At 41.7% G+C, this 57671-nt stretch carries 39 protein-coding genes (2 of these 39 cut by a window edge); 14 read left to right on the top strand and 25 right to left on the bottom strand.

Translation table 11 applies throughout. The features are described 5' to 3' along the window. Positions 1 to 77, bottom strand: partial view of a hypothetical protein gene (locus AVL57_RS20280; RefSeq protein ID WP_156454881.1) — the 5' portion only. Its footprint begins 298 nt before the window's first position; the window shows 77 of its 375 coding nt (coding positions 1-77); the start codon lies at positions 75 to 77; its stop codon lies off the left edge, out of view. Between the two features lie 266 nt (positions 78 to 343). On the opposite strand from AVL57_RS20280, the gene AVL57_RS20275 reads away from it, so the two are divergent. Both AVL57_RS20275 and AVL57_RS20270 read left to right on the top strand, forming a co-directional pair. Next, positions 344 to 1024, top strand: a complete 681-nt coding sequence (locus AVL57_RS20275) for a heavy metal response regulator transcription factor (RefSeq protein WP_061093707.1) — start codon at positions 344 to 346, stop codon at positions 1022 to 1024. Continuing rightward, on the top strand, positions 1017 to 2426 hold the full coding sequence (locus tag AVL57_RS20270) for a heavy metal sensor histidine kinase (RefSeq protein WP_061093706.1): 1410 nt from the start codon (positions 1017 to 1019) through the stop codon (positions 2424 to 2426). The genes AVL57_RS20275 and AVL57_RS20270 overlap by 8 nt, the downstream gene beginning before the upstream one ends. A 117-nt stretch (positions 2427 to 2543) precedes the next feature. Here AVL57_RS20270 and AVL57_RS20265 read toward each other — a convergent pair whose 3' ends face one another. Further along, positions 2544 to 3026, bottom strand: coding sequence for a hypothetical protein (locus AVL57_RS20265; RefSeq protein ID WP_061093705.1), 483 nt, complete (start codon positions 3024 to 3026; stop codon positions 2544 to 2546). A 263-nt stretch (positions 3027 to 3289) separates the two neighbouring features. Here AVL57_RS20265 and AVL57_RS20260 point away from each other — a divergent pair, with 263 nt between their 5' ends. The 3 genes from AVL57_RS20260 (at position 3290) to AVL57_RS20250 (ending at position 5835) form a co-directional block, all read left to right on the top strand. Next, complete coding sequence (locus AVL57_RS20260; protein ID WP_061093704.1) at positions 3290 to 4450, top strand: IS30 family transposase; 1161 nt, start codon at positions 3290 to 3292, stop codon at positions 4448 to 4450. A 74-nt stretch (positions 4451 to 4524) separates the two neighbouring features. Continuing rightward, complete coding sequence (locus AVL57_RS20255) at positions 4525 to 5340, top strand: IS3 family transposase (protein WP_312038643.1); 816 nt, start codon at positions 4525 to 4527, stop codon at positions 5338 to 5340. A gap of 60 nt (positions 5341 to 5400) precedes the next feature. Next, entirely contained in the window at positions 5401 to 5835 is a 435-nt protein-coding gene (locus tag AVL57_RS20250) for a hypothetical protein (RefSeq protein ID WP_156454879.1), read from the top strand. A 733-nt stretch (positions 5836 to 6568) separates the two neighbouring features. Here the strand turns inward: AVL57_RS20250 and AVL57_RS20240 are convergent. The 10 genes from AVL57_RS20240 to AVL57_RS20195 all read right to left on the bottom strand — a co-directional run bounded on the left by AVL57_RS20240 (position 6569) and on the right by AVL57_RS20195 (position 20828). After that, a complete protein-coding gene (locus tag AVL57_RS20240; protein WP_061093700.1) occupies positions 6569 to 9610 on the bottom strand; it encodes a putative type IV secretion/conjugal transfer ATPase in 3042 nt (1013 codons plus the stop codon). A gap of 11 nt (positions 9611 to 9621) precedes the next feature. Continuing rightward, entirely contained in the window at positions 9622 to 10194 is a 573-nt protein-coding gene (locus AVL57_RS20235; RefSeq protein WP_061093699.1) for a hypothetical protein, read from the bottom strand. A gap of 5 nt (positions 10195 to 10199) precedes the next feature. Beyond that, positions 10200 to 10565, bottom strand: a complete 366-nt coding sequence (locus AVL57_RS20230) for a hypothetical protein (RefSeq protein WP_061093698.1) — start codon at positions 10563 to 10565, stop codon at positions 10200 to 10202. A gap of 14 nt (positions 10566 to 10579) precedes the next feature. Next, positions 10580 to 11122, bottom strand: a complete 543-nt coding sequence (locus AVL57_RS20225; protein ID WP_061093697.1) for a hypothetical protein — start codon at positions 11120 to 11122, stop codon at positions 10580 to 10582. A gap of 3 nt (positions 11123 to 11125) precedes the next feature. Then, a complete protein-coding gene (locus tag AVL57_RS20220; RefSeq protein WP_061093696.1) occupies positions 11126 to 12067 on the bottom strand; it encodes a hypothetical protein in 942 nt (313 codons plus the stop codon). A gap of 123 nt (positions 12068 to 12190) precedes the next feature. Beyond that, the gene (locus tag AVL57_RS20215; RefSeq protein WP_061093695.1) at positions 12191 to 18034 is read right to left on the bottom strand and encodes a TraB/TrbI/VirB10 family type IV secretion system protein; all 5844 of its coding nucleotides are present in this window, start codon (positions 18032 to 18034) and stop codon (positions 12191 to 12193) included. Beyond that, positions 18012 to 19061, bottom strand: a complete 1050-nt coding sequence (locus AVL57_RS20210; protein ID WP_061093694.1) for a DotH/IcmK family type IV secretion protein — start codon at positions 19059 to 19061, stop codon at positions 18012 to 18014. The genes AVL57_RS20215 and AVL57_RS20210 overlap by 23 nt, the downstream gene beginning before the upstream one ends. Next, positions 19058 to 19780, bottom strand: a complete 723-nt coding sequence (locus AVL57_RS20205; protein ID WP_061093693.1) for a DotI/IcmL/TraM family protein — start codon at positions 19778 to 19780, stop codon at positions 19058 to 19060. Before AVL57_RS20205 ends, AVL57_RS20210 begins: the two co-directional genes overlap by 4 nt. Beyond that, positions 19777 to 20445, bottom strand: coding sequence for a hypothetical protein (locus AVL57_RS20200; protein WP_061093692.1), 669 nt, complete (start codon positions 20443 to 20445; stop codon positions 19777 to 19779). Before AVL57_RS20200 ends, AVL57_RS20205 begins: the two co-directional genes overlap by 4 nt. Then, positions 20442 to 20828 carry a hypothetical protein gene (locus AVL57_RS20195; RefSeq protein ID WP_061093691.1) on the bottom strand — a complete coding sequence of 129 codons (387 nt, stop codon included), beginning with the start codon at positions 20826 to 20828 and terminating at the stop codon, positions 20442 to 20444. The genes AVL57_RS20200 and AVL57_RS20195 overlap by 4 nt, the downstream gene beginning before the upstream one ends. A gap of 148 nt (positions 20829 to 20976) precedes the next feature. On the opposite strand from AVL57_RS20195, the gene AVL57_RS20190 reads away from it, so the two are divergent. From AVL57_RS20190 to AVL57_RS20150, 9 genes are all read left to right on the top strand, one after another. Next, on the top strand, positions 20977 to 22053 hold the full coding sequence (locus AVL57_RS20190; protein WP_061093690.1) for a DsbA family protein: 1077 nt from the start codon (positions 20977 to 20979) through the stop codon (positions 22051 to 22053). 66 nt (positions 22054 to 22119) lie between these two features. Beyond that, positions 22120 to 23583: a hypothetical protein gene (locus AVL57_RS20185; protein WP_061093689.1), complete on the top strand. Its 1464-nt coding sequence runs from the start codon at positions 22120 to 22122 to the stop codon at positions 23581 to 23583. Beyond that, a complete protein-coding gene (locus AVL57_RS20180) occupies positions 23583 to 37877 on the top strand; it encodes a helicase-like domain-containing protein (protein WP_061093688.1) in 14295 nt (4764 codons plus the stop codon). The genes AVL57_RS20185 and AVL57_RS20180 overlap by 1 nt, the downstream gene beginning before the upstream one ends. A gap of 85 nt (positions 37878 to 37962) precedes the next feature. Then, the gene (locus tag AVL57_RS20175) at positions 37963 to 38583 is read left to right on the top strand and encodes a hypothetical protein (RefSeq protein WP_061093687.1); all 621 of its coding nucleotides are present in this window, start codon (positions 37963 to 37965) and stop codon (positions 38581 to 38583) included. Next, on the top strand, positions 38580 to 39245 hold the full coding sequence (locus AVL57_RS20170; protein WP_061093686.1) for a hypothetical protein: 666 nt from the start codon (positions 38580 to 38582) through the stop codon (positions 39243 to 39245). Before AVL57_RS20175 ends, AVL57_RS20170 begins: the two co-directional genes overlap by 4 nt. Next, a complete protein-coding gene (locus AVL57_RS20165; RefSeq protein ID WP_061093685.1) occupies positions 39242 to 39865 on the top strand; it encodes a hypothetical protein in 624 nt (207 codons plus the stop codon). Before AVL57_RS20170 ends, AVL57_RS20165 begins: the two co-directional genes overlap by 4 nt. A 151-nt stretch (positions 39866 to 40016) precedes the next feature. After that, positions 40017 to 41189 (top strand): secretion/conjugation apparatus DotM-related subunit, encoded by a 1173-nt coding sequence (locus AVL57_RS20160; protein ID WP_156454878.1) that lies wholly within the window; start codon positions 40017 to 40019, stop codon positions 41187 to 41189. Next, a complete protein-coding gene (locus AVL57_RS20155) occupies positions 41186 to 43612 on the top strand; it encodes a TraM recognition domain-containing protein (RefSeq protein ID WP_061093683.1) in 2427 nt (808 codons plus the stop codon). The genes AVL57_RS20160 and AVL57_RS20155 overlap by 4 nt, the downstream gene beginning before the upstream one ends. 188 nt (positions 43613 to 43800) lie before the next feature. After that, complete coding sequence (locus AVL57_RS20150) at positions 43801 to 44211, top strand: helix-turn-helix transcriptional regulator (protein ID WP_061093682.1); 411 nt, start codon at positions 43801 to 43803, stop codon at positions 44209 to 44211. Between the two features lie 81 nt (positions 44212 to 44292). Here the strand turns inward: AVL57_RS20150 and AVL57_RS20145 are convergent, their stop codons facing one another. The 13 genes from AVL57_RS20145 to AVL57_RS20090 form a co-directional block, all read right to left on the bottom strand. Further along, positions 44293 to 45423: an ABC transporter permease gene (locus AVL57_RS20145; RefSeq protein WP_061093681.1), complete on the bottom strand. Its 1131-nt coding sequence runs from the start codon at positions 45421 to 45423 to the stop codon at positions 44293 to 44295. Positions 45424 to 45435: 12 nt separating this feature from the next. Further along, positions 45436 to 46317 carry an ABC transporter ATP-binding protein gene (locus tag AVL57_RS20140; RefSeq protein ID WP_061093680.1) on the bottom strand — a complete coding sequence of 294 codons (882 nt, stop codon included), beginning with the start codon at positions 46315 to 46317 and terminating at the stop codon, positions 45436 to 45438. Further along, the gene (locus AVL57_RS20135; protein ID WP_061093679.1) at positions 46298 to 47221 is read right to left on the bottom strand and encodes a HEAT repeat domain-containing protein; all 924 of its coding nucleotides are present in this window, start codon (positions 47219 to 47221) and stop codon (positions 46298 to 46300) included. The genes AVL57_RS20140 and AVL57_RS20135 overlap by 20 nt, the downstream gene beginning before the upstream one ends. Continuing rightward, complete coding sequence (locus AVL57_RS20130; RefSeq protein ID WP_061093678.1) at positions 47209 to 48204, bottom strand: HEAT repeat domain-containing protein; 996 nt, start codon at positions 48202 to 48204, stop codon at positions 47209 to 47211. The genes AVL57_RS20135 and AVL57_RS20130 overlap by 13 nt, the downstream gene beginning before the upstream one ends. A 56-nt stretch (positions 48205 to 48260) precedes the next feature. Then, positions 48261 to 48386, bottom strand: coding sequence for a hypothetical protein (locus tag AVL57_RS21470; protein WP_312038641.1), 126 nt, complete (start codon positions 48384 to 48386; stop codon positions 48261 to 48263). A 284-nt stretch (positions 48387 to 48670) separates the two neighbouring features. After that, positions 48671 to 49906, bottom strand: a complete 1236-nt coding sequence (locus tag AVL57_RS20125) for an ABC transporter permease (RefSeq protein WP_061093677.1) — start codon at positions 49904 to 49906, stop codon at positions 48671 to 48673. Further along, positions 49903 to 50589 carry an ABC transporter ATP-binding protein gene (locus tag AVL57_RS20120; RefSeq protein ID WP_208858307.1) on the bottom strand — a complete coding sequence of 229 codons (687 nt, stop codon included), beginning with the start codon at positions 50587 to 50589 and terminating at the stop codon, positions 49903 to 49905. Before AVL57_RS20120 ends, AVL57_RS20125 begins: the two co-directional genes overlap by 4 nt. 2 nt (positions 50590 to 50591) lie before the next feature. Beyond that, positions 50592 to 51737 carry an efflux RND transporter periplasmic adaptor subunit gene (locus AVL57_RS20115; RefSeq protein ID WP_061093676.1) on the bottom strand — a complete coding sequence of 382 codons (1146 nt, stop codon included), beginning with the start codon at positions 51735 to 51737 and terminating at the stop codon, positions 50592 to 50594. 25 nt (positions 51738 to 51762) lie between these two features. Next, positions 51763 to 52461, bottom strand: a complete 699-nt coding sequence (locus tag AVL57_RS20110; RefSeq protein WP_061093675.1) for a YIP1 family protein — start codon at positions 52459 to 52461, stop codon at positions 51763 to 51765. Positions 52462 to 52903: 442 nt separating this feature from the next. Then, positions 52904 to 54607, bottom strand: coding sequence for a hypothetical protein (locus AVL57_RS20105; protein WP_061093674.1), 1704 nt, complete (start codon positions 54605 to 54607; stop codon positions 52904 to 52906). A gap of 95 nt (positions 54608 to 54702) precedes the next feature. Continuing rightward, positions 54703 to 55767, bottom strand: a complete 1065-nt coding sequence (locus AVL57_RS20100; RefSeq protein ID WP_061093673.1) for a hypothetical protein — start codon at positions 55765 to 55767, stop codon at positions 54703 to 54705. Beyond that, on the bottom strand, positions 55757 to 56764 hold the full coding sequence (locus tag AVL57_RS20095; RefSeq protein WP_061093672.1) for a hypothetical protein: 1008 nt from the start codon (positions 56762 to 56764) through the stop codon (positions 55757 to 55759). The genes AVL57_RS20100 and AVL57_RS20095 overlap by 11 nt, the downstream gene beginning before the upstream one ends. Next, positions 56761 to 57671: the 3' portion of a hypothetical protein gene (locus AVL57_RS20090; RefSeq protein WP_061093671.1), read on the bottom strand. It continues 163 nt past the right edge of the window; only the last 911 of its 1074 coding nucleotides appear in the window; its start codon lies beyond the right edge, outside the window; the stop codon is at positions 56761 to 56763. The genes AVL57_RS20095 and AVL57_RS20090 overlap by 4 nt, the downstream gene beginning before the upstream one ends.

Genomic DNA, 57671 nt, shown 5'->3' with positions numbered 1-57671 from the left:
GCAGCAGAAAATGCCTGTGCACTTTGCGATACAATCATCGTGATGATGAAAATGATGTGTATAAAACGTTTTGACAATTTAAGCTTATCCAAAGTTTCGAGGATTTAAAATACTCTATTAAATACAAAATTTGCATTCATGATCCTGACCGCAAATTTATATTACAGATTCAACCTGACACGATGATTACGTGCAGATTACAATTCTGTCATCAAGCCAATATTTAGTGCGTTTTTAACTTATACTGCGGGTTCGCGATTTGCTCATCTATGAAATTAAGTAGAAAACGCGAGCGCACACAAAAATTAGATGCTGTAGTCTAGTCTCATGAACTGGAGCTTAAATGAAAATACTGGTAGTTGAAGATGAACCCAAAACGGGCGATTACATCAAACAAGGTCTGTCAGAAGCGGGCTTCGTTATTGAATTGGTTAGAAACGGTTTAGACGGTCACCATAAAGCCATGGCAGGTAATTTTGAACTGGTCATTCTGGATGTGATGTTGCCTGACATAGACGGTTGGAAAATAATGAGCTCCTTACGAGAATCAAACAACCCCACTCCTGTATTATTTTTAACAGCCAGAGACAGTGTTAAAGACAGAGTTAAAGGGCTTGAGTTAGGCGCTGACGATTACCTAGTAAAGCCTTTTGCCTTTGCAGAATTACTTGCTCGAGTGCGCTCATTGCTACGGCGAAGCATTGCAGTACCAACCAATACCCTCGCAATTGCCGATTTACAGCTAGATATACCCTCTCGCATTGCCACTCGCGCAGGTAAAACCATTAATCTCACGACCAAAGAATTTACCTTACTTGAGCTCATGGTTAGGCGGCAAGGAGAAGTGCTGCCGCGATCACTAATTGCCTCACAAGTCTGGGACATTAATTTTGACAGCGACACCAACGTGATTGACGTGGCTATTAGACGTCTCAGAGCAAAAATTGACGATGAATTTTCTCCAAAGTTAATCCAAACTATTCGTGGTATGGGCTACAAATTATCAGCGGTCGACAATGAATAAGTGGTTTACTGTGCCTAACTCTCTTGCTTTTCGCACAACCAGCTTAGTTGGAATAACGGTCCTATTATGCTTTTCGGTGATGCATGCAATTGTCATCCATTCAATAGAGCAGCATTTTACCGAGCAAGATGCGTCTGAACTCAACGAAGTTTACCTGGCTGTTGATGCCAAGCTTAAAGAAGCAGCACTGAACAATACACCTCCTTCGGAAACCTTGTTTGAAGCGGTTTCTGGCCACCATGGTGTTTACTATCATGTTGAAAACGCACGAGGCGAAACACTCTTCTCAAGTAAGGACGCCGATTTTAGTTTTTTTCCTAAGAATTCGCCCACTTTAGAAACCGTAGCGCCTGATAATTTAATATTGTTTGAAGACACTCAGCATATGTTGCGTGCAACTAAGCTGGCAACGAGTGTCAGTTTAAATGGCCTAGAAGAAACGTACAGCATTATTGTTGCTTCAAATATGGAATTCCATATGACGTATATGGAAAGTTTTAAGAAGACGCTATGGCTAATTACTATCTTCGCAGCCATTGTGACGATATTGGCCGCTAGAGTCGCGATTTACAGAGGTCATTCGCCACTTCGAAACTTAAGTAGAAAAATTGAAACAATATCTGCTGACCATTTAGATGCGAGATTAAGCACAAATGGCGTCCCAACTGAATTAACGGTTTTAGTCGATTCATTCAATACTATGATCCAAAAGTTGGAAGATGGTTTTTTAAGACTGTCCTTTTTTTCCGCCGATATCGCACATGAATTAAGAACCCCAATCACTAATTTGACGACACAAACGCAAGTAATTTTAAACCGAGAAAGAGGCAACGACGAGTATACGGACATACTTTATTCGCATCTTGAAGAATATGAAAGAATGAGCAAAATGGTCAGCGACATGTTGTTGCTAGCGCAAACCGAGCATGGATTGATTACACCCAGTAAGGACAAAATAGCCGTTAACCAAGAGATAAAGGACTTAACTGAGTATTTTGAAGTGCTTTCTGATGAGAAAGATATAACGCTTACCGTGCGCGGCCCGCAAATTGAGTTAGTGTGTGATAAAACAATGTTTCGCCAGGCACTTAGTAATTTGATATCTAACGCAATTCGTTACTCACCTAACGATGATGAAATTGTTATTCAAACAAAAGACTCAACTGATGCCATCTCCATTTCGATAATTAACCATGGAGATATCATCCCTGAAGAACATTTGAGTCGTTTGTTTGATCGCTTCTACCGAACAGATTTCTCGCGCAAGCGAGATGGGCAAGGTGCGGGACTTGGCTTAACGATTGCCAAGTCGTTTATAAAAGTTAACGGGGGCGATATCTATGCAGAATCTTCAACCCAAAACACCTGCTTCACTATAAAATTCATGAAAAATAAAAAATAAAAAATATAATGTGCTGATAAAAAACGACTTACGTTTGACGTCAAGTAGATCAGCTGTCTATTATCGAATTCTTAACACTGGGGTGACAACTATTGGCACAAAATCTTGTTGAACTTGTCATGAATCCATCATAAAAGGCAATTCACAGTCACCGCAGATGATATTTAATGACGCCTTCCCATAAACTTTCGTATTGCAACCCGGGCAGATATGCTTTGTTCGCGTTTGGCGCTTGGCAACTTCACGGATGAAAAAAGAATCTGGCATAGCCGTGAAGTCCTCGCGCTCAGACGAAAATGAAACGTTCTGTAATCCATCGCTCAGCGATATGACATTTGCGTTTAGCATGTCGCTTGTATGCGCGCACTGTTCGACTAACGCATTTGGTTGTAATACTGGGCTATCAACAATGACCGGCTCATAAAGTTTCGGTAACGCCAAGCGGTCAACCCAGTTTAAATTGAATGTATCGTCTTGCAGAAGTACGTTTGCCGCTTGCATAAACGGGCCTTGCTTCATAATGAAGTCACTCATATTGCGTCCGACAATTGCTCCGCCCGGCTCTCCTGTATCTGAGGGCATCAAGCCTACATCCATCATCTTTTGCGCCCACTCTTTATTGTGGTAATGACCTTCGCTGGGCAGACCAAAATGAAATTACCATGCGTGTACCATCTCATGAACCAATGTCTGAAAAACCTCTATTATTCTTGATGAAGCAAAATAGGAAGGATTGATACTCAACTCACTGTAGAGCTCACCTTGCGCGTTCCCCCACCGCTTTGCCGCGAAGAATCCCATTGTAGATTCAAGTGGTCAATGCAACAGTTATACTAAAATACTGATTTGCATGAGGACTTTGGATGAAGCGAACAAAACGTACGTTTACTCAAGATGAGAGAACACTTGTTTTTGATTTATGGAAGCAAGGTGCTGGGTTCAGTGATATTGGTCGTATCATTGAGGCAAAGCCTGGCTCGGTCTTCACAATTTTACGTGAAGATGGTGGCATTAAACCTAGACCAAGGCGTCGTAATATTTCTCACCTAACACTTTCAGAACGAGAAGAAATCCGTGTTTCATTGTCTGCAAAGATGAGCATTAGAGCGATAGCTAAACAACTAGGCCGCTCTCCCTCGACCATATCGCGTGAAATCGCCAGAAATAGAGGGCGTAGATATTACAAAGCAGTTGATGCTGATAACCGTGCGAAACGCATGGCCAAGCGGCCAAAGCCAGGTGTTTTAGAAAAATACCCAGAGCTGAAAAAATTGGTTATAGAGAAGCTGGAGTTGAAGTGGTCGCCAGAGCAAATATCTGGTTGGTTACGTGTCGAGTATTCTCGGCGTAAGAAAATGCAGGTATCACACGAAACCATTTGTAAGTCATTGTACGTTAGAGCAAGGAATATCATTCATCACTCGTTGACTGAACATTTACGAAGAAATCGGCCTATGCGGCACAGCCGCTTTCATAGCCGTAAAGGAGACAGAGGCTCCATCAACATAGTTAACGGCATTTCAATTCACGAACGCTCTAAACATATCGAAAATCGACGTTCCCTCGGCCACTGGGAAGGCGACTTAGTAACCGGCTCTAAAAACACTCATATTGCCACATTGGTAGACCGGAAATCGCGTTTCACAATCATCTTGAAGTTAGCAGGAAAAGACGCAGATTCGGTGAATACGGCATTATTGGCGGTGTTTAAAAAAATGCCTTCTAAATACCGCAGGTCGCTTACTTGGGATAGGGGAATGGAACTGGCTAAACATAGCGTTTTAACAGCTGAATTTGGCATGCCAGTTTACTTCTGCGATCCACAATGTCCATGGCAACGAGGTACGAACGAAAACACTAATAGCCTTATTCGACAATACTTTCCTAAGAAAACGGATCTATCACTGCACTCGCAAGAACGACTCAGTGAAGTCGCAACTCAACTAAATGAACGACCAAGAAAAACATTGAAATTTAAAACACCGTCACACATGATTGAAAGGAGTGTTGCGATGTTCACTTGAACCTACAGCCGCGTACTTTGCGAGCGACCAAGAGTAAAGTACGCACTCATTAAAGTGTATGTGGGCAATTCAGAATAACCGTGATGTGTCGGGCACTTAAAGTCTCTCGTTCTGGCTATTACAAGTACCTCACCCGCGATATATCCGCACACCAGCAACGACGCAAACAGCTTCGTGAGCAAACCATGGTGCTCTTTGAGAAATTTCAAAAGCGCTATGGCGCGCCCAGATTAACGCGTGCATTAAAAGCTGAAAACGTGCCCTGCTGCGTTAATACGATAGCGAAAATCATGCAGCAGTTACAGTTACGCGCTCGCAACGGTAGAGCGTTTCGATATTCGCAATATAGCCACAGTAATGTACGCGTAAGTCAAAACGTATTGCGCCGGCAATTTGTGGCGACAAAGCCCAACACGAAGTGGGTCACAGACATTACTTACATTCGATTCAAAGGCCAATGGCATTACTTGGCTACCGTAATGGACTTGTACTCAAGAGCTATTGTTGGCTGGGCATTTGATAGTCATATGACCGAAGAACTTATTATACGAGCCCTCAATATGGCGATTAGTCGACGAGATATTGAGCCTGGGTTAATCATTCACTCCGACAGAGGTGTTCAATATCGCTCTGTGCGATACCAAGACCTGATAATGAGCATCGGTGCTGTATCCAGCATGAGTAGAAGAAGCAACTGCTGGGACAATGCCGTAATAGAATCATTCTTCAGTCGTATGAAAGTCGAACTCATATACGGGGAGAAATTCAACTCGCTTCAGGAAATCAAATCTTGTATCTTCGAATACATTGAGATTTTTTATAATCGCGTACGCCAGCATTCAACACTGGGTTACGTAAGCCCATATGAATACGAAGCGATGTACGCTTAACATGGATGTCCACTTTTAGTGGGTAAGACCAATTTCTTTCAAACAGCAAGGATGTAAATTTTGGTTCGGAATAGAAAAAATAAAGTGACAGTTGCTTACAGTTTTTTATTTCAATCAGACGCATCAGCTGAAAGTGGGTTTAAGGTTATTCAAGAGCGAACAGTCCCCTCAGAATGTTCTATCCGTTATACCAAGGAAGGCAAAGTTATTCTTCGTATCACTAGGCTTCTGGAAAATTCAGAACAAGCTCTATCTGACGTAAAAGAGGAATTGGAATCAGACCTTCAAAGGTATGGAGGTGAGTTTCAGAACTGGAAATATCACGTAATCAGCTCAAACGGATTATTGAAGCCTAAGGTCATAACTCACGCCTCTACTTTACTTGCCTGGTTAACCCCTCCTGGAGATGCAAGGAACTATCGCACCTACAAAATGCCTTTTTACTCATTAGTGTTTGTATTAGCACTAGGTTTAATTGTAGTTTTGTGGGTATGAAATATAACAATACGCTATTGTCACTCACGCTTCGTTCGCTGGGAGCTGGTATCGCCAAACAGGTTAAGTCCCACTTCCCAAACGCTTTTCAAGCAGACCTAGAAACCCAGAAAGATTCAGAAGAAAAGCTAGGCTCGTTTTCATCAGCGGCGGTTCTTATTGACAATCATAAGTTAACAATCGTGAATGCTTATACCCATTTCCATTGGCGCGGTCGTCGAAACAAAGCAGACTACGAAGCTATAAGGAACGTTTTTGCTTTAATTAAGGAAAACTTTAGCAGGGCAAAAAATCGGATACCCACTTATCGGGGCTGGTCTAGCTGGAGGCGACTGGACTGTTATTTCTAAAATAATTAGTGAAGAATTAGCTAACGAAGACCATACATTGGTGCAGTTTGTCTCCTAACAACTCAATTAACTCTTTCACTTCGTTCGCTGGATCGCATACACGCAGGACGGCTTCGCCATTATGCCCTACGTGCCTGCGCCCGCTATCGAAAAGTTAATGCCCGCTTTAGAGTAAATAATTCAATCGAAACTAAATGTCGGTTACGTCTGGTTATCGCTTATTGTCGTCTTTTGAATCTCTATGCTCCAACGACCACTTTAAGCTAAGATGACAGGCACTAGGACTAACTGAGGCAATTATATTTCGTATAGGTATTCCCAAGAATTTTTGTTTTTATATTCAATCAAATTCAAATAATCTTGGGTCCCCCAGAAAAAATCACCTATTTTAAATTCGATTCAGCAACATACTGTGTTTTAAAGTAACGCAGGCAATCCGCTACTATTTCATCTAGCAATGACTCTTCAGAATCCTTTTTGTCAGAAGATTGATTTTTTCTTAACCGCTCTAATTCACTTTCTATTGTGCCCGATGGATAACGCTTAACGAGAATTGCATGAGCAACATCTTCACCAATGGCCTTCCCTAGCTCGCGACGCACATAGTCATCTTCCTGTATCGAGTTTATACGCCATAAGAAAGAAGGGCTAACTGTCGACATAAGCGGATGCTGTACTACCCCACGTTTCGTTTTAAATATATTCAATGACATAGCACCTGCTGCACTTGGGGAGCGCATTTCATTCGCCAATATATATTCAAGAGATGGTTCTAAAGCAAATTTCTTCACAATCTCTTTTACGTTTGAGCTATTCCCTGCACCTAGGATTGTAAGTGTGTTGGCTAATTCAACGATATCGTCGGGGATTGCCTTAACTAGCTGCGTTGCTAATACAATGTCGATACCGCCTTTACGGCCTTCCAGCGTCATTGTATTGAGCATTGATTCAAAGGTAGGTATGTTCCCTCCCCTGTGCAATTCATCAGCACAAAAGCGCTTTGCTAAACGCCGTAAACGTTTGACCTCTTCGGCATATATGGCTTTAGCATCAATATCGAAAGTACCGACTGTCGATGGGATTTCCTTTAACTGGTCTGGATATAGGGTGATATCTTGCATCAATAAATTGGAAGCGAGAGTATAAAATACCGCATTCTGCTTTAGAGCTGCAGGCCCCTTCCCTCGGGTCACATCATCCAAATCAAGACTAATGATTTTTGCGCCTGACAAGTTCCACCTTGTTCGGCCTGACAGGATTGGATATTGCTCCATAGCTGCCTGAATTTTTCGACCGATATAGGCCAATAACGACTTGCCTTGAGGCGTTAAGTCTTCCCCGAATTCATGAATTAAGCTCTCATCATTGGTGAGCATAGCGAGATAAGGTAAATCGGGTACTGCTTGCTGCTGAGCCAACATTGAGGCTTTGCTTTTTTCTAAATATAAGAAGTCTGCTACGTCCCACCATAATACAAGTTTGCGTGGGGTATCAAAGAAGCCTAAGCGCTCTAATTCACTATCCACTTCCTTTATAACGTTTCTGCGATAATTTAGTGCAGTACGACGGTCTGCGGTTTTTTTGTATGCTGTTGTGATCAATGTATTGATGATGGCCATCGTTCCGTCATGAGGTAAATCTTTATCATCCGGAAGTGTTAGCGTAGTAAGCATGTCCTTAATGAAACCAATTTGAGTAGAGGTAGGACGACGCAACACTGGCAAAGTATCTAGAATATTCACCATGTATTCCACCGTATTTTGTATACGGTGGAATTGAGCAAGGTGAGCTTGGTTTCTGGGTAGTAAGCTTTTTACGTATGCAATAAACCCTGCTGAGGTATACCCGATGTCGATTTGTCTTAGGTAGGCAAGCTCTTTAAAATCCGGATGCAATATTAATGAGAAGTTATCGGCTGCTAACTCCCCTGATTTACCAAATCCCATTGGGCCCAAAATGACCTTTAACCAGTAGTTCATTTGTTTAGAAAAAGGCTGCGTAGGGAAAAGCTTACCATTAGGTGTTCTTAATAAGCGTGAACCTGAATCCCAAATTGAAGCAGGTTGGCTAAGGGGCATTATCTGTAAGGTTTCATTCAATTCATAGGGATTCGCTGCGGCTACTTTTCCACGAGATAAACCAGGAATGCCTGATATGTATGTTTCAACGGGATCACCTTCTACGTTCTCACATTCAACCTGCCCCCAATTTGAAAGGCGCTTGATAATAACCTCGCGTTGACGCTGTGCTTCACGCTCACTTTCACGTGACCATGTTGCCAAATGAATTTTAAGTGAAACAAACTCGGCATTGGCTTTGTCTTGTAAATTATAAAGGGCCTCTGCAGCACCACTCATTTGACTATTATGACGTTGAAAAGATAACAGGTTAGCAAGGGTTGAGCGCCAAGCTAATAGACCGGAACTTGAGGCGCTTAAGTCAAAGGTGATCCGGTATGCGATACCTTCTGACTTCAACTCGTTAAATAACTGTGCAAAAGGCACGGCGCGTTTCGGTAATAGCTTTACAGTAAATGGTGTGATGAAGACATTTCCAACTTGCATAGAAGTATAGGTCAGTCGTTCACACATCCTGGGTACTAACTGGTCTTTAATTAGGGGAGTGCCGAGAGAAGAATAATCATCACTCCCACTTTTAGGAAGTCGATGAGTGTATCCATCACCCTGTAAGCGAGCGGCCCAATTTAAGTCAGTAAACTCACTGTCGTAGGCATTTCGCATTGTGTATGCAAACTCGTGAACAGTTTGCAGATCTATCCAAATACCTGCATGGTCAAACGTAGCAGACAAAGCTTTTAACGTTGCTTCATGTCGGTGCGCGTAAAAACTAGCTTCATGCAAGAGGCTCTGCGCGTTACGCATAGATAGCGCATCTTTTGTCTTTAAGTTTATTAACTCTTTAAGCTGAATGCGTTCTTCTTTGGTGAGTGAATGAAGTGTGGTTCTAACGACCAAAACATTGGTTTCTGTAGAGCAATACTTTTCAAGTGCATCCACCTGCTCATCGACAAACTGGGTATCAATGAAGCCTATATTTTTCGCGGTTTCACGTGCCTGTTTACCAAAAGCTGCTTCGATGCTTTCTCGCGTTTTATCGTGGTCATGTGTGAAAGACCATGTGAGCTGAGTATCCCCACGAGAAAAATAGCTCTTAAGGCCGAGCTCTAACTCTTTCACTGCATGGCCATATTCTTCCGTTTTCATTGCTTTCGTTGCGCCACGTACCGTGAAGGCACTTACTAATGAGCCATCATCCATAATAAACGTATGTCGGTCATGCTTTGCATCGATAGAAACAAAATCAGTAGGGGATTGCGCTAATACGTGGCTGGAAATAAGTTGAAAAAAATTATCGGCATTTGCCAGCAAACGATCCGAAAACGTTTTTCTATATTGATGGAACATATTAAGTCCTATTACGAGGTATGGGATTTCCAGAAAGAGTAGATGCGTCTGAAAACCGAAAAGTTAGGCACGTAGGTGATTTTTCCAAAAAGCTTTTGTTTTTGGGTATCACTGATTGGGGGCAAGTATTCTAAACAGTTCGCAAAACCTTCAACGGTTGAAGGCTCTTGCTTTGATAAAAATTGGAATTGTGAATATTCTAATTCAGACTTTAATAATCGCTCATAGGTCTGGGAAGCTACTTGTTGGCGTGGGTCATCATCCGAAACCATGATAAAGCCGATTTCACGGCACAAGTTAGAAACATCAGATTGAGACATATCGTTTGTGGCTATGAGAAATCCGTGGTCTTGACGGTTCATAATAGCCTGTTGAAGTTGTTGAGAGGCGGCGCAAATAGCGCAATACACCTCTCCATTGATGACCTGCATATAACCGCTAAGAACCGCCTTGCTCGGCATTGCTTGGAAGCCACAGCACTTGCATGTGTGGTTACTAGCTTTAAGAGTTTCCCACACCGCATTGTTCACGGTGTAATTCATATCACTAGGCAACGCTATAGTTGGGCGATTATTAGCTATCATAGGGACTATTCTCTGATGTAACCTGAAGAAGTTGCCGCCTCAGAACCACCCAGTAACGAGGTATTTAAGGCTAAGATAATAGCTAAAGGACTAAACATAATAATGCCGATGATAATCTTACCCACGGCCATTAACTTAGAGTCTTGAGGATTTTTAGATAGTATTGTGCTCAAGGCAGAAATAAAAATAATTAGCCCCCATAGCGCTATGCCACCGGTTATAACAATTGTTACTATTTTTAATAGGGTGTTCCAATTTGTTTTAATTTCATCTGCAGAACTTACATCTGCGGCTTGAGCCATACCAATGTCTGTTGCAGCAATAACGACTGTTGCAGCCGCTTTTTTGTACCATTTTTGTATTGTCGACATCTCTATTCTCCAAGTTAGTCGAGTGTGAAATAATTTGTGCCAATGGTTGAATAACCGAATAATCCACCAAACACGTTTGCTAAAGTTGCTATTCCAAGAAGTCCGATACTGAGTATGTACATTCCGATTGATTTACTTACCCAACCTTCTTTGTGATAAATCAGGCCATTTTTAACGGTATTGAGAGTGCTGAATGATAGGAAATACGAGAACAAGCGGAGGTAATACGTTACGACATAAAATGCTACATCTGCGGCATCTTCACTCGATTGCTCTGAGTATGAAGACAAAATTGAATAGTCTACTGAGCTTTCCAACAGTGAGGCTACGCCCACCCGAGATAAAACCCCAGTTGAAAACATCATAGAGCCGACCACCGCAATCATCACGCATGTGCCTTTCGATACATGCTGGCCCCCAAGCTTTCCAGATTGATAAGCAGACAGGGCAACAGCAAATGTCACCAGCCCAGACAATGCGAAGAAACCACGCGTTATGTGGTAAATCGCTGGTACTAGGCTTCCAAAATTGTTGATGACTTCAACTGCGGTTAACATGTCTTACCCTTTCGCAATCGAACACTGTTCAGTAACGATAGTTTTGCTCTCTTCAATCATATCGAGCACTCTTCCACACTGAGGCACATCAGTACCGACAACCACAGTGACTTTTTTATGGGTAACGGGGCTTACCAGTACGGCAATTTTCTTATCGTAGTTAGCCGCCTTGTTCACCCATGGGACTTTGATAGTCACGGCAGGCGTCTTCGATTTGGCTTCTGCAATACGCTGCTCATCCATAGCTTTTTGTTCTAATTCGGCCTTCATCAGCATGTGTCTATCATCAAGACTGCTAATGTCCTTACCGTTCTCTTTAACCGCATTGGTAACTTTAGAAAGGCTAAAAATAATGTCTGACATTCGGCCTTTTATGTCACTGATATCAGCACCGTAGTCTTTGCCAACATTCATGACTGGCGCTTGTTTTTTCACATCACTTAAGCGAGCCAAGTCCATTGAAATCTGTGTTAGCTTAGAATTGATAATCATTAACGCTTGTTGGTTTTGGCTCGCCATGTTTAATGCAGTCGCTGCTTGTTCACTCACACTGCCAACGCTTTTTAACGCACCTTGCATGTTGTTGAGCTGTCCATTTATGGTAGAAATCTGCTCATCTTTTTGGCGGCTCAGTTCTTCTAGCTTGGTGTTAAAAAGCGTGTTTTTAACTTCCCCATTTTGAAGGGTTGGGAATTTACCGACGAAGTTTTCAATATCTGCACTATCGAAGAGGAAATAACTACCCGCTGCTGTAATGACGACCGCCGCAACCAGTGCTCTTTTCAAAGTAAAAATTTTCTTCTTTGGTTTATAAGGGCCACTAACCTTTATCGGTTCAGGCTCTGATTCTGGCTCAGGCGGCTCTACTTCAGAAACTGTAGGTGTCGCACTTTCTTCGCTGTTGGGCAAAGCATCCTCTAACTCTTCATAATTAATGGCAGACATAGCACTCTCCGGATTTGTAATACTGATGACTTTACGAACCTAATTAGGCGATGGCAAAATCTAAACATTGCCATATCAGGAAAGTAGGGAAATGACGCCCCAGTAGGGAAATAGGGCGTTTTTTTAGTGGTATAGAGGCTGAGTTAGTTTAATAACCAACTCGGTTTGAGCGGGAATAGTCACTGTTACAGGACGATTAACTCGTGAGGTCAAAAGCGGTAGAAGCGTATTGCCTGTCTCAGCTACGCCTTTAACTGCAATTTCACCATAATTAAGTCCTTTAATAACGCGGACCGTTGAGGTTGATGTGCCATCTGTAGTGGTTTCTGTTTCCGAATCTAATGAATCGGTAATTCCATCACTAACTCCAGCACCGAAGCTCGCTAAAAACAAGCTGCCATATCGGTACATGAAATGAGTATCAACTTCTGCAGCGCCTATCGCCGCACTTCCGGTGGCAGGATCTAATCCTATCCCCGATAGCGCGAAGCAATCTTGTTTAACAGGGCATATTCTATTAAAAGCCAGTACGGCATTGTCGTAGCGTAATTCCACTTTTGCGTATGCAGTTGCTAGGTACACAAGAGAGCCACGCTTTCCAGAGAGTATGGACACTTCCAACTCGTCATTAAGGTCAGAATTCATCTGTTGGGTTGTTACTGCATAGAGGTTATCCCCTGCGCCGAATAGCAACTCACGATTATCTTCGCCCCCAGCTTTCCCCTTGGCATTAGGCTGTTCATTAGAGTCTCTATCCGTATCACCCGCATTTGCGGTTTTTGGTGTACTCGATGTGCTTGAACCTAAGTCAGCGATTTCAGACACCGATGTATAAGTGGATTTTGCCGCACTCTCAATAGAGGTAATCTCGGTATCTAAAGCGGTTGAAAGTTTATTATATCGCGCAATTAGTCTTGCCCGCGCAGCGTTGCTGGCTTTGGTCAAATCAACGTCACGCTTAGGTGTTACTGAGGCCTCAGTAGTACTGTTAACATCGACTTGAGCTCGCGCTACTTTGTCGCTGGATTCAGCCCCATTGCTCTGAGTGATTTGAGTCACATTGCCCTTTGGTTCCGCGACACCGACCAATATAGGGGGTGTTGTCGACGCCTTCGGTTTTTCAAGTACAGTAGAAAGGTTCTCGACCTTGATAGGCTTATCATCAATGAGTATTCGTTCATTCTTGCTATCAACAATGTAGCCTTGTGCATCGGTACCCAATGCTTGCCCACGATAACGGAGTGAACGACCACGGCCATCGACTAACTTTCCTTGTTTGTTAATGCGAATAATATCTTCACCATAATTTACTAATCGACCTTTACCATCCACCACGACTCCATCTTTAGTGCGATAATAGCTAGTGCCAGGTATTGGGATTAGTTCATCACTTTTCGATGCAAGAACACCTTCAGTAGTAAGTAGCTCGCCATCGGACGATGTAAGTAACGTACCTTTTGATAATTTGCTATCGCGAGAAATGAGTTTGCCTGAAGATGATATAAGAACACTATTACCTTCTGCATCTCGAATAGGCTTACCATCTGGGCCAACTAATTCGGATGTTTGCGGGTCAACCAACACCGGTTGTCCGTCAATTAGATAAGGTTTTCCTTTTTCATCAACGATATGCCCATCACGCGATAGGTACATGTCGCTATCACCAATTCGCTTCATTAATGATGTTACCGGCTTTCCATTTCCGTAAAGTAAGACGCCTTCACCATTAGTAAATAGCGCTTCTTCAATGACATTACCTTTCGCATCGACAAACTCCCCCTTATCATTGAGTTTGATTGGCATCCCGTCCTTATTTTCTATTCGCTTACCGTCTTCGGTATATAGATATCCATCAGCTTTGCGAACAACACGTTGGCCATTATGTAATAGCGGCTTACCATCTTTTCCAATGATATAACCATCTTGCTCTGTGAAATCACCTAGCTGTCCGTTGCCGCGTGTTTTGAAGTTACCATTCATCACTGGGCGCCCAGCACTATCACCTAAGCTAACGGGGTTGCCGGCACTGTCTACTACTTGGTTATTTTCATTTAAACGAAGCGGTAGACCGTCATCGCCTACTAACTCACGGTCAAATTCATCGACGAGTATACCATCAGGTCGAACGTGAACTTTACGCCCATTGAAGTAAACTGCTTTACCATTTTCCGTAAGTAATTTCGTTGGACTGGCAGAGTCTATGTCTTGATTAGGTACCAACTCCCCTAACTTATTCTTCAACAAAGGCTCATCGATTTTCTGACCATCAAAAGTCGTTAGTTCACCATCAGCGCTAAGCTTTACCGCTTTGCCGTCTTTAGTTGTGACCACATTATCGTTTTCATCTACTAACGTGCCATCAGCTCTTCTAAACACTTTTTTATTGTTGTAGTACAAAGGCTCGCCATTACGCGTAACGGCTTGTAACCCTCGTTGCTTGTCTATGTTCGCAAAGCCAGTTTTAATATTATCGTTACTCACAAAGTTGCCCTTGGCATCTGTGAAGGTAGGCAGTGGCACAATGTTATTGCTTGAGTCTAACAGTCGCCCTTTGGCATCAAGGTGTAAGGCTTTACCATCAGCGGTTAAGATAGGGTTATTATTTTCATCAACAATAGTGCCATCGGGGCGTTGATAAACTTTCTTACCATTGTAAAAAAGTGATTGACCATCTTTAGAAAGTCCGGTCAGTCTTTTAGCTGCTACACTTGTGTCAATATCACTTGCATTGAGGGAGTTACCGTCTTTTGTACTGAGTTTCATATCATCGATGGCAGTACCGTCTTTCGTCACTAATCCTTTGTCAGCATCAAAGTAAATTACTTCTCCATCTTTGTTGGTTATTTTACGGCCATTCTCATCAACTAATGAACCATCTGAGCGCATAAACGAACGCTTCCCATTTAGGTATACTTGTTTACCTTTAGTTGATAAGGGTATCGACGTTGTTACATCTTTTGAGTTTATGCGTTTACCTGATGAATCTGTCATCGCCATATCAGTGACAACTGCTCCATCTTTTGTAACTAAACCTTTCTCAGCATCAAAGAAGACTATTTCGCCATCTTTATTGGTGATTGGGTTGCCGCTTTCATCTACTAATGACCCATCAGGCTGCAAAAAAGCTCGCTTTCCATCTACAAAAACTGGCTTTTCATTCGCTGATAACGGGATTGATGAAGAAACATCTTCTGGGGACACTTGCTCACCAGCACTGTTCGTCATTGCAATATCAGAAACAGGTTCCCCATGTTGTGTGACTAATCCCTTCTCTGGGTCAAAGAACACAACTTCACCGTCTTCATTGATAATGGGTTGACCGCTTTCATCTGCTAAAGAACCATCTGGGCGCATGAAAGCGCGTTTACCATCAACAAATACTGGCAGACCGTTAACGGATAGCGGCATTGCAGTGTTGACAGATTTAGGTGCAATGCGTTGGCCAGCTGCATTTGTCATTACAAGAGCACTAACCTGGCCGCCTTGTGTCACTAGCCCTTCCTCGGGATCAAAAAAAACAACTTCACCGTCTTTATTGGTAATAGGTTGACCGCTTTCATCTACTAATGAACCATCTGGCCGCATGAAAGCGCGTTTACCATCAACAAATACTGGCTTGCCGTTGCTCATCAGTGGAGCAGATGAGCGGTCGAGTTCGGCCACAGATACTTGGCCACCAGATTGATTGGTCAGTTTGATGCCTGAAACCTTTTCACCACTAGCTGTTACTAAGCCTTTGCTTTGATCGTAATAGACAAGCTTTCCATCTTCGGTGGTAATGACTTGGCCATCTTCATCCACCAGCGAGCCATCCGCTTGTCGGAATACTTTCTTGCCATCAATATAAACCGGCTCGCCATTCGCAGTTAGCGCGGTAACATCGCCATATACTCCACGCCCTAAGCGAGAGCTTAATGCTTTATGTTCTTCGCCATGTTCATTGATAACCTTGCCAGTAGCGCTATCTATCTTCAAAGCAGAGCCAAAGGCATCTGTTACGGCCGTACCATCAGCATAAATAAGCTTATTGCCACGTTTGTAGACTGGCTTACCATTAACTAAGATAGGATTACCCTGACTATCTAGAAGGGGTTCAACAGTTTCAAATTGGTTGCCCACCCGCGTACCATCATTGACTGAAAACCCTTCCAGTACATCAGGCTTTCCAATTTCATCAGTGATGACACCACTGTCTTGAAGATACAAAGCGGCCCCACTGTCATTTGTCACGGGGGTGTTATCAGCATAAACTAGTCGACCATCTTCACGTCGGTAAACCGCTCTGCCATTATGTAGAAGTGGTTTACCTTCTGCTGTAAGTACGACACGCTTATTATCGAGGCTAGGAACGCTGCCGCTCTGCTTCACCACCGCACCTGCCGTGGTGGTAATTGCCACGCCTAATTTAACTGGGCGGCTATCTTTGGTGACAAACTCACCTGCTTCATTAATATAAACACGCTCACTATTTTGGTCGAGTACGACTTCATCATCATAGGTACGTAGGCCAATTGAGCCATTTGGTAGGAAGGTATTAAAGTCAAAAAATATGTCTTTATTGGCATAATATTTAAGAGGTTTGCCATCTACTGCGCTAAGTAAGCCATCCGATGTGTGGTAGACATCGCTAGCGCCACGTTGTGTAAGTTTACCCGTACGTGTAATCAGATGACCAAAACGGTCATACGCTGCGCCTTGAGAGTTTTTAAGTAAGCCAGATTGAACACCACCCAACCCAATATCTACGCTAAGTGCTCCTTGCGAGTCAATATTTACAAGGGCATCTTTATGGTTGACAAGGTTTTTGCCTTTAACCAGCAGTGCATCCCCTACACTGACTGTTACCAATTCACCGTATGAAGCAACACCCCCACCGAATCTATCGAGTAGATTCATTTTTTCATCAAGGTATAAGTCGCTATTTTTGATTCGATTAATGGTGAGTAATGGCTGTGTTAATTTCCCATGATTGTCGATTAGGATGCCATCGTAGCTAAACAGAACGCCGAGCGTTTTAAATACATCGCCTTTAGAATTAGTAATGTACCCGTTACGGTTTTGCGCTACGGTGTCGTTTTCCCAGCGAATGGGTATACGATTCAAATCAACTAATTCACGCTCTCTGTTGCGGAAAACAAATAATCCGCCATGCATGATAGGTTTGGCATCTACGGTGGCGAGTTGACCTTCTACAGTGAGGTAGATATCCGTTAATGCTTCTTGTTGCATATTATCTGGGCGACTAGCGATTTGACCGTTACCTAAAATGATATGGCCTTCTAGGGTCAATAGTGCCCCTTGCAATGGGATGTTATGGTTTTCAGAATCAATAAATGAACCATCAGTAGATAAGAAAACAGCGCCAACATGCGGCAGGGTAAAAAGTGAACCATCAGCTTTTTGCAGTGCGCCGTCATCACCCAACTTCACATCTTCACGTAAGAACCTGTAGTTTCCACTACCATCTTCATTCACAAGGAAACGGTTAGCATTGATATACACATCGCTTTGGCCAACCCTACGCACTAAGGTGTTACCTTTAAAATCCACACCTGCCCGGGCGAGCATTTCTTTAAACTGTGCATCAGACATTGGCTCACAACCACAAAGGCCACCATCAATCTTTTGATCACTTCCTGCATTAGGTAAATCATCAATGATGAAAGGGATTTGCATGCCGCCTTTTACTTTGGAAGCTCTTTCATAATCCGATTGGTTTTGTTCGTTGATAGAATTGCGATATGCATTATCGTATTCAGCGCCCGATTTTGCTTCGCCAATACTTTCACTAAAAGCAACCTTACCTTGTAATGCATCTTCTTCATCAGAGAAAAAAGAGAGCACAAACAAGGCAATTACCACCAATAGAAAGGCCGTTGCTATACCCAGTAAAATGACTGCCCATAGTGGACGCTTATGCACAGAGGCAAGCCCCTGACGGAATTTAGTAACTGACTGTTTGAGCATTGTTTTCTACCAACTTATTTTTATAAATACGGACCATGATTTGGTTGTTGTGATCTCCTACCATGGTGATGGCCGGAAGGTATCTCATTTTGTAGGCTTTATAGCCCCCTGTGCCTGCTTGACCATCTTGGGCTTCAGGCACGCGAGCGTGATAAGGGGAACGCACGTAAAGGTCAACGCCATGCAACCAAGCACGCACTTTTGGATTATCAGTTTGAATTTCTCGGTAGGCCTCGGGTAAATCAAACCCTCCCATGGCAATAGCTCGCATTACTTTGTCGTTGGACATTAAACGTGAGCCACGTGGGGTATATTGTTGCTGGGTATTCGGGCCAATCTTTGGCATTTGTAGTAATGGTATGGGATAAAACTGCGTGGTACTGGCGAGAAGCTGCACGTTAATCACATCATCAGAACCTTGGAGCATTAAAGTAAGGTTTGTTCCACCTACTCGCTGATCGGTTGTTAATTTCAATTTAGATTGGAGTGCATCGCTTAATACCGGCGCCTCTTTTTTATCTTCATCGTTTCCTTTTGAATCGTTTTCTTCATCAGTTTGCCCACCAGAACCAATAAAAGTAGCCACAAATTCGGCATTACCTACCGATTTGTATTGAATCGGCCATGGTGCTCCATTGGCATCTACAATTGAAAGGTGTGAATCCCAACCAGGCGTAACGTAAATTTTAATCGGTGGCGAGGCTGGGTCTTGGGATACGGGCAGAATGTCGAGTAGCGCTTTAGGGGGTGGCAGGTCTTTAACTGCATCAAGGTTTTGTTGCTCAAGCTTTAACAGTAAACGCCTTTCTTCTGGGCTTAGAATTTTCTTCGATTTTATCTTTTGTTCTTTTGCCCACTCGAGTAATTCTCCATCTGTTAAATCATCAATGGTATCAGCATCAGTAGTGTGCTGAATTAACCCGTCTGGTATTTCCGCTTTTTCAGTTGAAGAAGTTCGACCAACAGCTAAGGCCGCAGGTACAACCAACACGCTCGCTAAAGCAAAGTAAATAATGGATAGTTTCATCGTGTTTTTACTCCCAAAGGCTCATCCGCATATTCAGCTACGGCTAACCTATTAGAGTTCTTAGCGCGACTTACTCTTTGTAACGTTATATGTGAGCGTAAACTTGTACCAGCTGATGTATAAGAGCCGCCACCGACATACCATTTAAAATCAACTTCAAGCTCCCATGAATTGCCATCTTCTGACTTATCGACAATAACGGGGGCACTGGCCAACTCTGCCCACGCCATTTGAATGCCATCTTCAATGCGCTCTATAACTTGCGAACGTTTTAAAACAAACATGAAGTCTTCAAAGGCTTTTTTATCTACGAAGTCTTTTTGGAATGAATCTACGTGGCGTTCCCAATCCTTTGTCGAGTACAGGTGAAACTTACGAACTAATTCAGCGGTAACTTCCATAACTTGCGCGTCCGTGACATTAGGTACGGTAGTTTCCGCAAGCTCAACAATTCGATTGTCGCTGTCTATGCCATAGGCCAGTTCTACATTGTCACGATTTGCGAGAGTCACTACGCCATAAGTCAGAACCATGCCGACCATAAGCGATAACGAGATACCACCAAGAGTCGCTTTAGTAAGTATGCGTAACGACCTATTCCTATTGAGAATGATATCTCCTGGCATTCCAACATTTTTATCCCATAGGACATTCTTGTTGGGCTCTTTCAATAGCGTTAGCAATTCGCTATCTAAGTCACGCTCTTCTGTATTACTCATCGTGATTTCATTCCTAGACTATAAATTTGTAAACCGTTGATATTGACTGCACGGGGAACCTCAATCAGTGTGAGATAGGCTGTGCCGCGCCGAATGGGGTCAGTACCAGATGGTGTTTTAAGCGACTGTAGAAAAGCCACTTTGATTTTGTAATAGTTCACGCCATCCTCTTCATATACTGCGCTTATGATGGGTTGCTGAGAAGCTGCGGATGAAGCTGAAATAACTAGGTTATTAGCGGCTATCCATTGCAATGAGCCTTCTGTTTCATGACTGCCCATAAGCGGCTCAAGGTAATCTCGTTCATAGATTTCTTCTGAATAAAAAAGCCTTTTGCTGTTCTCTAAATCGAGCTTGATTTGAGAGAAGTCGATCGACATCACTTCTGCCGTATATTGCCTAGCAATATTTTTAACGATTGAAAGTGACATCGGTGGGCGATAGATAGGCGTGAGGGTAATTGTTTCGCCATTTGGTTTTACAAAGCTTGGTTCGTCATAGTTAATCTTGGTACCCAAGTCGACAATCTTTACCCCTAGCCCTATAAGAATCGCTATGACCGCAGCGAATATGAAGGCGTACTTTCGACAGAGATTGGTAAACATGACATCTGAATTGCGCTCAATATACTCAGCCAATGTCTTATCAACGATCACCGGCTTCATTCAGATACATCCGCATTATTTAATTCAGTGATTTGTGTTTCGACCATCACGCCGATGATACTTTGTAGGTATTTTTCAGCTGCTAATAAACAGGCTTTAATTTCTTGGCTTTCGCGGCGTTTTAACGTTCTAGACAGGTCAATGTCTAGGCCGATTTGGTTAGGCACAATAAGTACCTTTGCATGTATTTCCCCTTCAAATTCAGATGAAGTATTTCCCTCTCCCGCTATTGCTACCTGATGAAGATTTTCAGATACAGCGCGAAGTACATGAAGCTTTGTAATGAGGGGTTGCTTCAAGAATTCGTCGCTTAATTCTGAATGACAAGAGAGCTGTCCTTCTGGCCCTTTTGATATACAAACTGAAACATTGAATTGCTGCATTACCTACCCCTGTGAAGTGTTCGTGGGGTGTATGTTCCGTTTCTGAAAGTCCCTTGCCAATCTGTTTCCGGATATCACGACATTTAGTTTTCGTGGCAGAGGTATTGAGCCCGTTAGACTGAAAAAAAACTTATCGAGTGGGATATCCATGTTGTTTAGAAACGCAACTGCAGTCTTGTGTTTGTTAGTGCCATTATCGGGTTTTGCAGCTAACGAACCGTCGCAACAAACAGAATCGGTTTATCAGGCCCTACAAGATTCGGCTTACAAGAAAGCATTAGGGCTGACACAACTCTATTTTGGTGTGAACGCTACCTTAGATGAATTCACCCCCTCGGTTGCTGGCTCTTTTAGAATGATTATTAAGGTCAATGGCAAGGTAGAAGAGATGTACTTGCTGAGTGATCTTCAGAGCATCATTAATGGGCAGTTATATAGCCCCCTTATTGTGAATACTGATAGTGCGCACGGCATTAAAGCATTAACGACGTATGCAAAGCGTAATCAAACAATAGATGAGGCTCGTAACACTGTGCTTGCGTCAGCTAGAAACTTACAAACATCTTCACCAAAAGAAGTGCTCACACAAAGAACCGCCGCTATGGATATGAACACCGGCTTTGAAGATATGAGCAAACCATCAACCATAGGTAAGACGCCGCTCAGTAATACTGAATCCAGTGGGATAAGCCCTCAGATGTTTGCAGATATTCAGCACCTAAAAAGTGTTAGCTATGGCGAGGGAAGCAAACACATTTACTTGTTTGCCGATCTTAATTGTAGCGCGTGCATGGCTGCTGAGCCGACATTGCAAGAACTAGCTCGCGGGGGTGAAGTCACTCTGCATTATATTCCCGTAGGCATGCTTACCCGCCCCGAAGATGAAGGGAAAGATATAACTGACAGCCAAGCGAAGGCGATGTACACCCTAATCCCCAATAACAACAGTGGTAGGCAGTATTTATTCGACAAGTTATTAGATCGGCGCCCTGTTACAGACCTCATCAAAGAAGAAGCGGCACAAGAACTTAGAAATCGCGGTTACAGCGCGATGAAAGCGAATACTTTGATGTTTTTCAAGCTTCCTTTACCGGCTACTCCCTTAGCCGTTTTTACTGTTAACGGTATTCCTCGCTTCAAAGCTTTAGGCCAAGCATCTCTTAGAAAAGCTTCGTTAGATTCGCTTATTGAAAGCATTGACTCACAAAAGAATCAAGCACAGTGAAAGGCTATTGGGTAACCAATTAACTTTGCATTTAATGACATCTCATTGCTAAGAAAAGTTGAAATCATGCCAGTCATTACAAATCTAGATAATGCAGCTTTACTTTCTGCCGAAGCAGACTGGGAGCCGGTATTTAATCATCATCTCAATGATGTGCTTGCGCTACCGCAAGTCGCCAATGGCACTGTAAGCGAATCACAAGCTAATAAATGGCTTGAAGTATGCGCTAAACACATGAACGCCATTGAAGTACGTAAGGCCATCCACGCAGCTAAGGGACTGTCAGACAGAGATGTGAGAGCCTTATGGGCTTATGAGCATAATGAATACCAATCCAAGTTTCATGCTTCAGAAGTTTATGCTTTAAAACAACTCAAAGCGGTTGATGTTCCCGATCCCACGGACAGGGATACGCTATTAGCCGAGCAACTGTTAAGCAATTTAATTATTGAAAAATATGAATTGGAACGGGTCAGCTTGGCAAAGGGAGTAACGGAGACATCCAGAAAGCCAAACCTCTATCAATCTAGTCCGCTGGTGGCAGAGAACAAAGCCGGCAGGGCAATTCAATTAGATGTGAAAGTAAATTTTAATCAAGACGTTACTCAATCCGATCTAATTAAACATCATGTAAAAATACTTAGCCTTTTAGAAAGCCAAGTCAAAGTCGCATCCACATTTCAGTACAACATCCAAATAAACCCTGATGAATTACGTTTCATTACCAAATTAGCCTCATCAGGTAGTCAAGGATATGAAGTGGCCATGCAGGCACTTCGTAACCTCGATGAGCATGACTTAGATATGCAAATTCGAAATGAAAAAGTGCTCTGTACACGGGAAATGTTCAAAGACATAAATTCGCTTTCCGTAAAGCATTGGAATTCCATGATGCAAGGCGAATCACTGAATTATCAGCCTGAAGAAGTAAAGCGACTGAATGGCCAACAAGAAAGTGTTTTTCAGCCATTGGCGAAAAAGTATGCCGCTGCCCAAAGACTGTATAAATCAGCCGAAGCAAACTTTGAAGCGTCACGTTCTGAATTAATTGAAGCGGTAAGCCATTTCGGCCAGCCCCAAAAGTTAGATTCAGTATTCGACTTAGTAAAAATAGGCAAGCGTGAAGAATTAGATTCGGACCGCGTGTTGCGATTTCTTGATAGACAAAACATTCCACGCGAAAACTACTCTAGAACTAGCTACGACATCGATGGGTTAGTGAAAGCAGCAAGAGCGAGAGGCATTGATACAAGTGGCTATCAAACTGTCGGCGCGCCTATTAAAGAGAAAATGCTTACCACCCTAGAACTACTGGGGGGCGACTCAAAAGAATTTATGAACCAATCCAACCATATCCATTTCACTGGCCAATCTCGTGGAGAAGTGCACGAGCGCATTTCAAATCTGGAAGAAAGCACATCTCGCGCCATAGAAGAGGCCACCACCAGCATTGCGAAAGAATTAACCAATCAACCACAACTAGATATTGATGGGTCAATCGACCTAGATAATTCGATGGAGCAGAACTAATGAAGAAAACTAAAAACGCCATCATTCAAATTACTGGGTATAACAAAGACAAGGGTAGTATTTATGGTCTACTGAAAGGTAAGCCGGAAAAGCCTATTACTTTAGTGTTCAGTCGCCATTCTAAAGCTCGCAACTTTATCGATGCCTTTATTGATGAAAGCGCTAAATCCCACGCCCCTATTGGCTCATTCATTCATGCTCGTAATTTACGTAAACTAGTTGAGGATGGTGAATTTTATGCAGCCACCAGTGCAAATTTACTCTCGAAACCTTCACAACCCAACAAAGCAGTAGTTGCCCCTATTAAGGTGGACGCAGAATTCACGCAACTCACGAACAAAGGCACTCAAAAGACATACGATGTCTTATTTGCTAGCGTATTGGATGAAGAATATGAAAGCATCCGTAAACTCAGTGAATTAGAAAACGCCATGCTTCGTGCTCTCGATAAAGAAAGCCAATTTGGTGAAAGGGCGAAACGTGGGGCACTTATCAGAGTTGGCTATACCAAAGCTAATGGTCAAAAGCATACTATCCCAATTGAATTTGTAGCCCCTCGACAAAATGGTGTTGAAGCGGCAGTAAAAGAGTTCGTTAGAAATTCTAAAGAACTAAAGAATGCCTTAAATACTGCCAAAGATGCCCTTCAAAGCCCTCAAGGAATATTGGAAATAGCAGGTTATAGCCGAGTCATAATTAATGATTTTGGCAATAAACAACGTAGTGAGCGTCACCGCAACAACACAGCTTATGTTGAAGACTCAAAACGTAGTCGTCGAGCATACACTTTAGCAGCCCTTAGCTTTTCGCCTAAATATGGCAACATTAATGAAATACACGTTTTCGATACTAAGGAAAACTCTGTAGCTGGAACGGTAGGTGTGCATGGTCACGACACCTCAGCTTTTTACAACATTGAATATCGAACTGAAGCTCAACAACAAGAGATTAACCATCAATTTCGCTACCCTTTGCGCTTTAGTAATCATCTTAACAGCACCGGTAAAATCACCGGCGTTAAAGTTTCTGGAGATGAGTCTAAATTAAAACAATTTGAAGATAGAATTATGAAGGCTGTCGAAGGGATAACACCCATTAAGACCGCTAATAAGCCAGAATATGTCTTCCCTAAACAACATCGCCAACAAGTCTTAAGCTCACTTTCTGATTTACTCGGCACACCGGCTATTTATAGTGAAACAACGCCTATTGATAGTGTTCGTAACGATAAGTTTAGAGTATCAGGCCATACCGATGTCGCCCCGTTTAGTGGCAAGCTAAAAGCGTTAACTGAAAAGTATCAAGGAGAAGTATTAAGTGGAGACTTCTATTTTCCACTTGATAAGCGCTTAGATGTTGAAAGCGATTTGGCCGAGCTTCTAAACCAGCCATTGAAACAAGCTTACACAGGCCCGTCCAAAGCCCCACGTTTGTCGTATGCAGAATGGCTAGACGACAAATATAACGGTAACACACATCACATGATGCAAGATCTAGATCGTGAGATAAGTGATGTTGCCGACCAAATGGGGATTGATTGGAGCAAGACGCAACCAAATATTATTATGCCTCCCCCTGGCTCTAACATGGTGCAATTTAAAGGCTCAAAAAGCGTCTGGACGTCAAACACTAAACACGCAGGTTCAGCACAGATTATCGCGAGTAGTGGCTACCTTGCTAGTGAGAACAAAGCCAAAGGTAAAACAGAAGACCTGCTTACGATCACCCTTAAGTTCTACAACAAAAAGATAGATTCAGGGGCAGGTGAAATTTCGTTTAACAGTTTCCATGCATTGCTCGATAAATACAATCTGGACATGGGCCGTGGGTATAGTCAGAAAAACGCGGAACAAAAAGAAAAGCAGCGTTTGGAGCGTGAAAGCAATTTAAAACGCCAAAAAGAGCGTTTGGAAGCTAAACGTATAGCTGATGCCAAAAAAGTCAAAAGTGATGTTAAAGATGCGCAGCGAATGTGGGAAACAGCGCCTAAAGAAACTGGAAATAACCCGCAGCTTATAAAGAGAAAATTAAGTGAAGCGACAGGTTTGTGTGATGTTCGTCGCCTCGATGGCCGCAACCCCGCCTTTATGTATGCCATCTATGATATGAAAGATAACTTTGGTGGTTTGCAAAAAATATACGGAACGCCGTGGCAAGATGAAAAAGGGCGCTCTATGAATAAGGTTTTCAGTGCCAGCATTCCATTAAGCGATCCTATCACGGGGGAGAAAACAGGGGCTCACGGACGCATCGGGCATGATGATGGCAAATCCACTATATATGTTGGTGAAGGGTTCAATAACACATTAACCGCAGTCTATCTTGCTGGTGGTTATGGTGTGGTTGGTCTGAATAAGGATAATGTTAAGCATGTTATCTCCATGCTTCGTAATAAATATCCTGAACGCCCAATTGTACAAATTGCAGATAATGACTGGGAAAACGCACTCGGGAACGTCGGTTTACTATCTGCTATCGAAGCGTCATGGGATAGTAAAGTTGGTTATGTTCTACCTAGCTTTGGGGAAAACCCTGAAAAAGGGTTGAACGACCTCAGTGACCTGTATGTCACCCAAGGGGCATCAGAAGCAAAAAGACAATTAAGCGAAGTTATCGCGCCGCCTTCCACTCTTCTTGAATATCATACGCTCATCGTTAGGCACTCCGGTGACAAAGACTTACAAACAAAAATTGATACTGCTATTTCGGCATTAGAATCTGAATATGATGAAGACGATATCAAAGCTTTTGGTCCCAATGGGATTGAAGCTTACTTAGCAGAGCAAAGATTGAATGGCGCCGCACAAAAGGTGGTATTAGCGAAGCCTAAAACTCCCGAGGAGGCACCCGAAAAAAGCACAGTAACACCACCAGCGAAGGCACAACCTATTATCAAAGAAATGGTTACTGCTCAAGCTCAAAAACCACCGGCTAAACCTATTACTGAAGCTAAAACTTCACCAACTCAAAAGCCTGCTGAAACCGTGACCACTACTGTGACACAGAGCCCACCATTAACTGGCATTGATTTCATTGAAAAGGTAACAGCGAAAACCAATACAGCATACCTGCTATTAGTAGACCATGAAGGTAAACACCACGATAAAATTAAATCAGCCAGTGCAAGATTAGCCCAAGGTCGTGCACCTATTTTCAACCAAAAACTGAAAGGTTTTATCATTCCTTTCGCTCAGAAGAATCCATTAGCGGCTGCTCTACATGAACTAACGGGCGCACCACAACTATATTTTGGGATGCCATATGATAAAAGCGCTACAGGGTTTGTCATTCGAGGGGATCTAACTGATGCAGTTAGAAATACAGTACAAAAATCATTGGGCCAAATCCCATTTCGTTACGATGCAAACGAACACGGCATAGTGGTTGAAGACGAAACAGCCATTAATCTACTTAAGCCTGCATTAAAGCACCAGCTGCATAGCCAGAATTCACCAGTGTACTTTAACCCTACTGCTCCAAGAACTTCTGACGTATTACTCAACGAAATGCAGGGCGTGAGTCAGCAACTTAATGTGTCCGTATCTCATATCAAAAAGGCAAACGCATTAATTAAGTCTTTTGATATAAATATGCCTTCTGACCAGTATTGGTTAGCCGCCTTTTACGCTAAAAATGCACCGAAATTTCAGCACCTAAATGGCCTTGAAAAACACCAAGCAATACTGAAAGAAAGTATTGAAGATGCATTCATAAATAACGGTCACTTCTTTGAAGACGATAACGATTTAATCGCAAGGGCGACAGCTTTCACCCATGTAGCGAAGCAATTAGATATGTTGTCTGATCAGAACATAGAGCCGGAGGTGAAGGCTCAAGAAGTGCCAGTAAAAAAGGACAGTAGTGAATTACCTGCCACCTCAAAAGAGGAAGAGCAAGCTACAGAGGAAGTTATACAGGAAATAGTAGCACCAGAGGTTGTAGAAGCCCCAGCTAGTGTTACGTATATGACTCCACCGACTAAACCCACTGCCCCAGCTCCTGTCTTAGTAGATAGTGATGAACAAGTATCACTGCTGAACACTGAAGCTGATATTGCCCCTGCCAGTGCAGTCGCTCTATTGGAAAGCGAAACACCGTTAACTCCTGAAACTGAAATAGCCACACTTGAAGAACAAACAGTGGTTGCACTTGAAGAGCCTGAGCTTGAACAAAACGACGATATAGAAGCCATTGAAGCTGAGCCCGCTGTCATTGAATCAGTAACAGAACAAGACTCAGTTGACAGAAATGCTATTGAGCATGCAGATAGCGAGACACTGACGGCACTGAATGAAGAAACAGACCTTTTTAATATTGATGATGTGTTATCTGATTTTGCTGAATTTGAACCTAGCATAGGCATTGCTGATTTAGATTCTGATAAGGCAGGTGAAGAACAAGCACCTATTGAATTCGAGTTAGAATCAACTTCTGTGAGCGCGGACAGTGATGCAGAGGGAGAGATAGCAGACTTCTTTGATTTAGAACCAAGTCTAGAGCTGAGTGATATAGCGCCTAGTGAAAACGATGATACGGCAAAACAAGCTAGTGAAGGTAGCTTAGAATCAACCCCTGAGAGCATAACTGGTGAAGCAACAGAATCTAACACCTCTTCTGAATCGGCTCCTTTGAATGACGCCGATAACGAAGATTCTATCAATGCAGAGATGCCAGTCTCTGGACTTGCTGAGCCAGTAGAGCCACAAATTGCGGAGAATTTACCCAATGAAAGTGTTGATAGTGAAGTTTTGCCAAGTGCACAACTGACTGGTGATGCACTCGAACCAAACGACCTTGTGACACCCCCTACGAATACATTTTCAGAGCTACATATCAATGAAGTTAATCCTGATGCTGTGTCTACCGAAAGTGAAACAGACCAGAGCTTCGAGGGTGAAATTCATCCTACAGAACTCGATACGGTTATTCCTGAAGCCGAGGTTGAAGTAGTAGGAACGGAAGTCGAAGAAGGTATAACTGAAGATGCGTTGATAGACTTCATGTTTCAAGATTTATTTCCAGACACACAAGATGTTGAAGAAGTAGTTCAAGTAGCCGACACAATGGAGTCGACGCCACTACAACCTGAAGAAACTGAAACCACTGCGCCCGAGGTTGAAGGTGAGACTGTTGCGATAGATGATGCTGTACCAGCAATCGAAACAGATGCTGCACAGCGTTATATGAGCCTGATTGAGTATATGAATACGATGGCTGACAACGGGTTTACCCCTGACGAATTTGAGTCAGACTGTATTGAAATACCTGGTATGCCGTATTTTTCTATCGAGACGAAAGAAGTCGACACCCAACAATTTAACGCCGATGTAATGGCTATGCGTCATAGCTTAAACGCTAACGCTCCAAAAACGTTTATCGACACATATGTAGGTGAATACATTAAGGCGGCAAAAGGCCGTATGGATACGGCAGAAACTTACACAAAAGCATTCCTATTAATTAAGGGAGAAATGGAAGACAAGCGCTTTAGAGAATATTTTCGTGGGGCGAACAAACTTAAAGGCCATGAAAGCGGCCATGCTTACATCGAAGACGGTAAGTATAATAAGGCATTATTTGAAAGTGACCTTGACTACGTTCATGGTACCACTGTGCTTTCTCAATTTTACAGACAGATGGCCGCTCAAGTTTTTGGCAGTAAGAAAGATGAAGGCAAACAACTGCTAGAAAAGGTAATTAATGAAGCCAACGAACAAAGTGAAAACACGCAATATTTGCGCGTACTTTCAAATGAAATATTGGTGTTATCAGTCACGCAAGTGGGTGACTCACTCACTGTAAAAGGACAAGCTCTCACCGACAAGGAACTAGAAAAGTTATCTGATTTACCAACTCAATTACGTGAAGAAAGTGAAGTAGATACGCTTCGGAGTGAAGATAGCGCGCAATTATTAAAATGTAAGTTTGCTCGTTATGGAAATGTTTATTTAATCGGAAATAATGGCAGCTATACAGCGTCGGAAGATTACACATACGCTTCAGCTCGCTTTTCTTCAATGCTGCCCAAGGTAGAAGAAGTCGCCCCCGCTACAGACTCTCAAGTAGCACCTACTCCCTCTAGCACCTCTGAGGCAAGTAAGCTGGTTAACGCCATCGAAAAGCCGTTACAAGATAATCGATTTGCAGAGTTGAAAGAGTTGTTAACCTCTGCGGTAGAGTCAGAAATGACTTATGAAGAATTTCATCAGATGTATTTAAGTAAAGAAGCGCTAGATGTGTCCCCTTATCATGATCCTAGCGGCACGATGATTGATAGCGAAGCCATCAGAAATGACTTAAAGAAAAATAGCTATACGTCAGTCAGAGCCCTCTACAACACATTGAAAAAAGAGCTCAACTTAGATAGCCAAATCCGAAACGATGAAATCGTGAGTGTCGCTGGAATTAACCCTTCCCAAAAAGACAAATTGAGTACGGCAATCAGCAGTTTTGACTTACTACCACGCTTAGCCGTAGATTCAAGTTCAATCATGCCATTCGCTCAATTCATTAACACGCCAAGTGCATTGGGCCCGATTAACGAAATACAGGCAATTTCATACAGAGAATTAACCAGTAAGGAAGCTATTGATAAGTATTCATTAGCTCAATTCAAACTGTTTGCAGAAATAAACCAAGTCAAAGGGTCGGAAAGTGTAGAAGATAAGGCAGCACTTGCCACCATCATTCAAGAGAACCTTACACACAGAAGTACCATTGCTTTATTAGATGAAGGCTCGCTCTCTGCCCTACCCCCTGAAGAATTGGCGCAAATGGCCGCTGCACTTCGTATTGAAAGTACAAGTTCACCTGTCGTTACAGCTCGTAAATTACGTCAAGAAGCTAAGTCTTTGCATGATTCTTCAATCGTTAAAGTGGCACAACTGAACTTTGTGGCAACGATAGCGCATGCTCAGGACGCGGGATTGCCCATATCTGGTCGAATTTTAAGAGAAGTTGATGCTTTCACAGGGGGCGAGCTTGAAAGCGTTGCATCCCGTGTGGAAGAGATTAACGCTAGGCAAGACCGTGAGGCATTTATCAATACATTGGCAAGTGGACTTCAAAGTGTCTCGTTATTGGATTTCGATACACGGGTAGACATTCGAGCCGATGAATATGAAAACCCAATCGTAGTGGGTATAGAGAACCCGAAGTATGTTTCAAAAGGTCGCTTTCATTATGCAGTATTGGGTGACACCAAGAAGGCACATGAAGGGCTACTATTGCCATCTGATGTGTCCTATTTCACTGTACTTTCTGATCGAAGTATTGGTGTAGCTCGCGCTATTGAAAACGAGTATTTATCAACATATAGCCTCGCCCCATTAAATAAGAATGCTGTTGAGTTCTCTTTAGATGCGATTGATAGATACCTTTCTGATGCAGGTCTAATAGGTGCCAATAATGACGAAGGCGAATCGTTAATTATCGCTAAACAAAAGGACCAATTTACGTGCTACCAACCAGGCGCGGACGAACCGGTAGCAATCTACAATTCTCTGTCAGAACTAAGCGATGCAGTTTTAAGCCAAGGGCTAACCTATTTCAGTGTAGATTCGATAACGAATGATTTTGGCATTAAGCAAACACTATCTATCCATGAAACATTGGCCTTAGGCGAAAGCTTTAACGAGCAGAATATAGATGAAGTTGTAGAAATATTGGGTGAACAAAGTGCGACGAAAGGTTTGTTTGCCAATGAGAAGGTTAATTTCGTTAAGGAAAATTTGCTATCCACGTTATTAGGTGATTATAAACAGGCATTAATCAATAACGACATTGCAGAAAGACCAGCATGGTTCTCCCAAGTTGAGGCAACAATCACCGCTAAAGCAACGGCAACAACACTAGAAACTAGCACGCCATCGAAACCAGCAAGCCAACAAACAATAATGGTCGGTGATCGTATTGCGACACAGGATGGCAGTGTTAAAGGTAGAATAATCCTGCTTGCCGAAAATGAAGCTTCTGTTGTACCAGAATGGCTTTATCAAGCGCGTAATGAAGGCAGTAAGCTGCTTTCTTCACTTCCGTTATCTTTCTTTGAAAACGTCAATGCGAATGCCTTTTCTGAAACCGTGCAACTTAGTGATTTAAACGTCGATGTTTTTGAAAAATACTCCCCCGCTAACGTAGATGGATTAGAGAATTTAAAGAATGCCCCTGACGCAGATATTACAACACTTGCGATCTTATTTGGTTTAGAGAAATCCGAAAAACCTGACGCTTTAAAACAGCAAATAGAACGTGAATTTGACCTACGAATGATTGCTCTAGAGCATTTATCTGGTTTAGTCGATGAAGATACCACGCTGAATAAAATGGCTTCCGCTGGTGTTAATCTTAAAGATAGTGATGCGGTAACGAAGTGGTTTACGGATGCCAAAAAGCTGACCGCTAAACAGTTGTATGCTTTCCGTTATGTGAACCTACTTAAAGAGTGTGAACGTTTCGGTATGACACAAAAAGTCGGCCTTGTTCATCAATTAGATAGTAAGCAGTTAGATAATCTCCATATTGTGCGCCCCTATGACGCTGAGACCATTATTTCAGTAGAGTCTAAGGATTACGCGTACTGGCGTGACACTATTCAACTGGATGAGGATCACCCCCTCTCTATAGCGTTTGTTGACGGTGATGTCATCGTTACACCTGTTCAGCCAGCAATCGAGGTTGTCGAAGCTAAACGTATTGATGAAGGCACTCCCCTGCTTACCGATAATAAAGGGCAAGTAGAAGTAGTCACCGTACAAGGTTATAGCGATAACGGCACCCTTCAAGTCATGACCGATGAAGGCCAAATCCTCAACCTAACATCTGAATTTGTTGAATATGATGAAGCGGCATTTGAAAGCATTAAAAACAACTTAGGGCTAAATGAAGATGGCGCGTTCATCACCATATTGGAAAAGGCGGTACAGAAAGCCGATCAGTTAGCATTTCCCGAAAGCGGATATGCTCAACTTGCCATTGCAGAGCTTGAAAGCGTGATGGATTTGCGTTTAGGCGAAGGGCATTTATCCCAAAACGATTTAAATCTCGGCACATCAGAAAATACACCAGCTTATTTTGATAAAAACGGTAAGCTAATTGGTACTGGTGAAACGATTGAAAAAGCTATTTTAGCTACCCAACCTGATAAGGAACAAAATGATGAAATATCTGGAGTTTCAGCAAGAGATAACAATGCAACTGGGGGCAATGCACCCCGAACTGGCGATACAGTTAGAGCAGTCGAATCAAATGGAAGCAGAGATGAAAGTTCTCTCTCAAAGAATGGGGGAGTTGTACGAAACGAACCTACCAATCTACGAGCAGCAGATACCGAAGGACGTAGACCTGACGGACATTCTGACGCATTGGAATCACCTACAAGACGCGAGGGAACAAGCACTCCAAGTGTCATTGATGAGCTTGATGGCAGAATTCGAAGCACGCCATTCGACTTCACACAGCAAAGCGCTTTAAGTACCTTCTCTCTCAAAGAGAAATATCAGCATAATATCGATGCCATTAAAATTGTAAAAGAGCTCGAAAAATCTGAAAGAAGAGCCACGCAAGCGGAAGTTGACGCACTCGGTAAGTACTCTGGTTGGGGTGGTATCGCAAAGTACCTAAGTTATTGGGAGTACAATAAGCAGCAGCAAGAATTAGAGGAATTAGTCACCCCGCAGGAGCTTGCGGCTATCAAGTCTTCCACTAATACCGCATTTTTCACCCCCGTACCTGTCACACAAACGGTATGGAAGGGATTGCACAAGATGGGCTTTAAGGGTGGAAAAGTTTGCGACCCCTCAATGGGTACCGGCAATTTCTATGGCCTCATGCCTGCGTCTCTTGCCGATAAGTCCTCATTATCTGGTGTTGAATTAGATAGCATAACAGCAGCCATTGCTAAACACCTTCAACCCGACGTGAAGATCACAAACACCGGTTACGAAAAAGCTGTACTGCCAAATGATTACTTCGATGTCATCACTTCCAACATTCCATTTGGAAACTTCAAGTTGCATGAGCCCGATTACAATCACTTAAACTTGAGTATCCACGACCATTTCATTGCCAAATCGTTGGACAAGTTGAAACCTGGCGGAATGGTAGCTTTCATCACCTCTACCTATACAATGGATAGCCGTTCGACAAAAGCAAGAGAGCACTTTGCACAAAGTAGCGATTTAGTTAGCGCCATGCGTTTACCGAATAAAGTCTTTAAAGAGCATGCAGGCACAGAAGCCAATGCCGACATTCTGTTTTTTAGAAAGCGATTCGACCATGAAAACCAAGGCAATACGTCATGGGTAAATACCGATTACTTCGACAAGCTGAATTACGGCGAAATCTTTATCAATAACTATTTCCTTGAAAATCCAGACCGTGTAATTGGGGATTTAATCGTAACTAGTGGCCAGTTTGGTAAAGAGCTGGGTACGAGTTTTACTGGTGATATACAACGCGAATTAGATGCTCAAGTAGCAAAGTTACCTGCTAATCAATTCACACCTAATGAGCCAATAACCGCGGTTGAAGTTAAAGCAGATCCGAAACCAAGCCCAGATATTGAAGCGCTATTACAACCACACCATCGGGTGGGCAGTTTGATGGTTGTCGACAATGACATTTATTGTCTGCAACGCGAATGGGATAGTGAGCAGGAGGCGTATCGATTAGCGCCACAAGCTTTTGAATATAGGGAGAGCAACAAAGAGCGCTTGATGTCGCTTATCGAGCTTAGAGATGCCACTCGCATGCATATCGCTATTCAAGTCGCGAAATGTTCAGACGAGGAATTTGAAGCATCCGCTACCAAGCTAAACAACATCTACGATAGCTTTGTTAAACGCTTTAAAGATGTATCGGCCACCTATAACAAAAGTGTATTTAAGTCAGATCCAGATGCGATGTTAATTTGCGCACTTGAGTCAAAAGCACCGAACACAGGCAAAACAATAAAAGCCAATACGTTTACGCAGCGCACTATACAAGCCAATCCTCCACAACCGGTTATCAGAAGTGAAGATGACGCTTTCTTAGTTTCATTAAGCCGTTTTGGCTCATTAAATCCTGACTATATTGAACGTGCCACGGGTAAGAGCATGGAAACCCTATACAACGAACATGATAGCTTGTTCATCGAACCTCAATCACAATCTTATGTTCACGCGAGCCAGTACCTTTCTGGTGATATGGCAGATAAATTAAAACATGCGAAAGCTGCCTTAGAGCTAGGTGAGGATTACGCCACTAAAAATATCAATGCCATCGAAAAAGCGTGGCCAACGCCAATCAACTTTGGGGATATTAGATTTAAAATTGGCTCTCAATGGATGCCACATAGCTACCTCAAAGACTTTGTTTACTATCTAGGCACCGGTAATGAACCGCGTGATGACAACGATGTTAAAGATATTCACGTTGGCAAGGTCGCAAATCTGTGGGATATCAACGCCAGATATAGCTTTACCAGAAAAAATGAAGCGAAGTTGGAAAACGAATGGGGCACGTCTGAAATGTCGGCGTTAACCCTAATAAACAAACTTGCTAACGGTGACAAGATTGAAGTTGCTGTGACCATAGATGGTAAGCGAACTGTCTTAGCTGAAGAAACGGCAAAAGCAAAACATATGGCTGATACTATCCAGACAGAGTTTAAAGCCTGGGTGGGTAAAGATCCCGAACGCAGGATTGCAATTGCAGAGATTTACAACAGTACCGTGAATGTTATCAATATGCCGCAATTTAATGGCAGCTTGATCCAATACACCGGACTTAACCCTAAATTTAAAGGTAATGATTTTGAACCAAGGGAAAAACAAAAAGATGCCTTAGCACGCTATCTTGTCGATAAGTCCGTCCTTTTTGCTCACGGTGTTGGGTCTGGTAAATCGTTTGAATTAGTGTCTTGTGCGAGAGAAGGTCGTATCGCCGGCGTGCATAACAAGGCAATGATTGCCGCACCTAATAATGTTTATGGCCAGTTGGCTAGAATGTTTCAAGAACATTATCCCTCAGCAAATATTCTTATGATGGATTCAAAAGAGCTTTCTGCGTTAGGCCGTAAAGAAGTCACCGCCAGAATAGCAATGAAAAATTACGATGCCGTTATCGTGCCGCACTCGTTTCTTAATAAACTCGCCGCGCCAAGTGAATTTGTTATTGGACAGCTTGAAAGGCAGAAGGGGGAGCTTTCACATGCAATCTCAATAGCTGAAGGCATAGGGGGTTATAATTTAAAACGTAGCGAGAAACGGCTTAAAAGCTTAGAAGCTAAAATTGAACGTCGGCTTAAGCAAGAAAACAAAGATGACATGCTTTATATCAATGAGCTGGGTATTGATACCCTCTTTATTGATGAAAGTGACAACTTCTTGAACCTGCCCACCCCCAGCAACATGTCTCACGTTGCGGGAGTAAATACGAGTGAATCGGATAAGGCTACTAACTTACTGTTTATGGTTCGTTATCTTCAAGAGCAAAACAACGGTAACGGGTTGGTCCTTGCGACGGGTACCGACATTAGAAAATCAATGTCTGATATGTACACCAATCTCTATTACTTGATCCCCAATGAGTTAGAACGAATGGGCATCCTTGATTTTGATAGCTTCATGTCAACATTTGGTGAGGTGGTTACGGCAATTGAAGCGTCACCGGAAGGGACTGGCTACCGTGAAAACTCTAGATTAGCCAAGTTCAATAACCTACCAGAACTCGCAAAGCTATATCGCGTAGCTGCTGATGTTTTAACAACGGACGAATCCGGCGCACAAAGACCGCATGCAGTTCGTATCCCTGTTCAAGCTGATGGTGGCGAATTCTTCAAACCATTTATGAATGATATAGCCCTAAGAGCTAAGTCATTTAGAAATGGGGCGAAGGACGAAGCATGGTTTAGTATCCAACATGATGCGCAAAAAGCAGCATTTGATTTGCGTATGATAGATGCACGACTACCCGCTGCTGAAAATGGCAAAATCAATACATGTGTTAGAAACATCGAGAGCGTATTGAAAAATGCGAATACTGATATGCCGGTCACACAATTGGTGTTTATAGACCGATACGTCAACCCGACTTCGCAAGGATTTAGCCCTTACGATGAGTTGATTAATCAGCTAGTTGAAAAAGGGGTATGTAAAAGGGAAGAGATAATCACGTCTCGGGAAGTCGACACCGAAAATAAAAAGAAGGCATTTGAAGCTGCTGCTAATGAAGGTAAGTTTAAAGTAATTATTGGTACAACAGAGCGCTTTGGCGTTGGTAACAACATCCAAACTTACCTTAAAGCAATGCACGAACTTACTCCCCCGTGGAACCCACGAGAAATTGAGCAACGTTCTGGTCGTATTGAGCGCACAGGTAATAAACATACTGACCTTTCAATGTACCGGTATAGCACTGAAAACAGTTATGACTTATTTCAGTGGGAACACATTCGTCGTAAAGCACTTTTCATTGCGCAAACTAAAACCGATCCAAATTCAGCACCGAGAGAATATTTGGAAGAAGTCGATGCGAACTTTGAAGAAATGATGGCAATCGCCACCGGCAACCCATTAATCAAAGAGAAAATCGATTTGGATAGGAAGGTAGATGAACTGGAAAGGGCCAGACGGCTTGCTCAAGATAAACAAGCTGACGCAATTTCTCGTATAAACATGGCGAAAAAAGAAATTCGCCATGCGGATAAGGTCATAGATTTTATCGATAAGACTTTGGCCGTAACAGCTAAGAACAGCGACAATATCGATTTAAATGGCGCCTTTGTAGATGATGCTGACACTATCTTGAAAGCTTTGAAAAAAGCACGAGATGTCGCAGTTAAATCGAATGAAGATTTCATTGAAGTAGGTACGTATAAAGGCTTGCCAATCTCCATTGATATCATTTATCAAAAAGAAAAAGAGATGCCTATCTTAAATGCAATGATAAATGTAGATGGTGTTGAGAGGTCATTTTGTGAAACTAAACACATTTCGCATGTAGCTAGAACTTTGATGGATATAGAGACTACTTTTGCAAAAGTAAAAGAAAAATCCATTAAAGAGAAAGAAGACCTCGAAAAACGTATTGGTACTTATGAGCCCTTAACCGTCATTTCTTTTGATAGGGAAGATGAATTGAAGAACAGCTTAAAACGTCAAGCCGAGCTTCAAGCTGAACTCGTTGAAGTAGCAAATGAACAGAAAGAAGAGGAAGTCGCAGATTGGAAAGAAATACTGAATGGCCATATTGGAAGTTCAGAAACAAAGGACTTTGGTGATTTATCCGAGTCAATGAGCCTGGATGACTAAAACAATCTGGATATAGCGACACTGACAATTTGCCACCTGTGATTAAGAACTGAAAAAATACATGTCTTAATCATAGGTGTAGCAAATGAAAATTATCCAAGTCGATCCAGGACTGAAACTTTGTCCAATCTGTGGCCACGAGCTTAATTTCGGCGCATACAACAGTCGCATTGCAACTCGATGTTCAGAGTGTGACTACTATGAAAAAGCTGGTAGTTTGCACATCACCAGCTTTATCACTGCCGCTTTAACTGAGTATTGTGTAGCTCAAAAAATTCTACATTGGGATTATGAAAATACGAGCATACCCATACACGAAGGGATGGTTGGTAATCATTTTCTACCCTTAATAGTTAATCGCGCCAACGCCCTCTCAGTGGATAACAACCAATTCACCCCCCTTTCAGGCAAAGAGCCTTTATTTAAGTGTGTTCCAGATAAAAACAGCTGGCTTTCTGAGCGTGTTGTAGTGACGGAACATGACTATGACAAAGACGCTTTGATGTATTCCCTTACTCTTGAAGTCGTCAAGTTTACAAGTGTCATTACAGAGTCTCTGGATATGGCGAAAACGTTATCGCTCAGTGATGGCAAGTTGCACCCCAAAACAATCATACAGCCAGAGCATGGTTCTTTATTGCAGATGGCACCTACACACGTGGCAAGCACCCCGAATCAAAATGATGAAGAGTTGTCGTTAGGATGATTACAGACTTAGCAGAGCAAGCGCTTATGGATACCACTAGCGCAACATTAGAACCTGAATTTGAACCGCAAAGTGCCTGTCTAACTGCGACTAACATTTATTTCCCTTTGTTGAGAGCTGTCTTTAGAAGCACTGCAGATGATCCTATTCCGTTGCTAAAGGAAGCGTTAGGTAAGATTCGGGAACTTGATGAAAATTTGCTACTTCAACATGAAGCTGATGTCACAAACAAAAACGATTTGATTTTGTTTGCCGTGACTGAAGCTATTGAACATAGCAATGAACAGTGGTTAGACGCTCGCGTACTTAGTGAATTAGTTACGTTGGTAGAACCTGTTAACGTCTCAACTAATACACATACCCCACACACAAAATCGGGGGCACTTCTGAAAATTGCGATCCACCTTCCAAATGAACATAGGAAAAAAGGGATCGCTGCCGCTGAAAAAATTATCAACCTTTGTATTCAAAAATTGAAAAATTCAGATTTGAACCACGCCCATGAAATGGCCTGCACACAAACGATACTTGCTGAGTTACCCGTGATGTTAATTAATGCCTTACGCAGTCATTCTGGGGGTGATTTTCAGACTGTATTTGAAGGTGTTGAACTCGATGTATTAAATACGATTACTGCAATTCTGGTGGACTGCGATTTATGACGTTATCTTTTCATCTTAGCCAATGGCTCTATCGTACATTTTTCAAAAGCTACCTGAAATTTGATGGTAATTATTCCATTCACGATAACGTGAAAAACACATCTGAAAGCCATACCTGCACCCTTTACGCAAAAGACGAGCATCATGCTAACCGTATTCTAGAAAGTTACCGATACGCCCACTGTATTTGGTTAGACAAACAGCACAGTTGGTATGGTATGAAGTACAAGAATTTAGGTACCGGCAAACGTGGCATTGTGAAAACGGTAGCTGCTAATGGGATCGGTATTGCTAATGTTAAGTCAAACTTCGACAAGGGATTTAATGCTGGTGGTCAATCTCCCATAGCCTTGTTTTCCTTATTAGTAGACATATTTTTAGACCTTGCAAAACGCCGTGCAGAGTCAAAAAAGCAAGCCCATGTTGCGAGTAGAAAAACGCTTCTATTTATTCTTTTCATCTTAGCCACCTTCTGCGCTGCTGTAGTCTTTTTATCACTTTATCTATTCCTCTTTGACAATTTAACGTTAATGGGTGGGTTACTTTCAGGAACGCTTCTCGCTACGTGCTGCGTCATGCTCAAGACAACTTATAAACTAATTGAGGCTTATGATGAGTAACTCACATGACAACTTAAACAATCACGACGACGCCGCCACGATAATGGCGATATTCGGCCTCATAGTTATGTTTTTCATGCTCATGTATTGGCTTAGTTACTACTATATAGGGACTGCTTTAATTTCTCTAAGTCGTTTAACGGTGAGCTTCATGAGTGCTGTTTATAACATTCCTGAAGTAGGGCATCATATTGGTCGGTTACTTCTACCCTCTTATAGTTTTACAGAGTTAGGTGATTATGGAAGTATTCTTAACAGAGTTACCTATTTCGACCTTTCCCCATATGACCACCTAGAGTTGTTAGCATTTATATCTTCGCCTTTACGTCCGTTTGTATTTTTAATGGTGTTAATTACCATTGTTAGGAATATTAAAAAGCAGCGAGTCCGTAACTTTAAGACTGAATATAGTTTCCAGCGACTTGCTCATACTTACAAAAAATTTGAACCCCATCTTATTCCACCACTGTCCGTGGATTTACTGAGTTTACCTGCTGATGAAGGCACACTTGCAAGAGCTAAGCCCCCACTTCGTTATTGTATAGAGCATGAACTAATCCAGTTTTATGGATTAGATAATCGTAATGAAATTGATACCACTAAACGATTTAAGCCTACGTTTTCTAAAGTGAAAGGTGCGATGCCAGGCTATGCCTATATAAATCCTAAAATGCGAGATCCACAAGGCCAAAGCTCACTCTTTAAGCGCTGTGTTCTAGTTGATGATGAAAAGCTAAAACAACACTTCATCAAACAGCTTGATGAACCCCTCAACGATGTTATGGCCATGTCCAAAGCACGAAAAATTCTTTTGGCTATGTGCATGCTAATGTCTGAAGGAAGAACTGCAGGTGGTATCGACCGCGCTTACGAATATAAAGATAGAGTGAATCGCTCTTTTAAAGTTTTGAAACAATACAAGAACTTCACCTTTAAATGTGCCATCGCTGCGTTTGAAGCCGATAAAGTCATAGCTGAGCATATCAATGACTATGAGTTTAAGAAGGCATACAACACCTCTATGTATGAGCTTACGTTCTTAGTTAAAGCGATAAAGATTGCGCGTACCAAAGGTAAGTTTTACACCTCTCACAATTATTGGTTGAAGTATTTCGACCGCCAACTTTTCTTAACGTTTAATCAAACCGGCACTCCAACGGCGTGGGTAGAATGCGCTGCAATTCGTGACCAAGAAAATTGGGAAAATCAAATTACTGACATTCGACTTGCAGAGCCGCAAGTCGATAGCGCGGTGAATGCTTTAAAACGCTTTATGACTAATTCAGAAGCGTGGGTATATGTTCCAGAAGGGAGTGCACGATGAGTAATAGATTACATGCCCCCGTTAATGCCGATAGTGAGGTAACACGTTATTACCTTGAGTCGCGTAGCGCATTTCAACTTACAATGGACGCTTGCGCTCGTATAGAAATCAGCACACCAGTTCTTATCATATTTTGCGCGTTCGCATTTGTTTATCCTGCAGCACTCATATTGCTCATGATTATATACGGTGTGTTTTCAATTAACTTCTTCGTTAATTCTGACAAATATAAAACACTTCCGATGAAACTCCCAATCTTGCTCAAGAAACTTGTCGATAAGCACAACCCAAAGGTAGGTAGGCCTCACCAATTCGATAAAGCTGGTGCTACCATTCACCTTGGCAATGAGAGGTTTAATAAAAAAGAATTATGGGGCATTGCCCCTGACATGCTTTTGCATTTACTTGTGCTAGGCGGAACTGGGGCAGGTAAAACCGAAGCGTTATTGTCAATTAATGCGGCCAGTTCAATTCTCCTTGGGGGCGCTTCTATCTATTTGGACGCAAAAGCTGCGATGAATACTAGCTTTCGATACAACCAACTATTACGCATTGTTGGTCGTGAAGACAGCCTTAAAGTACTTTCCTTCAAAACAGGTAACAGAAGTGTTGATCCACAAAGCTGGCATAAGAACTCAAATACTTTAGCAATCTTAAATAGTGGTTCAGCAGAGTTATGTACAAATATCATTGAAAGCATGATGCCGGAAGGTGGCCAGAACCAAGTATTTAAAGATAAAGCGTTAGTAATCTTAAAAGGGTGTATGCCTTGCGCTGTAGAGTTGAGGGATAAAGAAGTAGTTAATATCACGCCCTACCTAATTGGCGAATTCATGTCGATTAAGATCATGGTTCAAATGGCATACCCTCAATATTATGATAATCAAATCACCTACATCCACCAAGATACGGGTGAAGATGTCGTTATTCCAAACCTAATTTCTGCTAGAAAAAGAAACGCACTACGTTCCGTGCTTATTAAATTGGGAATACAAGAAACCGAAAAAGCGCTTAAAGATACGTCTAAACAGCCTTCAGAAGTTGCCAAGCAATTCAGCTATGCTGATGGTTATGTAGTCAAACCGCTAACTGATTTTCAATCTACCTATGGGCACATATTTGAATGTGAGTTGGGTGAAATTGATACCACGGATATTATTCAAAATAACCATGTTTTTCTTATTTTCATCCCTGCAATGGAAGCGTCAGATGATGCGAAACTAACCCAAGGTAAAATAGGGCTATCATTAGTCAAAGCTTCAATTTCACTCGGCCTAGGTCCGAATGCAGAAGGTGATGCGGATGATGTTATTCATAATCTACCTATTGACTTAAGGTATATATCAACGTGCACAGTTGACGAGTACGCAGAGGCGGCTAAAGCAGGTAACTTTGCTATTACTACCAGCCAAGCCAGGGGCTTGGGGATGAGCATGATTTTTAGTAACCAAGAATTAGCTTCGCTGTTGGAATCTAGTAAAGATGAAACCAATAAGATATGGGGTAATACCGGTTTAAAGATTGTACTTAAACTTTATGACTCAAACGAAACTATGGATTACATCAATAAATTAACGGGTAAGCGCCGTGTTTTGATGGCCAATAACTTAAAGCGAGGGGTAGTACGTACTTTTCAAAACGTGAATGAAGAAGCAACGATACAAGAAGTCGAAGCTGTAGAATTTCGGGATTTATTTGAACAAACCGAAGGCTTAGCCCACATAATTCAAAATGGTAAAGTAATCCGCTCTAAAATGTTTTATCACGGCTTGCCAGAAATTAAGAATGACAACTTTGTGCATGTCCGACAATTGGAAGTGTTACCACCTACCAATCAATCTGTAATGGCTATGCGCCAAAAGCTGATGTCGAAAGTTGTTATCACCAATATGCTTGATAAATCTGAATATCCAACAGTGGGGTCTTCTGATTTCAATCTGCCAAGCCAAAAGCCCAATGATTGGATAGAACAATTACTTAAAGCGGCAGATTTTGAGCCCACAGAAGATGATGTGAGCGTTTATCCCACATCTGAACCTGCTAGCGCCACTCGAACAGAAAGTGAGCCACGTGAGACTCATAGCGATGTTGATGAGACAAAAACTTTACACATAACCCCCCCTAAGAAAAAGACGCGTGATAGCCAAGCGGGCAGAGTTGTCCAAAATAAATCCAACACATGGGTCTATGGTTTTAAAACAAGTCCTAACTTAGCTAACCCAAAGGCGCTGGCTGACAGTATTGCAGCACTGGCTAAACAGTCAGGAGTTACTAAAGAATTTGCAGAAGCTGAGAGTAAAATGCAGGTAGAAAAAGTTGCTGAATCTATGAAGTATACAAGTAAGGAAGTCGAAAAAACTGAACAAGATGCCTCGATTATGTGGGATGCATTACTTAATTCGGGAAAAAATAAAGAGCGTTGATGTCAATAGAAGCCAGGTTGAAACAATATTCAAACTCTGCCGATTACTGTTGTGCAAAGGTAAGATTGCCAGTGAGATAGCAAGTAGTGGACACCTTACGTAATGTACGAAAATCAGGCATTTAATTTTGACTTTTGGTATTGATTAAACAATCATATTTTTATTGTTTCTTATTTAGGGATTGAGTAATGAACGTAAAGAGGCTAAGAATTGAAAATGGTTGGTCCCAAGAGCACTTAAGCAAAATTAGCGGAGTAAGTGTTAGGACGATACAAAGAGTCGAGAATGGTCACTCTAGTAGTCTTGAAACGCGGAGTGCGTTAGCGGCTGTTTTTGAACTCGATAGCTCAATAATAGCGTCAGGGCAAACACTTGATAAAGAAAGCCAGAAATGGAAAAAGCAGCCTCTATTAGTTAGGTTGGCTTATTGGGGCGTCAAGAGTAGGGAGTCGCTGATTCGCGTTGAGCTTATAGCTGCATTCTTCGGCTTAGCAACTTGGATAATCGGGCCTGACACTTTAGCGACCCCTTCATTATTCATTATCGCGTATGGAGTTTCACTTTCAATTCGCCACGCAGATTCTAAAGGGTTATGGTAGAAAGCTTATATTAATACAGGTGAGTATAAGCTCATACTAATACAAGTGAGTGTAAGCTTATACTCTATGCAATTAAAACTTTTAATCGACGAACCTTAAATATCGGTATGTGAGATGTCTCACACCATAGGCTGCAAGTAACACGAAAGCCGATGCCATCATAGGCTCCAGATAACCCACGTCCGTAGTAATAATTCTATTAGGCATAGCGAACACGAATGTTATAGGAAAGAAAGATAAGGCCTTATAACCTAAGGTTGCTATGTAGTCACCCAAAGAAACCACAATTCCAAAAGCTGCCATAGGTAACATAATCGCAGCATTTTTTATCGAACTTGACTGATCTCGAATTAACACGCTAACTAGCGCAAATAGATAAGACCAAAACACAAATCCCACAGCGAATACAAGTATTAAAATAGGAACTTTATACATAATGAACTGAGTAACATCATTACCTTCGAGCTGTAAAAGTCCAAACATACTTAGAATTAAAGCAGTGAACACGAAGTATAGTGCAAAGGCCTTAACTGAAACGCCAAGAGATGCGAGAACCTTAGCATCAACCCACTCATTTACATTCATGCAAGATATATACATCTGAGTAATTTTCTCCTCCTTCTCGGCGGTTATTGCCTGAAGCAAAAGAGAAAATGCACTTAATATCCCTAAAACGGTAAGGAACATAAATATGGTGTTGAGCATAGAAGCCGAGGGACTCACGACTTCATTATTGATGTCATAGTCTATTGCAAGGCCATTTTTGATGAGCTCAAAGTCAACATCGGATATGTTTAACAAGGCCGGTAGAGCAATTTCACTAATATGTGATGATAAATCATAGATATATGCTTGCGAATGAAACTCCTGCATGGAATGAAGAGTCATACTACGAGCATCACAAGTAAAGCAAAACGTTAGATACCCATCTATTTCCTGCTGCTCCATCATCCTCTTAGCTTCTGCTTCTGAATTCAAAAGAGGAATATTATAAAGTGTCTCATTGTCTTTCCATCGATCAAAATCGATAACTTGTTCATCATAGCTCCCAACGACTGCGGCCAAATGAACGGGTGTTGTAGCATTGAAAAACTCAACAGTAAAAAACCTTGCAGCTAAAATAGCACCGATGATGGCGATACTGATAGCATCAGCTTTAAGGTTGAGTTGCTCAAGAAATTCAAATTTAGCAAGCGAAATAACCTTTTGCATGATGATCTCCTTTTAAGCTTGGTTGGCGAAGTAGTGGTCCCGAAGCGTCTCACTTTTACTTTGATTAAGAACGACCTCGCCAGACAATAAGGCCTCAAGAAATTGAGTTTTCTCCCGAGAATTGAGCTGCCTTAAATCATCGGGACTTATACCTTGTAAATCACCGGTATAAGGTTTAAGAAACGAAAGCCTTTCATCTAAGTCTCCATTGTAAGAAAGTCGTTTTACCTTTTTACTTAGGTTATTTTTTTCAAACATTTTCAATGTGCCATGAACCATAAGATATGACACATCACATAGACGCTCTAAGAGCTCAAGTTGATGTGCGCTGATAATTATCAACGAGCCATTTTGCTTCTGTTCAATTAAAAGCTCCATCACCAACTCCTGGTTCGCGGGGTCTAGTCCGGAAAATGGTTCGTCGAAAATAATAAACTTGGGAGAATGCAACAAACAGCATGCAAGTTGGAGTTTTTGGTTGTTGCCTTTACTTAATTTCTTTATTGGCGTTCCAGCAACATCTTCCAAATTAACTTTAGATAACCACGTTTCAACCAATTTTTTACAGTGCGGGCCTTTATAACCCCTTAGTTCAGCCCACAACATCAAAACATTAAAAACAGTACCAAATTTAGGAAGGCTTCTTTCTTCTGGAAGAAAGCCAACGTCATATTTTGTTGCTATTTCAGAATTTTGAACTTCAACTTTAAATGTTCCTGTGTGCTGGTCGTCAATATTAGCCAGAATGCGAAGTAATGTTGATTTCCCAGCACCGTTTTTTCCTACAATGCCTACAATGGCACCTTCATCAAATTCTAGACTCAGTGACAAGTCATTGAGGACATGATTTGATCCATAAGACCTATTGATGTGATCAAGCTTTAACTTTGGCATTGTGTTGCTCCATTCTTCTAATAGACTGCTCCACCGTTTTTCTGACTAGAGCAGAAGGAGCAGCTAAATAACTGTTGAGAACCGACACAGCTTGTTCCACCGAATATTGCCTACTTGCGAGTGCATGGATAGCATTTAGCCTTACTCGGCTAAATTCGTGATTTTTGGCAATGTGTTCAATTACATCTCTGGAGTTGCCGCTATCACTCATTAATGCAAGTTGAAATAGTGAGTCTGTGTTGTTTTGGTTGATGATCCCTTTGATTGTTTTGTTTTTCAAATCGTAAGAATACTGGTCTAAAAACGGGTTTTTTATGGAATTTTCCATAATATTTAACGATACAGAGAATGAGTCTGCTGGAAGTTGATCGTGTACATCAACGTGAGCTCGATACAGCATTAATTTGCCTTTATCCAACCTAGAGCGCTCAATAAAGCGTAACTGTGCATCTTCACCTGCATAACCATCAATATCGCCATAGTCATATTCATAGTAATCACTCCAATAACCTGGTCCGTGATACCCTACAGTTAAGAAGTTAAAGTTGTGATCGTGAGGACGATGGTAGAAGAAAGCATCTGTTCCATTTAATGCAGTTAGGTAATCTGCCTTTCCAGGCCATATGTTGGCTCTTACGAAAAACCGTATATCAGGCCTTGGTGGATGCAAGAGAATAACCTGTGAAGAATAAGTATTCTCGTCTTGGAATTCACTGTAATTATGAAGTTCTTTTGTAACCATATCAGAAAGAAAAGTAGGATTATTACCTAACTTTGCAAGCATAGGCGCCGCTTCGATCATTTCTTCATGTTTGGCTGTTTCAATGTTGTTATCAACTAGGTACTCAACCAATTCCTCTAGTGATATTGCTTCTTTTTCTTCGTGTTCAATTACATATGGCATGTTTCTTCTCCATAAATTTCTTTAAGACACTCTTGCGCTCCTTCTCTCAAAACAGGGCTCTTATCATTCGCAAGCATTTCGAATACTTCCCTTGCCCCTTCTTTGTCCGTAAAATAAAGTTCACGCGCGACGTGCCACCTCACGTATGGATTTTTATGCTCCAACAAAGGCTTTATTATTTCTGCACTATTGGTAACACCAAACTCTCGCAATAAAATTGTTACCATTTGGATTCTTGGAGCCAGACTATCTGACGCAATACATGCGAGAAGTTTGCCGGAATCGACATCATATTGAGGCCGAACAATTCGTGAATTAACTTTAGGAGTTACACAAAGAAAAAGAGAATTAATCTCACATGATTTGTACGTCAACCCATCATATCCACCATGAATGGAAATTAAATCACCCGGTCGATATTGAAATTCTTGTTTGCGTCCTTGAAACATATCTGGCACAGATTGATCATTGTCTATAGGTTCATCCAAACAATACTTTTCCATTGTGCCGGAACCTTTTACCGTGAACATATGCATGGTATTTTCTAGGATGGTTATCCCTCTTACGCCTTTTCTCGCTTTCTTTTCTAGTTGAAGCTCTGTTTTGCTTACAACGATAAGCGAAACATCTAAAGCGTCACTTTGATAAAGCGCGATGCCTTTTGTCGCAGGGCCTGATAAAGAATAAATAGCTGAATAATACAGCTTGTTTTTTTTTATCAGCTCTACTTCAAAACATAGTTTTTGAAGGATTTCATTTACATCACTAAGCAGCTTGCTCTTGTTCGCGGCAAACCAAGCAGAGTCGAGAAAATCTGAGTTTTGTGTCCTTACTAGCCGCTCTTCAATCTCTCGAACCCAAGGCATTACCTCAGCATTTTTGATAGAGGCTGTAATACTTGGATTATCCTCGTAGTACTTTGCGAGTTTTTGCTGCGCTCTAGGATCATTTACCGCATCAATATGGTTTTGAAAATCCTTCATTTTTATTCTCCTGATAAGATACTCCCGTGCTAAAAAAAGCACGGGAGCGAACCGATTTATCTTAATTGATTAAGGTAAACACCAACTGCCATGCCGATGCCAAAACAAGCTGCGCCTACTGTTTCGTCAACGCTTGTTCCAACTGCGTGTTTAGCCTCGTTTTTAAGTTTTGGAATTTTCATCTTGTAACTTCCTTTTACTTATACTAAATTTAAAGTTGACTAAAAATTTCGGCTACCTAATGGATAGCCGCTCTATAAATAAGCAGGTTGCAGCCTGCTTATTTAATTTTTGGACCTATAGCAACAACAATCATTACAATTGTAGATACCGGCTCAATGACGCTATCCACGTTGCTTGTTACTACAGGTTCATTTTTCAAATAAAGCGATTTCATAGTTATTTCCTTTTTTAAATTAATCTCACGCAAAATTACGAGAGATATCTGTGGGAATGCCCCACAAATTCAGTGTGTGTCTAACGCTTCAATTGGCGTTAAACTACTGGCTTTCTTCGCCGGCATATATCCAACGGTAAGCCCAAGCACGATAAAAGCCATTGTAAATAGCACTAAATATAAAAAATTAACTTGTGGAGTAACTAAGCCAGGCACTACTGTGGTTAACCCTACCCCAAGCATGTAACCAAACACTGCACCAACAGCTCCACCAAGTAATGTGAGAGAGGCACCCTCTACCATGTATTGCCACATAATGAACGTGTTGGTAGCGCCTATTGCCTTTGATATACCTATTTCGCGGATGCGTTCTTTATAAGAAGCCATCATCGTGTTGGTCACGCCTATAGCACCCACAACGATACTAATCGACACGATGATTAAAGCTATGTATGTAACTCCAGAACTAATCGAATCAAACTCTTTCACAGACTGTTTTGTGTCAGTGAATTTGACATTTTTTACAAATTCTGGAGATGAAAAATGATTCTCAGAAATTAAAGTTTTAATTGTAGATTTGATGTTCTGCGCATTTCCTGAGTCATTGAAAGAGAATGATATAGAGGTATCTGAGTTATACTCATCGCCAATCATGGAATTGAGTGTGTTGTTTGGAATATGAATATAGTCATCTTGATCTATCCCAAAGAGTCGCCCTTTTTCCTCACCTATGCCAATCAGTCGGAACCATTCATCATTGAAAAGAAAAAAATCACCAATATTTTCTGGGCCCACGTTCAACTCTGAAGCTACAGTTGCACCGAGGAATGCAACGCGCCTTTTTTCAGCATAATCTTGCTCTAAAAAATAGCGACCATATTGGGGAAAGGACTTATAGGCAGACAGGTAGTTTGCCCCTGTGCCGACCACTCTTGTCGAGTGAAATCTATCTTCAAAGCTAATTTTTCCTACAAAGCCAACTGGGTGAACCGTAGCCATTAGATTAGATATATCTAAGTTGTCGTTGCTGATATCAATATAATCTTGGAAAGATAATGACTCCATTTTGCCAATGAGCTTATCTTTAATACTTTGTTTATATTCAACAACAATTAAATTGGGAGCAATTGTGTTAAGTTGGTTATCTAGTTTCGTTTTAAACCCTAAAACTACGATCATTATTGCCGTCACACTAAAGACTCCGATACCTATTCCTACAACCGCCAAAATACAACGCACCATATTCTCTCGGATGGCCTTGAACGCTTCACCAAATACCGCAATTGTGAATTGAAAAGGTGTCATGCTGCATACCTCTGCTCTATAAGCTTTCCAGAAGTGAGCTTGAAGACAGAGTTAGCCCTATTTGCAACTGATTGTTCGTGTGTAATCGTTAAAATAGAAAGGCCTTCTCTATTTAAGGATTCAAAAAGTTGGAGTATGTCTTCAGTTGTTGAGGCATCCAGGTTTCCAGTGGGCTCATCAGCGAGCAACATAGATGGATTCCCAACCAGAGCTCTAGCTATTGAAACTCGTTGACGTTGGCCACCACTCAACTCACATGGTTTATGTTGAAGCTTTTTCCCAAGTCCCACAGATTTCAAGATTTCTTCGCTTCGCTTGATCCGGTTTCTACGATTTATGCCTTGATAAACGAGAGGAAGCATCACATTTTCAAGGGTGGTTAGTCGTTGATACAGGTGAAACTGCTGAAACACAAAACCTATATATTGGCTTCTCAGGCCAGCAAGCTCTTCTTGTGACTTGCCATATATATTTTGCCCTTTAAGGGTATAACTGCCTGAGTCAGGCGTATCCAAACACCCAATGATATTTAGTAGCGTAGATTTACCTTCACCAGAGGGTCCCACGATACTAACCATATCCCCTATAGCCATTTCGAAACTAAGTTCTGAGAGGACTTTCAAATTAGTCTCTGCACCGTGGTATGTTTTTACGATGTTTTTTAGGTTCAATAACAGTTCCATTATCAATCTCCTAACATCTCAACAAACTTGCCAGGTTCAAGTTGATTCATTAGCCTAAGTGGCCCAACTACTACATTTTCCCCTTCTAATATCCCTGTCTTAATAATTTGACTAACATCAGACGATTCAGCGAGAGTAATAAAGCGTTTTTCGATTTTTCCTTTTTCTGTCACCAACCAAACGAAAGGGTTCTCTTCGGTCCGGACAACAGCGGCTATAGGTACATGCAGTGAATTTTCGTTTTGATTGTCGACTATTTCGGCTCTACAAGTCATACCCGAAAGTAAGCCTCTTGGAAGTTTTGGTAATTGCACTTTCACGGAAAACATAGGATGCCCAGATGTATTATTTTTTTTAGCTATTGGGTTAATGTATGCAATAGACCCCATTAGCACATTGTCTCTGTATGCCGAGGGAAAGATCTTTACTTCTTGCCCGATCGAAACTTTAGCTACTTCAGCTTGAGTTAAAGAAACATCTACAAATGAATTTTCAATGGAAGCGAGACCAAATAGATTACTGCCATTGTTGTAGTAATTTTGCCCAATCACATATTCACCGGGTAATGCATCTACACTCGTGATTAAGCCGTTAAATGGAGCTACAATATTAACCTTGGTTAATATTTCTTTCTGTTCCTCAACCAGTTGAAACAATTGTTTTTCTCTTTGTTTTGCTTCTAGTAAGTTTATTTCAGCAACTCTCAAATCATGCTGCGACTCCTCAAATTGAGAAATATTAATATGACCGCTTTGCAGCATTGAAGATAAACGTTTTTGGTTTGCAACCTGCTTTTTAAGGTCAATACTCGCCTTTTCAGTTTGCAATTTTTGTATCTCGTAATCTGACATTCTGCTTTGTAGTTTTGTTAACTCATCTGTAGAATCTAAAGTCGCTAAAATGTCACCTTTGTTGACGAGTTCTCCCTCTTTTACAAATACCTTTACTACTCTTGCAGAAACGTAAGGGCTGATAGATACACGTTTTTCAAGTTCAATCGTTCCGTTTGCCACAATCAGGTCTTGTACGCTTCCAAGCTGAACTTTTTCAACTCTGACAGCAATAGTTTTATCAACTGGATTAATTACTGAAGCAGCAACGCTTATAGAAGCAATTAACAATATTGGGATTATGTGACGTGCTCGCATCTGATTTCTCCAATAATTCTTGTGATTAGATGAATGCAAGCAACGTTAGTGTCGTAATTGGTGCCATTCCAAAGGCAAAAGAGAGTAAACCTGACAAACCAAGTCTATTAAGAAATACTGCCAGTAATATTGATTCCCAAACTGTGAAAACTGAAATCAAACTTCCTAATGTCGACCCAATGTTAAGACTTGTATAAAGCTGACTTATTTGTGCAAGTGTCAGTGGAGAAAGAAGCGTGTAACTGATTTCACCTGTACTTGAGTGGAATATAGAAATAATCGATATGATTTTGGCTATGCAGACAGGCATTAGTAACCACGAAGTCCAAACCAGCGATTTTCTAAACGTCATTTGCTGACCTGAAAACCATTTAGCGACAATAAACAAATATGCAGCAGAAAATAAGCCGATTAATATCCATGTCAAAACTTCGACCGTTGATGTTATATACGCCTGTGACCCGTGCATATCTAATAATAGACTTTCAGCGACGTTGTATTCTGATTGCGAAATGTCTTGTTTTTGAGCAAGCTGCTCCTCAACAAAGTATTCAGGGCTTACTCGTTCGAAGTAAGCGTAGTTGGCCATGAATATCAATAGAGGTATTAACAGAATTGGCGCCCAAAAAGCACCGAAATCGCTGGATGATTTAGTAAAGACTTTCCTTGGCTCTACGTATATAGAGTAAATATCAGTAAAAATTGATTTAGTAACAGCGTACATTTTGACGACCCTCAATATCAATATCGGAACGATGTATATCTATTTCGCAACGTTTTAAATTAATGACGTTATTCTTGACGAAAATTTACAATTTTCGAATAGACAGCCCATGTCAAAATTATGTCAAACGCGTCAGATAAGCCGCCATTACCACGACAGCGACACGACAGCAGCAGACTCAAGATTATTAGTCACTGTTTTTAAAGAGATTTTATTTTTGAGGGGAAAATAATTAAAAAAAGGAAGATTTAGGCTTTTTTACATGGCAGTGCTTGAATTTTCGTTTAAAGGTGAATTTTTCTTAAAATCACGACACCACAATCACTAAAAACCATACTATGGTAAGCAGGTGCAGCTAATAGAACCTGTGTTTATGGCTTTAATTTCCACTAAAAAACCCGCCGAAGCGGGTAGCCGGAGAATAAAGATCAGAGAAGGATAACTAAGATTGTTCCAAACTCTGTTCATCATTTTTCTTAAATAGAGACTTAATAAGCTCTTTCACTTTTTCTGCAAGCTCGGATAGGCGTTCTTTTAAATCATCATTTAATAAGTCATCTTGATTACTCAATGATGAAGCTCTATTGCCAATATTTTCAAATCTCTCTCGTTGCGATTTATTTAAGTCACTCCCCTCAAATCCCATATCAAGAAACTCCTGAAAGTCCTTATTCATAGTAGCTTTAAGGTTATCCGTGAGGTTTTCACTATTTCGCTCAATGTTTGAAAGGTGGTTTTCTTGCTTAGCGAGAAAAGTGTCGACGACTTTATCTAAAACAGCGCCATTAGCTTTCAATTGTTGGTCTTGAGCATTAACCGTTGATTGTAATAGCTTAGAGTTAATTGTAGCCGCTCCATGTTTAACATGGGACATAAAGAAGTTACCTAGTGAGGACAATAAGCCTGGGCCTTGCTGACTCGCCACGGGGGCTGATTGTGCAGGTCCGAAGGCGGTGGCTTTTTGCGCTTGTGGCTGAGCCATATCAACGGCTTGCGTAATACTTGGTGTGGGCGTCTGTGCGCCATATTCAACCTGTCGCCTATTATAAGTATGTGGGTCTATCGTAGCTTGAGTTGTTGCACTATTTGTTTCAGGTTGAGTCTCATCAAGGTCAAAGCCATCTAAGTCGAATTCTAGCCCTTCCGTGTTTGCGTTTTCGTCGCTTAACTCGATGTCTGCTTCGTTAATTTCTTCAGCATCTTCTTCGGCTTCATCTTCGACTTCTTCGCTCACATCATCTGCATTATCAAGTTGTACCGTTGCATCTCGATTGGCATCATCGCTTTCATTTGTATTTTCGTCGGTATCAATTTCAACCGTTTCACTTTCCAAGTCTAAATCAAATTCAATAGCTTCAGCTGTGGTGTCAGTTTCATCGGGGGTGAACGGGCTCTGCTGAGTTTCAAAAACTAACTCTTCGGGCTCTATCCCTTCACTATTGTCGGCATGATTGCTCTGTTCACTTTCAAATGGCTGACCACTTTCATCAATTAATGCGTCTTCTATCTGATCATCTAAATCAAATTCAATGCTTTCCGTTGGTTGGCTTTCATTTTCAGCCAATTGTTCTTCAATATTTTCTGATTCATTTGCGTCTAAATCAAACTCAACACCTTCATCAGAAAGGTTTTGAACATCTTCTGTCGACGTTGAATCCGCATTGTTATTGATTTCATCTTCAATGCTTTCGTCAGTTTCATTATCGTGGGTTTGCTCGGACTCCAACATCTCACTTTCTATTTCAAGAAGTGCATCTTCAACTAGCTTGTTTACATAATCTGAGTCTATTTCATCATCAGCACTTTGGTTCACCATATCGCCGGCTTCACTTTCCACCACGTCCATAATGGGATTTTCTTCGTCCACTTCAAACGGCACGTTTTCCTCGAAAACCACTTCTCTATTTTGCTCTGATAGGAATTCATCGATGAGAGAGTCAGATTGTTCATTGCTCTCACTTTCAACACTTTCTTCTGCATCAGTGTCGGGCAATACCACCTGTGTATCGTCAGTGACATTGTTAATGGCGGATTCTGCTTCTTCGCTAAGTTCTTCCATCAACTCTTCATCAATTTCAGATAACAAAGCTTCATAATCTTCTTCATTTTCGGTGAGTAACTCGTCGTTATTATCATTTTCGTTCATGATTCAATAGCCTTGGGTGGTAGAGGTGTCATTCATCATTACACCCCTGAAAAGTTTAAAAAACAGACTGCGTGATGAGATGATTCACTGAAGAATCATTTAAAGGCTTCATTCGCTATATCGAGCGCAGCAATAACATTTTCGGTGGTGAGTAATTGATAAAGGGCATTGTATTGGGCAGTTTCTACCTGCTTTGCATTGACCATTCTGTTTCTAAGGCCGTGGGCATTTAACTGTGCGGTATCATTAATGTAATCAGCTTGCAGAAGTGCGTCAGACTCTATACCTCTTACTAAACTATCAATGCTGCCCGAAGTACTTTCGCCAAGTGTCGATAGTGCTTCGTATGCTTCATCGTCTCCAAACTCGTAATAGTTAAAGTAACCTCCCGTAATACTTCCTAGAAGTTCAGCGTGAACAGCATCAAAGTCATTATCCGCAAAACGGTCTATATTCTGATAAGACAGGTATTGAGCATATTCATCGGCACTCTCCCATGGAGCTAATTGCGCGAGTAGGTTGTCTTTTGTGTCTAGTTTGGAAACCACGGCTTCTTTTTGTGTACGATTCCCCGTTTGATTGACCATGCCTTCTTGTACGATAGTAGCGAAGTCGTAGCTATCGACTGCGAACGAATCGATTTGTGAAAGCGCCTCAATGACAGGCTCATCAGTACAATCGGTACATGCAGATTGCATTATCATTTGGTTTTCTGGTGCTGAATGAATCCCGTATAGGTAGTCATTGTGGAAAAATTCATTCGCCTTAACGGTGTTCTTACTTGTTTCATGGATAGTAGAATTGATGACATCAACAAAATTAGCTAGGGCAACCGCTTGTTGCTCGTTGCCTCCTGCAATCTGATTTACAGAAGCATCCAACCCAGAAAGAATCCCCATGTAATAAGCAGCGACCTCACTAGACATTTCGGCAAAGGTTTCACTAATTGTCTGGGCCATGTCATTTCTTGCGCTGATTAGGCTTTGGCAGGTAGTCGTCACGGTGTTTAAATCGCTGACTACCTGGGCGGCCAAGTTGGTCATTTCCGCACCTGAACATTCCAAATCACAAAATGGCATACACGCTTCCCAAGCAGATGAAGTAGGTGAATGACCAATCCCGACTACTAGAACCAGTAGGATAAATACATTATTCATCATATGTGGTCGCCGCCTCCCCTACTTGTTGCGCAGTTTTCATTGAAAGAAACATGCGGAGACGTTGGGACTTTAATTGATTGAGAACCGTGTACTCTCGAAGAAGACCGGTATGGTTTGATGAAGAAATGCCGTTCATAGCATCGATACTGGTCAAACCCAGCAAAGAAAACTCTCTGCTATCACTGGTGAGGGTGTCTTCTGTGGTTTCTTTAAGAAGAACCCCGCTTGATAGGGAGTCAATAACACCCCAGAAAGGAAGTATGTTGCTTTGCTCGTTGTGCGTATTGGCTAGTTTAGTCGCTATCAGGTACACATCATCGTTTGTGATATTAGCGAGCATTTGTTGCGCCAATAGATCATCTGACAAATTGGTTTTTTCATTAAATGAATTAGCCCAATTATACAAAGCGCTTTCTTCTTTCAGCCCCTCCACTTCTTGCAGGGTTTGTGAAATTTGGTAAGCACTATCTTGGCTATTTACTTCTAATTCATTTCGTTCGCTGATTGAATTTAGCAAAATAGCACCGCTATAAGTTTTACTGTGCTCACCATATAAACCGTCGTTCTTGCTGATTTCAGCGAATAACGTTTGTGCACTAAACGCTTCATGAAATGCCGCATTAACTGACTCAGCTAAGGCCTCTAACCCTTTTTGAGTAAGCGTGATGGAGAATTCAATCTTATTTGTTAAAACATCCAGACCGGAGAACATGCTAGTGAAATACGAGGTATAGGCACTACTGACATTGCTGTAATGTGTCGCTATGTTGTCGTTTAATGTATTGGTTTCAACTGTTAAATCTTCTAGGTGAGATTGGGTGGTATTTAAGCCACTGGACATATCACTTCCCCAAGTGGTTAATGCAGCGCCTGCACATTCATTATCACAAGGAATGATGCCGCAAACCGCACCAGAACAGCATGGGCCTAACCCGAATGTGGCTTGAGAAAAGGGGGCGAAACCAAGAAGACATGAAAGTAGAACTAAACGTTTCATTCTTTTACTCCCAAGGACTTGAGTAACACATTGTCTTTTTGTGCATCGACCAAAGAGCTCAGCAAATAATTCTGCATGTTCACTTGGTTTACTTGTTCTCTTAGAAGACCTACATCATTCAACTTGGCCACATCGTTATACCAGGCCTCAGAAAGCAACTTACGGTCTGATTCTGACTTGATGAACTCTTCTATTGAGGTCAAATCATTCTCAGATTCAATTTGAGAATAACCGCTATTCCACCCTTCTGTAGAAAGTAATGGCGCTTTCATCAGAACGAACTTTGCTAGCACTTTGTACGCTGCAGCTTTTCGCTCAATGAAACTGTTATATGCAATTTGTTCCTCTGTAGAAAGGTTTTCATAATCCAGTGGGTCGGGTAACACCACTATCATCATGGTGTCGAGTAATGACGTCGTGACTTCTTCCGTTAGTAAGCCAGTTGAAAGCTGAGACATTAGTTCTTCATTTTCGTCCATTAGCTCTAACGCCTTCTCGCGGCGTAATCGCGTAGTTTCCTCCCCTTTTTCCACTACATAAGCCCACTCTTTGAACTTAGAAAGCTGGTCATCTAACATGCCGTTAAACTCAACTAACGCTTCCGTAAGATGTTCAGACCGGTTAACGGCTATTGCCAATGAAAGTGGCATGGACTTAGGGCCATAGGTGTCTCTGTTTTGGAAAATTTGCGCCATTTTTGACTGATTCTTAGCGTTTTCGCTAATTGTGCCGGTGATCGTATCAGTCAGATTTGCCAGTGTTGAAGTGGTCGCCTCGTTAGTGAATTCTATTTTTTTAGATGCAGCATCCAGGCTCGAAAGCAGCTGAATTTGATTGGTATTTAAGATAGAAATAAACGAGGTACTAGCGGCATTAAGTGTCGTATTAACAGTCTGCGTAGCAGTTA

It is taken from the genome of Alteromonas stellipolaris, assembly GCF_001562115.1.
Taxonomy (GTDB): domain Bacteria; phylum Pseudomonadota; class Gammaproteobacteria; order Enterobacterales; family Alteromonadaceae; genus Alteromonas; species Alteromonas stellipolaris.
This window is presented reverse-complemented; position numbering and strand designations above follow the sequence as displayed.

Excerpts from the sequence above, each read along its gene's own strand:
- AVL57_RS20275 (WP_061093707.1), top strand. The coding sequence starts at position 344 with ATGAAAATACTGGTAGTTGAAGATGAACCCAAAACGGGCGATTACATC.
- AVL57_RS20270 (WP_061093706.1), top strand. The coding sequence starts at position 1,017 with ATGAATAAGTGGTTTACTGTGCCTAACTCTCTTGCTTTTCGCACAACC.
- AVL57_RS20265 (WP_061093705.1), bottom strand. The coding sequence starts at position 3,026 with ATGATGGATGTAGGCTTGATGCCCTCAGATACAGGAGAGCCGGGCGGA.
- AVL57_RS20260 (WP_061093704.1), top strand. The coding sequence starts at position 3,290 with ATGAAGCGAACAAAACGTACGTTTACTCAAGATGAGAGAACACTTGTT.
- AVL57_RS20240 (WP_061093700.1), bottom strand. The coding sequence starts at position 9,610 with ATGTTCCATCAATATAGAAAAACGTTTTCGGATCGTTTGCTGGCAAAT.
- AVL57_RS20235 (WP_061093699.1), bottom strand. The coding sequence starts at position 10,194 with ATGATAGCTAATAATCGCCCAACTATAGCGTTGCCTAGTGATATGAAT.
- AVL57_RS20230 (WP_061093698.1), bottom strand. The coding sequence starts at position 10,565 with ATGTCGACAATACAAAAATGGTACAAAAAAGCGGCTGCAACAGTCGTT.
- AVL57_RS20225 (WP_061093697.1), bottom strand. The coding sequence starts at position 11,122 with ATGTTAACCGCAGTTGAAGTCATCAACAATTTTGGAAGCCTAGTACCA.
- AVL57_RS20220 (WP_061093696.1), bottom strand. The coding sequence starts at position 12,067 with ATGTCTGCCATTAATTATGAAGAGTTAGAGGATGCTTTGCCCAACAGC.
- AVL57_RS20215 (WP_061093695.1), bottom strand. The coding sequence starts at position 18,034 with ATGCTCAAACAGTCAGTTACTAAATTCCGTCAGGGGCTTGCCTCTGTG.
- AVL57_RS20210 (WP_061093694.1), bottom strand. The coding sequence starts at position 19,061 with ATGAAACTATCCATTATTTACTTTGCTTTAGCGAGCGTGTTGGTTGTA.
- AVL57_RS20205 (WP_061093693.1), bottom strand. The coding sequence starts at position 19,780 with ATGAGTAATACAGAAGAGCGTGACTTAGATAGCGAATTGCTAACGCTA.
- AVL57_RS20200 (WP_061093692.1), bottom strand. The coding sequence starts at position 20,445 with ATGAAGCCGGTGATCGTTGATAAGACATTGGCTGAGTATATTGAGCGC.
- AVL57_RS20195 (WP_061093691.1), bottom strand. The coding sequence starts at position 20,828 with ATGCAGCAATTCAATGTTTCAGTTTGTATATCAAAAGGGCCAGAAGGA.
- AVL57_RS20190 (WP_061093690.1), top strand. The coding sequence starts at position 20,977 with ATGTTGTTTAGAAACGCAACTGCAGTCTTGTGTTTGTTAGTGCCATTA.
- AVL57_RS20185 (WP_061093689.1), top strand. The coding sequence starts at position 22,120 with ATGCCAGTCATTACAAATCTAGATAATGCAGCTTTACTTTCTGCCGAA.
- AVL57_RS20180 (WP_061093688.1), top strand. The coding sequence starts at position 23,583 with ATGAAGAAAACTAAAAACGCCATCATTCAAATTACTGGGTATAACAAA.
- AVL57_RS20175 (WP_061093687.1), top strand. The coding sequence starts at position 37,963 with ATGAAAATTATCCAAGTCGATCCAGGACTGAAACTTTGTCCAATCTGT.
- AVL57_RS20170 (WP_061093686.1), top strand. The coding sequence starts at position 38,580 with ATGATTACAGACTTAGCAGAGCAAGCGCTTATGGATACCACTAGCGCA.
- AVL57_RS20165 (WP_061093685.1), top strand. The coding sequence starts at position 39,242 with ATGACGTTATCTTTTCATCTTAGCCAATGGCTCTATCGTACATTTTTC.
- AVL57_RS20160 (WP_156454878.1), top strand. The coding sequence starts at position 40,017 with ATGAGTGCTGTTTATAACATTCCTGAAGTAGGGCATCATATTGGTCGG.
- AVL57_RS20155 (WP_061093683.1), top strand. The coding sequence starts at position 41,186 with ATGAGTAATAGATTACATGCCCCCGTTAATGCCGATAGTGAGGTAACA.
- AVL57_RS20150 (WP_061093682.1), top strand. The coding sequence starts at position 43,801 with ATGAACGTAAAGAGGCTAAGAATTGAAAATGGTTGGTCCCAAGAGCAC.
- AVL57_RS20145 (WP_061093681.1), bottom strand. The coding sequence starts at position 45,423 with ATGCAAAAGGTTATTTCGCTTGCTAAATTTGAATTTCTTGAGCAACTC.
- AVL57_RS20140 (WP_061093680.1), bottom strand. The coding sequence starts at position 46,317 with ATGCCAAAGTTAAAGCTTGATCACATCAATAGGTCTTATGGATCAAAT.
- AVL57_RS20135 (WP_061093679.1), bottom strand. The coding sequence starts at position 47,221 with ATGCCATATGTAATTGAACACGAAGAAAAAGAAGCAATATCACTAGAG.
- AVL57_RS20130 (WP_061093678.1), bottom strand. The coding sequence starts at position 48,204 with ATGAAGGATTTTCAAAACCATATTGATGCGGTAAATGATCCTAGAGCG.
- AVL57_RS21470 (WP_312038641.1), bottom strand. The coding sequence starts at position 48,386 with ATGAAAATTCCAAAACTTAAAAACGAGGCTAAACACGCAGTTGGAACA.
- AVL57_RS20125 (WP_061093677.1), bottom strand. The coding sequence starts at position 49,906 with ATGACACCTTTTCAATTCACAATTGCGGTATTTGGTGAAGCGTTCAAG.
- AVL57_RS20120 (WP_208858307.1), bottom strand. The coding sequence starts at position 50,589 with ATGGAACTGTTATTGAACCTAAAAAACATCGTAAAAACATACCACGGT.
- AVL57_RS20115 (WP_061093676.1), bottom strand. The coding sequence starts at position 51,737 with ATGCGAGCACGTCACATAATCCCAATATTGTTAATTGCTTCTATAAGC.
- AVL57_RS20110 (WP_061093675.1), bottom strand. The coding sequence starts at position 52,461 with ATGTACGCTGTTACTAAATCAATTTTTACTGATATTTACTCTATATAC.
- AVL57_RS20105 (WP_061093674.1), bottom strand. The coding sequence starts at position 54,607 with ATGAACGAAAATGATAATAACGACGAGTTACTCACCGAAAATGAAGAA.
- AVL57_RS20100 (WP_061093673.1), bottom strand. The coding sequence starts at position 55,767 with ATGATGAATAATGTATTTATCCTACTGGTTCTAGTAGTCGGGATTGGT.
- AVL57_RS20095 (WP_061093672.1), bottom strand. The coding sequence starts at position 56,764 with ATGAAACGTTTAGTTCTACTTTCATGTCTTCTTGGTTTCGCCCCCTTT.